The organism is Mesorhizobium sp. B3-1-7, from assembly GCF_006439385.1.
Classification (GTDB): domain Bacteria; phylum Pseudomonadota; class Alphaproteobacteria; order Rhizobiales; family Rhizobiaceae; genus Mesorhizobium.
Genome location: NZ_VFTL01000045.1, coordinates 1 through 52,668 on the forward strand (window position 1 = coordinate 1; position 52,668 = coordinate 52,668).

The following is a 52,668-nucleotide window of genomic DNA, read 5'->3' on the forward strand; positions in this document are numbered from 1 at the left end:
GCGCTGTTGACGAAGCTGCTGATCTCCCCCCTTGTGGCCCCTTGTGGGGAGATGTCCGGCAGGACAGAGGGGGGCGCGAAGGATCGCTGCCTTCAAAGCACCGCGAGCGAATTCGCCCGACTAGACCCTTCTCTCCACCATCATCTTCTTGATCTCGGCGATCGCCTTGGCGGGATTGAGCCCCTTCGGGCAGGTCTGCGCGCAGTTCATGATGGTGTGGCAGCGATAGAGGCGGAACGGGTCTTCGAGATTGTCGAGCCGCTCGCCTGTCGCCTCGTCGCGGGAATCGATCAGCCAGCGATAGGCCTGCAGCAGCGTAGCCGGGCCGAGATAGCGCTCGCCGTTCCACCAATAGCTCGGGCATGAGGTCGAGCAGCAGGCGCACAATATGCACTCGTAGAGCCCGTCGAGCTTTTCGCGGTCCTCGTGGCTCTGCAGCCATTCCTTGGCGGGCGTCGGCGAGACCGTCTGCAGCCAGGGCTGGATCGAAGCGTGCTGGGCATAGAAATTGGTGAGGTCAGGCACCAGGTCCTTGATCACAGCCATGTGCGGCAGCGGATAGACCTTCACGGCGCCCGAAATGTCCTCGGCGCCCTTGGTGCAGGCCAGCGTGTTCGAGCCGTCGATGTTCATGGCGCAGGAACCGCAGATGCCTTCGCGGCAGGAGCGGCGCAAGGTCAGCGTCGGGTCGATCTTGTTCTTGATCCACAACAGCGCGTCGAGAACCATCGGCCCGCAATCGTCCATGTCGACGAAATAGGTGTCCATGCGCGGGTTCTCATCATCATCCGGCGACCAGCGGTAGACGCGGTATTCGCGCAGGTTCGTCGCGCCATCCGGCTTAGGCCAGGTCTTGCCCTGCTGGACTTTCGAATTCTTGGGAAGTGTTAGCTCAACCATTTTTCTCTAGAGCTCCGTATATCTTGCGGGCTTCATCCGGCCACGTGGCGTCCAACTCATTCTGCAGGTAGAGCAAGTTTTGATCTTGAAACGAACCTTCGTATTTTCTGCCAATAACGAACAAATCGCTGCTCGTCCCGAGAACACGGCGGTGCCAAGAATCTAGAAGCCGTCTATCAAGTGGCTTTCGGCCAACGTGCGCAACCAGCCCATCCAAAAAGAATCTAAATATCGGTATATCGGGATAAGCTCCGTCAAACATCTTTGTCATCTTTATCGTTTGGCGAAGCGGCGTAATATTTTGCGGCTGTCCTTTAGTTGTGAGTAAAATCAGCACAACCGGAAAATCCGACGGACTACCCTCTATTCGCCCCTCAACTATCTTTCGGAGTTTTTCACGCGCAAGAAAATCAATGCGGATCTCTCTAAATTGAGGTCTACGTGTTGCCACGGAGCGCCAAAGCAAACTTAGGAAAAATAGGCGGAGGGCTTTCGTATCGACGTTTGGAATTTTAATGTATTCCATTCCCCATTCATCGTCGAGCTTTGTGCGTTCGGCAAGCTCCTTCGTTGGAAACCATCGCCAGCAGAGTCCGTGTTGACGAATTATCTTCGCCGCATCAGAATCATACCTCTCAAGGATGTCTTCTCCCGCGCGAGTCACGAGCTCGTCATCGTACCAGCCAGTTCCCCGTATGCCTGGTCGTCTCCCATCTTGGCCGAACTCGATTCGAAGTGTTTTATCGAGATTCTTGTCTACAAATGCCCGAGGCAAAATATGGGACCGAACAAAGGGACCCACGTTTCCCGTTAGTTTACATTTTCCCGTTTTGCCCATTCGACCGGCCTATGTGCCTACAAAATTATTCCTCCGAGCTGCTGATCAAGGCCCTCAATTAATTTATTGAGCTTCTTAATCTTCGCGACAAGCTCGGCAGTTTCTGCTCTGTCTCCGTTTTTGATAGCGTTAAAATAAGTTGCTTCTATCTCGTGCCGTATGCCAAATTTCGTATTGATAATTTGGTCCACAAGACGTCGCCCTGTAATGCTTATACCTTTCTGAGTGCCAAACGCCTCCAGTATGGAGAACGCTTTATAGACGCTATCTCTTGTATCACGTTGCCTGGTCGAAGCTCGACCGGCTGCGTAGTTCAAAGCATCGAATTCTTCGATGCTTGGAATCGATTCAAGGCGCGATATTGTGTCATTAGAAAAATATAAATGCTTCAAGGCAATTCTGATTTCGGCTAGCCTCTGCTTTTCCGCGCCGTCTTTGAGCGATTTGATGTACCCAATCGCCGCATCAAGAATGGACACGACGTCTCCAACCCCCAGCATATTCAATACACCCTGGCCTTCGGCGCGATCTTGGCCAGGCTGATGCCGCCGTCCTTTTCCGCCAGCAGCGGCTCGGTGTGCACCGGCCGGTAGGTCAGCGTCACCTTGCCGTCTTCGCTCAGATGAGCCAGCGTATGCTTGCGCCAGTTGGCGTCGTCGCGCTTGTCGAAATCCTCACGCGCATGCGCGCCGCGGCTCTCCTTGCGCGCCTCGGCGCCGTAGACCGTGGAGATGGCGTTGGCCATCAGGTTTTCCAGCTCCAGCGTCTCGACGAGGTCGGAATTCCAGATCACAGAGCGGTCGGTGACCTTGATGTCCTTGAGTTCGCCCCAGAGTTCCGAAATCCGCTTGCAGCCGTTCTCGAGCGATTCCTGCGTGCGGAACACGGCGGCGTCTTCCTGCATGGCGCGCTGCATTCTCTCGCGCAGCACCGCCGTCGGCGTCGAGCCGTTGGCGTGGCGCAGCCTGTCGAAGCGCTCCATGATCTTTTCGACCGAAGCTTCGTTGGGCGATGGGATCGCCGACTTGCGGTCGATCACCTGGCCGGCGCGGATGGCCGCCGCGCGGCCGAACACGACGAGGTCGATCAGCGAGTTCGAGCCGAGCCGGTTGGCACCATGCACCGAAGCGCAGCCGGCCTCGCCGACGGCCATCAGGCCGGGCGACACGCGGTCGGGATGCTCGGCCGTCGGGTTGAGCACCTCGCCCCAGTAATTGGTCGGCACGCCGCCCATGTTGTAGTGCACCGTCGGCAGCACCGGGATCGGCTCCTTGGTGAGGTCGACGCCGGCAAAGATCTTGGCCGACTCGGAAATACCCGGCAGCCGCTCGTGCAGCACCGCCGGATCGAGATGGTCGAGATGCAGGAAGATGTGGTCCTTGTTCTTGCCGACGCCGCGGCCCTCGCGGATCTCCAGCGTCATGCAGCGCGAGACGACGTCGCGCGAGGCGAGATCCTTGGCAGACGGCGCGTAGCGCTCCATGAAGCGCTCGCCCTCGGAATTGACGAGATAGCCGCCCTCGCCGCGCGCGCCTTCGGTGATCAGGCAGCCGGCGCCGTAGATGCCGGTCGGGTGGAACTGCACGAACTCCATGTCCTGCAGCGGCAGCCCGGCCCTGGCTGCCATGCCGCCGCCGTCGCCGGTGCAGGTATGCGCCGAGGTGGCGGAGAAATAGGCTCGCCCATAGCCGCCGGTCGCCAGCACCACCATCTTGGCCGAGAAGCGGTGGATGGTGCCGTCATCGAGGTTCCAGGCGACGACGCCGGTGCAGGTGCCGTCCGGCTCCATGATCAGGTCGAGCGCGAAATACTCGATGAAGAACTGCGCATTGTTCTTCAGTGACTGGCCGTAGAGCGTATGCAGGATGGCGTGGCCGGTGCGGTCGGCGGCAGCACAGGTGCGCTGCACCGGCGGACCGTCGCCATAGTTCATCATGTGGCCGCCGAACGGCCGCTGGTAGATCTTGCCTTCCTCGGTGCGCGAGAACGGCACGCCGTAATGCTCGAGCTCGTAGACGGCGGCCGGCGCCTCGCGCACCATATATTCCATGGCGTCGACATCGCCCAGCCAGTCCGAGCCCTTGACGGTGTCGTACATGTGCCACTGCCAGGAATCGGGACCCATGTTGGACAGCGAGGCGGCGATGCCGCCTTGCGCGGCCACCGTGTGCGAACGCGTCGGAAACACTTTGGTGATGCAGGCGGTGCGCAGCCCCTGCTCGGCCATGCCGAGCGTGGCGCGCAGGCCGGCGCCGCCGGCGCCGACGATCACGACGTCGAATTTATGGTCGACAAAAGTGTAGGCGGAAGCCGTGTTGCTTGTATCCTTGGCCAAGGCCTCAGCCTCCGAATGCGAGTTTGAGCAGGGCAAACAGCGAAGCCACGCCGACCGCCACGCAGAAGAAGGTGTTGAGCGCGATCAGCGCCAACCTCAGGCCTTCGCCATGCACGTAATCCTCGATGATCACCTGCATGCCGATGCGCATGTGGTAAAGCGGCGAGATCAGCACCAGCCCGAGCATGACCACCACGAACGGGTTCGCAAGCGCCGCCCGCACATCCGCGTAGTCACGGCCGTTGATCGCGATCAGGAAGCCGACGAAAAACAGGATCAAAGGAATGTTGGCGATGGCGGTCAGCCGCTGCCGCCAGAAATGCCCGGTGCCTTCGCGGGCCGAACCGAGGCCGCGGACTCTCGCCAGCGGCGTGCGCATGTCCGAATTGTTGGCGGCCATCAGAAAGCTCCCCGCGCCATATAGCCGGCGATCCAGATCAGAAGCGTCAGCACGATCGAGCCGGCGAGCGTCGCCCAGGCGATCCTCGACGCGGTGTGTTTTTCCAGTCCGGCTCCGGTGTCCCAGACAAGGTGGCGCAGCCCGCCCAGCATGTGGTGCATCAGCGCCCAGGTATAGCCGAACAGAACCAGCCGGCCGAGCCAGGAACCGAAGGCCCAATTGACCCAGTCGAAGGCGGCCTGCGAGCTCGAAGCTGCGATCAGCCACGCCGCCACCAGCAGCGTCCCGAAATAGAGCGCGCCGCCGGTGATGCGATGGATGATCGACATCGTCATCGTGATCGGCGGCCGGTAGACCGTCAGATGCGGCGAGAGCGGCCGTTCACGTCTGGCAACTGCGCGGGTGGCTGGTGATTTGCTCATGGCTCCCCCAGATCGGCATCCTGGAGCCGCGATGCGGCGTTTGCCGCCCTCATATATGGCTTCGGACAGCCGGTTTCTAATGCTCTTTTTGCACCGCGTCAAAGCCGGAAAAACGTTTTGGAAACATCATTTAGTCTGACAAATTGGAGGCCGCGCGCTTCAATCGATTAGCGGCTGTTTAGAAGCCGGCGCAGCGTTCGCTGCAGTGCAACAAACTGCGCTATCTTCTGCAAGTCTGCGGGGTGGATCCCCTCTTCATCACCAGCGCCTCGCGTCCGTCGATCACGATTGCGTCATGCGTCGCCGCTTCCTGGTAGCGGCTGCTCTGGTTGGCGGGCGAGGCGGCGAACTCCTCGGCCGAGCCATCGGGCCGCATGACGCGCAATGCGCTGCCCAGATTCTGGATGGTGATCATGCCGCCATTGCCGCACCTGTAGGTGGCCGTGCCGATGCCGGACCGCGGCGTGGTAAGATCGGTGATGATTTTGGTTGCGGGTGGCGCAGGCGGTGCGGGCGTCTTGGCCGCTGTCGGGACCGACACTGCCGCAGGTACTGGGGGCGTCGCAGGTATCGACGTCGCCGCTGGCGCGGCGGGCTGCTGGTTCGGCGCAGGCGAAGCCGGCAGCGGTGCGGCATCGGCCGACTTGGGCGCGCCGTCCTGCGGTACGCAGGCCGCGGCCGCGAGAAGCAGCGGGACGATGATCGAGACCCGAACCGTGTGGCCAAAGCTCATACGCTGCCCTTTCGTGCGCGGCACCCTACAGCAATTCCGGGAAAAGTGTGAACGGTTGGGTTCGGCTCTTCGCCGTAGCCTTCCGTCCGCAATTGCGTCGAAACAAAGAGGGAGGCGGTTGCCTTTCCGTGAAACGGTGGACCGCTGTAGCCACGCGGCGACGCAAGATCAAGTTGACCGGGAGTCAGCCCTGCTCCAGGCCGCCCCGCCGCCGGGAAAGCCGGACCTCGAAAATTAACCATGTTCCTTAAGAAGCGGCGCCGAAAGCCTCCCGCCTCTTAACAAAGGTTAAGAAAGGGTTAATTTCCGATTCGAACCGGAATTCAGGCGCGACGCGCTGATCAAGGGAGAACGACATGCGTTCGAATTCAGTGCGGGCAAGCCTTGCCGCCGCGGCGCTGGCGGGGCTGGTGACGGCCATCACCGCGCCGGCCGAAGCGGGCCTGCGCCACCATGACCGTGTCTATGCCGATTCCTTCGGCAATCTCGTCATCGACAGCGCCGCCGGCTACAAGCGCATCGTCGTCGGCGAGGGCAAGCTTGCGAAAAAGCTTTCCGAATTCACCAGCGCCGGCCAGCCGGGTGTCGTCTATGACGATGCGGACGAACCCGGCGCGCCCGGCTGCTACCAGCCGCCGGTGCTGGTGAAGGGCCGCTCCTATATGTACGGGCTTTCCGACGGCGAGATGCCCAATCTCAGCCCTTGCCGTTGAAGATCGTCGGCGTTTGGCGCCGTCACAGCGCGCCTGACACGCGTCCGGTGTCATAGAAGACAACCGCCATGAATGCCGCCGCCGGCAGCCCGGCGACGAGCAGGTTGATCATCAGGCTGAAGTCCGCGCTCGGGTCAAGCCCGAGGATGACGAAGTTGCAGGAGCTTCGGGCAATCGCGAACGTTGCGATCGCCTTCTGGACTAAGCAGGGGGGTTGCGCCGGGCCTGCATGTATCAGCCGACGGCGAGCGGCTCGGCAGCGAAGGCGGTTTCAGGTCTCTCATAGGAAAGCCGCACGCTGTCGCGGCCGTTCTTCTTGGCCTTGTAGAGCGCCTCGTCGGCGCGCCGCATCAGCGGCATCAGCCCTTCCCTGCCGGAGCGGGCGGCGACGCCGAAGCTGGCGGTCACCCTGATGCCGGGCGGCAGCCCGTCGATCGCGCCGGCCGAATAGAAAGCGCGGATTGCTTCGGCGAAGAGCCTTGCCGCCCCCAGGTCGCTGAGCGGCAAAAGCACGGCGAACTCTTCGCCGCCGATGCGGCCGGCGGCCCCGCGCGCGCCGGTGGCGGAACGCAGCTTGGCGGCGAAGTCGGCGATCACCCGGTCGCCGGCCTCATGCCCATGTTGGTCGTTCAGCGCCTTGAAGTGATCGAGATCGGCAAGCACCAGGGCGACGGGAAACCCCGCCTTGCCGCACTGGTCGAGCAACACGGTTGCCCGCTCCTCGAAGCCGCGGCGGTTGAGGATGCCCGAGAGCGGATCGGTATGGGTCTCGGCCTTCAGCGCCCGCATCACATCGAGCGCCGCGGCCGTGAACAGGCTAAGCGCGATCAGCAGCGACAACAGCGCGTGCGAAAGCAGCGCCGTCGTCCAGTAGGACGATCCGTAGAAGCCGTCATAGCCGGGGAACGGTCCATGCGCGATGACGACGATCAGCGTGCGGACGATGAAGTTCAGCCCCGAAAGCAGCGACAGCGCGAACAGGATTTTCTCGGTCGGACCGTTGTTGCGCACCGTTCTCAGTTCCGCGGCGACCAGCAGGCTGAGCGCGCCAAAGCCGAAATTCATGACGAGCACGCGCCAGGTGAGGTCCGGCTCGACGAACATGAACCAGATGAAAGCGGCGAGCCCGCCTCCGGTCACGATACCGATGCCGACATAGGGCACGCGCCGCCCGTAGCGCGCGACGATCGCGCTGGAGAGGCAGCAGGCCGCGATCGTGAAGCAGATGTTGGAAGCCAGCTTGGTCAGCGCCACGCCGATCGGAAGCGTGAAATACTGCAGCAGGAAACCCGGCGCCGACAGGCAGTAGCTCGCGCCGAGCGCGGCCAGATACGGGCGATGACGCTGATAGGAAAACAGCACGAGGAACGCGGCGCCAAGCGCCAGCGCTATCGACGGATTGAGCAGCGCTATGAGCAGACCGGTGTCCAAAGGACTGCGACTTTCCCCAACTTACCCAGGGGGAGATACTAGGACCTAAGCCCAAACAAGCGGTTAAGCCCCCGACGAGCACATCGCATGCCACACGGAACCGGCCTGCCGGAGCGGCGTTGTCCGGCCAGGCAGGAGACGCCAGACGGGAGACGATCGAGATGGCCGGCACGATCACTTTGACGAACCACGATGAAATCCGCTCCTGGGCGGCGGCGCGCGCCGGTTTCCCGGCCATCGTCGACATCTCCCCCGAGGCGGGAACGCAGCCCATGCTGCGGCTGGTTTTTGGGCAGCAGGCCTATGAAGACACCGACCGCCCGGAGCGTTCGATCAACAGCGGCGGCTACGAGCTCGTGGAGTGGGACGAGTGGTTCAGGATTTTCGACGAGCGGCAGTTGGCCTTGGTCGTCGCCGCCGACGAGCCCGGCCGGCGCGAGGAGTTTCACGAGATCATTCGCAGATAGAGCGCTGAAAGCAAAAGGCCCGGACGTCCTGTCCGGGCCTTTGTTGAGAGACGCAGCCGGCTGTTACTTCCAGTCGCGGATGTCGACAAAGTGGCCGGCGATCGCGGCGGCCGCCGCCATGGCCGGCGACACCAGGTGGGTGCGGCCCTTGAAGCCCTGCCGGCCCTCGAAATTGCGGTTCGAGGTCGAGGCGCAGCGTTCATGCGGCTTCAGCCGGTCGTCATTCATGGCCAGGCACATCGAGCAGCCCGGCTCGCGCCAATCGAAGCCGGCGGCGACGAAGATCTTGTCGAGGCCCTCGGCCTCCGCTTGTTCCTTGACCAGGCCCGAGCCGGGCACGATCATGGCATTGACGCGCGGATTGACGGTCTTGCCCTCGACCACCTTGGCGGCGGCGCGCAGGTCCTCGATGCGGCCATTGGTGCAGGAGCCGATGAAGACGCGGTCGAGCGCGATGTCGGTGATCTTGGTTCCAGGCGTCAGCCCCATATAGTCGAGCGCGCGGATCTTCGACGTGCGCTTGTTCTCGTCCGCGATCTCTTGCGGATTGGGCACGATGCCCTGCACCGAGACGACGTCTTCGGGCGAGGAGCCCCAGGAGACGATCGGCGGCAGTTTTTGCGCGTCGAGTACCACGACCTTGTCGAAATGCGCGCCTTCGTCGGACTGCAGCGTCTTCCAATAGGCGAGCGCGGCATCCCAGGCAGCGCCCTTCGGCGCGCGCGGCTTGTCCTTCACATAGGCAAAGGTCGTCTCGTCCGGCGCGATCAGGCCGGCGCGGGCGCCGCCCTCGATCGACATGTTGCAGATCGTCATGCGGCCTTCCATCGACAGCGAGCGGATCGCTTCGCCGGCATATTCGATGACGTAGCCGGTGCCGCCGGCGGTGCCGATCTCGCCGATGATGGCAAGGATGATGTCCTTGGCGGTGACGCCTTCCGGCAACTGGCCGTCGACGCGCACCAGCATATTCCGGGCCTTGCGCTGGATCAGCGTCTGGGTGGCCAGCACATGCTCGACTTCCGACGTGCCGATGCCATGCGCCAGCGCGCCGAAAGCGCCGTGCGTGGAGGTGTGGCTGTCGCCGCAGACGATGGTCATGCCCGGCAGGGTGAAGCCCTGTTCCGGTCCGATGATGTGGACGATGCCCTGGCGGATATCGTTCTCGGAATAATATTCGATGCCGAAATCCTTGGCGTTCTTGGCCAGCGCCTCGACCTGGATGCGGCTTTCCTCGTTCTTGATGCCGAACTTGCGCTCGGGCGAGGTCGGCACGTTATGGTCGACCACGGCCAGCGTCTTTTCCGGATGGCGGACCTTGCGGCCACTCATGCGCAGGCCCTCGAAGGCCTGCGGGCTGGTGACTTCGTGGACGAGGTGGCGGTCGATATAGAGCAGGCAGGTGCCGTCGTCCTGGCGGTCGACCGTGTGGTCGTCGAAGATCTTGTCGTAGAGGGTGCGCGGTGCGCTCATGTGCGTAAATCCGTCGATATGAGAATAGGAAAAGCTGGCGTGGCTTCGGCCGGCAAGCGACTTCGATCAGTCGGCCCGGCGAAGTCGGCAGGTGAGCGCGCCGCAGACCCGCGCGGCAAATCGCGACGGCAGGCGCTTTCTGTCCTGCAGCACGAAGCCCTTGTAGGCCGGATCGCTGAAAAGCTTTTCCATGGCGGCGTAGATAGCAATGTTTTGGCTTTTCGGCAATTGCGCGCGGGGCCTGGTTCCTCGCCCTCACATTCCCACACCTTCGGAGGGCAAAGGCAGAGCGCCAAGGTCGGCGAGCGCGCGCCCTTCCTCTCCCCCGCCGATCGGGGGAGAGGTGGCAAGCGAAGCTCGACGGAGTGGGGGTCGACTTGGCTCGGCCATTGTTATTTCAAACCGAGCAATGCCTCGGCTTTATAGGGGCCGGTGGCGAGTTATTAGCGACGGCGCATTTGAGGACCGCCGTCCCCCGCTCCGTCGCTGCTTCGCAGCGCCACCTCTCCCCCCTCCGGAGGGAGAGGAAGGGAGGCAAGATCGGCGAGCTCACGGCTCAAACCACCTCGAACACGAACGTCTTCACCAGCGCTTCCGGGTCGCCGATCGCGTAGCAGCGGAACCACGGGCTTTGCTCTACGAGCCGCCATCTCTTCGCCTGGGTCAGCTCGTCGAACACCGTTTGAAAGCCGCCGCTCTCGAAAACCTGGTCGCGCACGGTGAAGATGGCATGGCCGCCGCTTTTGGTGATGCGCACCAGTTCGTGCAGGCCGGAGGCAGGGGCATGACCGATGGTGAAGACGCCGGTCGAGAAGAAGGCGCGGAAATGCCGGTCGGGCCAAGGCAGCGGACCGCCGAGCATCGCCTTCTTCAACTCGCCATAGGCCGGCTTGCCATTGGCTTGGCGGCTGCCGGCGATCTTCAGCATGTCGTCGGAGAGGTCGAGGCCGGCGATGTCGCCATAGCCCAGAGCCTTGAGCGACGGCCCCGACAGGCCCGTGCCGCAGCCGGCGTCGAGCAGCGGACCTTCGCCCGCCGGCACGTGCCGCGCCACCCAGGCGGTGATCAGGAAAGGCAGGAGATAGCCGAGCGAGGCGGTCTCGCTGTCATAGGTCGCGGCCCAGTCGGCATAGGCCTTTGCGAGTCCTTCCGGCGAGTCGGCCGAATAGACGGAGTCCAGCGCCGCATTGGCCTTGTCGAAATTCATGGGACGTCTCCTCCGCCGGATGCATGTGACCAAGGTAGAGCAATTCCAGGAAAAGTGGGAACCGGTTTTCCGTCCGGAATTGCGTCGGAAACAAAGAGGTAGCGCCGACTTTGGCGCCCCCGCTATTGCTGATGCTGCCGGCGCAGCCGCTGTTCCAGCGTCCGCAGCGCCAGCGACAGGCCGACGGTCAGGATGAGGTAGATATAGGCGACGATCGAATAGGTCTCGAAGAAGCGGAAGGAGCCCGCGGCATAGACCTTGCCGATCTGGGTGATGTCGGCGACGCCGAGCACCGAGACCAGCGAGGAATCCTTGACCATGGCGACGAAGTCGTTGCCGAGCGGCGGCAGGATCATGCGGATCGCCTGTGGGAACACGATCAGCCGGAAGCGCTGCGCCCGGCTGAGCCCAAGCGCCTTCGCGGCTTCGATCTGTCCCTTCTCGACCGACTGGATGCCGGCGCGGAACACTTCCGAGATGAAGGCCGAGTAGCCGATGGTCAAAGCCATGATGGCGCGCCACAGCAGCGACACGTCGCGCACCAGCAGTTCGCCGATCAGGCCGGCGCTCTGCAGCGGCGCGGTCAACGCATTCCAGGCGGCGACGAAGGCCGGCGCGCCGGCAAAGGCGATCCAGAACAACAGCACCAGGATCGGCACGCCGCGGATGATCTCGACATAGAAGCGCGCGATCTGCCGCAGCCATTGCGACCCCGACAGCGCCATCAGCGCGATGCCGAGCCCGAGCGCGGAGGCCAGCGCGAATGCGACCGCGGTGACGAAGATGGTGATGCCGATGCCCTTGGCGACGGTGGCGAAGACTTGCGCATAGAGGTCGCTGGACGCAATGGCGAGGGCGGCGGCCAAAGCAAGCGCGAGGGCGGCGGCCAGCCACCAGGGGAATTCGGATTTGGCGGAGCGGGCGGGAACTGCCATCAGATGGCGCCGCCGACATAGAAATCTTGCAAGGACGGCGCGTGAGCCCCCCTCTCTGGCCTGCCGGCCATCTCCCCCTCAAGGGGGGAGATCGAATTTCGCGTTGGCTTTCGCCAATCACCAACATTGAATGAAGAACACCGTCGGCGGAGTTGCCAATCTCCCCCCTTGAGGGGGAGATGCCCGGCAGGGCAGAGAGGGGGGCCTGGGCGCAATGTCAGCGCAATTTCCTGCAAACCCACTGCGCACAACAAGACGAGCTCACTGCCCCATCTTGTAATCGAGGAACCATTTCTTGTTGAGCTTGTCGAACGTGCCGTCCGCCCTGAGCGCGGCGATCGCGGCATTGACCGGCTTCACCAGGTCCGACCCCTTCGGGAAGATGAAGCCGAAATCCTCGGTGCCGAGCGGCCCGCCAATCAGCTTCAGCTTGCCTTCGGAGGCATCGACATAGCCCTGGCCGGCGGTGCCGTCGGTGAGCACGACGTCGACGTCGCCCGTCTTCAGCGCCTGCACGGTCGCGCCGAAGGTCTCGAACAGCTTTATCCGCGGGTTCTGCTCGTTGCCGTCGAGCACGCTGTAGACGGCGGTGTAGAAAGGCGTGGTGCCCGGCTGGGCGCCGATCAGCCCGTCCTTGAAGGCGCCGAAGGTCTTGGCGTCGGTGAAGCGGCTTTCATCGCCGCGCACCAGCATGAATTGCTCCGAGCGCATATAGGGGTCGGAGAAGTCGACCTTCTCCTTGCGGTCGTCCTTGATGGTGATGCCGGTCATGCCGATGTTGTACTGATTGTCGGAAACCGCCTGGATCATCGCGTCCCAGGAGGTGTTCTGGTACTCGACCTTGAAGTTCAGCCGCTTGGCGATCTCGTCCATCGCGTCATATTCCCAGCCGATCTGCTTGCCGGTCTTCTTGTCGATGAACTGCAGCGGCGGATAGGCGTTCTCCGTTACCACCACGACCTTTTTGCCGCCGAGATCGGGCAAATTGTCGGCGAGCGCCGCGACAGGCGCGAGAAGGCAGGCCACCATGGCGGCCAGCAGCAGTTTCGACTTGGTCATGACAAATCTCCGAGGGTGCAGGCCGCGCTGCAATCTCGCGGCCAGGAAAAATCCGGTGCCGACTTTAGAGCAATTCCAGGAAAAGTGTGAAGCGGTTTTCCGTTCGGAATTGCGTAAAAACAAAGAGATAGAGCCGCATGCGCCTTGCAAGCCGGTCCGCGCTGAAGCAGGCCGGCCAACACGCAATCCGATGCTCTTCGGAGATGGTTTCGAGGACAGCCTTAGCGGCGTTCAGTCCTGATCGGCCGTGGCTTCGCGCAATCCGGCGACCAGTCGCGTCAGCGTGCCGTGCAGGGCTTTGAGTTCGGCTCGCTCCAGTGGCATGCCGCAGCTCAGTCCCTCCTGCACGCCCTTCATCTTCGCCCGCAGCGCCTGACCCTTCGCTGTCGGCTCGACCAGCACCCGGCGTTCGTCGGCGCTATCGCGCCGGCGGGTGACGAGGCCGCCGGCTTCCATCCGCTTGATCAGCGGCGTCAGCGTCGCCGAATCGAGGCCAAGTGCTGCGCCGAGCTCGCCGATCGTGCTCGGCGAATGCCGCCACAGGGCCAGCATCGCCAGATATTGCGGATAGGTGAGGCCGAGCGGATCGAGCAGCGGCCGGTAAAGCTTTGTCATCAGCCCGCTTGCCGAATAGAGCGCGAAGCAGAGCTGCTGGTCGAGGCGCGGCACCTCGAGCGCCCCGACGCCCTGCGCCGGAGCTTGCTTGGTCATGATTTCGGTTTTCGTCGTCATGCAGCCTTTGCCAAGAGCGCCACGTCGATATTGCCCCGGATGGCATTGGAATAGGGGCAGATCTTGTGCGCTTCGGATACAAGCGCCTCTGCGCCCGCCTGATCAAGTCCCTTGATCTCGGCCGCCAGTGAAACGCCGAGGCGGAAGCCGCCTTGGTCGTTCGGATAGAGGCTCACCGTGGAGGTGACCGAAGCGTCCTCAAGCGGCAGCTTCTGCTGGCGGGCGACGAAGCGCACCGCGCTCTCGAAGCAGGCGGCATAGCCGACGGCGAAAAGCTGTTCGGGATTGGTGGCGCCGCCCTTGCCGCCGAGTTCGTTCGGCATCGCCAGATCGACCTTGAGCAGGCCGTCGCTCGTCTCGCCGTGACCGTTGCGGCCGCCGGTGACGTGAGCCTGGGTGCTGTAAAGTGCCGACATTTTTGTCTCCATTTGATTTGTACACGATTATTTAGTGTACAAGGTAATTTGTTGTCAAGAGCCGCGATGTTCGTCCCTCACTTGTGTTCGGATGGATGAGAGGCACCGAGGTCGTCATCCACGGGCGAAGCGGAGCGTAGACCCGAGGATCCATTCCGTTACCACTGTCGTAGGGTGCGACGGAGCAGAATTCTGCACCGTAGCGGTGCTTCAAAGTCACGGAATGGATCCTCGGGTCTGCGCGCGTCGCTGCGCTCCTTGCTCCGCCCGTGGATGACGACGCTCAGATGTTTCAGCCAATCGCCAAGACATGCAGTCCGAGAACGCGGGTAGGATAGGACTTGATCGGGAACCGAAAGCCCTGGCTCTTCCGCCCAATGAAAAAGGCGGCCGAAGCCGCCTTTCCAAAACCTGTTTCGACGAAACCTTATTCGGCGGAGGCGGCCTCGGCCGAAGCAGCCTCAGCGGCGGCCTTCTTCTCGGCGGCTTCCTTGGCGGCCGTCTCGGCGGCCAGCGCCTGGGCGGCCGCGACCTTCTCGGCCTCGATGCGGGCGCGCTCGGCGGCCAAAGCATCACGCTCTTCGTCGTTCAGCTTGCGGGCGCGCACGCCGGTGTTTTCCGAAATGCGAGCCGACTTGCCGCGACGGTCGCGCAGGTAATAGAGCTTGGCGCGGCGAACCTTGCCGCGGCGCACGATCTCGACGCCCTCGACCATCGGCGAGTAGACCGGGAAAACGCGCTCGACGCCTTCGCCGTAGGAAATCTTGCGTACGGTGAAATTCTCCTGGAAGCCCGAGCCGGCGCGGGCGATGACGACGCCCTCATAGGCCTGGACGCGGGTGCGGGTGCCTTCGGTGACGCGCACCTGGACGCGCACGGTGTCGCCCGGCTGGAATTCTGGCAGCTTGCGCTTGGCTTCGATCTTGGCGGCCTGTTCGGCCTCGAGCTGACGGATGAGATCCATCTCAAATATCCACTTCTTGTTCTTCCGACAGTCAGAGCGTCCAACGCTCGCCTTGCAGTTCCAATGACCGCTCGGCTATGCCCCCAGTCCCCAAATTGTATCGGGGAACATCGGGCAGGGACGGCTACACCGCACTTGTTGACGGGTCCGAAAGATCGTTCTTCCGGTTCGGGCGGGCACATACAGGCATTTTGCCGCTTTGTCACGCCCTAATGCATGTCGCCTGGAAGTGTGAGCGGTTCCGGCACGGCCTCATGCATCAAAAAAGGACCTTGAGACATATTTTTTGCCCCCATGGCCCCACATTACCGCGGCCGTGCCGGGTTGCGCGCGGCTTGCAAGCTTCCTAAGCGGGGAAAATGACTTTTTTCGATGCCGCCTTGCTCTTTCTCTCGGGTTTTGTCTCCGGTGCGGTCAACGCCGTCGCCGGCGGCGGCACCTTCGTTACCTTCGGCGCCATGACGCTGGTCGGCGTGCCGCCGATCGTCGCCAACGCCACCTCCTCGGTGACGCAGTTTCCCGGCTACATCACCTCGACGCTGGCCTATCTCGACGACATCAGGCATTTCTGGCGCCAGGCGCTGCTGCTATGCGTGATCTCGGCCTTCGGCGCGCTGGTCGGTTCGCTCATCCTGCTTGCGCTTTCCAACCCGTCCTTTCGCGCGCTGGTGCCCTGGCTGCTGATCGCCGCGACCGCGCTGTTCGCCGCCGGGCCATGGTTGAAACCGGCGCCCAAGCCCGGCGCCGAAGCCAGGGTCGGCTCGTTCGCCGGGTCGCTCGCCCAGTTCGTAACCTCGATCTATGGCGGCTTCTTCGGTGCCGGCATGGGCGTCATGATGCTGGCCACGCTCGGCCTGACCCAGGCCGGCGACTACCACCGGCTCAACGCTCTGAAGAACATGCTGGCCGTGGTCATCGCGGCCATCGCCATCCTGGTCTTCGTTTCAGGCGGCGTCGTCGCCTGGCCGCAGGCGATCGTCATGATCCCGGGCGGCGCGCTCGGCGGCTATGCCGGCGTCTGGATCGCCAAGCGCGTGCCGCAGGGCGTGGTCCGCGGCTTCGTCGTCGCCGTCGGCCTGTTCCTTGCTTTCTACTATTTCACCAAGGGCTGAACCGCCCCCAGCAAATCCGGCCGACGCTCCCGTGTGAGCTTCTCGGCCTCGGCGCGCCGCCATTCGGCTATCTTCTTGTGGTTGCCGGAGATCAGCACGTCAGGGATCGGTCTGCCTTCGAATTCCTGCGGCCGCGTGTAATGCGGATGCTCGAGCAGGCCGTTCTCGAAACTCTCTTCCTCGCCCGACACCGCATTGCCCATGACGCCGGGCAAAAGCCGCACCACGGCGTCGAGCAGCACGAGCGCCGCCGGCTCGCCGCCCGACAGGATGAAATCGCCGATCGACACCTCCTCCAGACCCCGCGCCTCGATCAGCCGCTGGTCGACGCCTTCGAAACGGCCGCACAGGATGACGGCGCCCGGCCCGGCGGCCAGTTCGCGCACGCGCGCCTGCGTCAGCGGTTTTCCACGCGGGCTCATCAGCAGCCTTGGACGCTCATCGCCCGGCGGCGCGGCGTGGTCGATCGCCTTGGCCAGCACGTCGGCGCGCATCACCATGCCGGCGCCGCCGCCGGCCGGCGTGTCGTCGACCGTGCGGTGCCTGTCGCTGGCGAAATCGCGGATCTGGATCGCCTCGAGCGACCAGGTGCCGGCCTCCAGCGCGCGGCCGGCCAGCGACAGGCCGAGCGCGCCCGGGAACATCTCCGGATAGAGCGTCAGCACCGAAGCGGCAAAGCTCAACGGTTGCCTCCGGCATCCTTCGGTCCGCGCGGCCGGCCTTTCGGGTCGAAGCCGGCATCCCTGGGCGCTTCGCCGTCTTCTTCGTCTTCAACCAGCCCCGCCGCCTGAGGGTTGACCTCCACGAATCCGTCGGCGATCGAAACATGCGGCACGGCGGCCTGCGTGAACGGGATCAGCACGCCTTTGCGGCCGGCAAGCGTGACGTCGAGGATGTCGCCGCCACCGAAATTATGCACGGCGACGACCTTGCCGATGATGCCCGTATCGTCCCGGACGTCGAGACCGATGAGATCGGCGTGATAGAACTCGTCCTCCTCGCCGTCGTCGGGCAGCACCGAGCGGTCGACGAACAGCTCGGTGCCGGCCAAAGCCTCGGCGGCGTTGCGGTCACCGACGCCCTTGAAGCGCACGACCACGACCGTGCCGGCCGGCCGGATGTCCAGGATCTGGAAGGCGCGGCCATCCTTGGCATAAAGCGGACCGTAGTCGGCCAGCGCCAGCGGGTCCCCGGTGAAGGTCTTCACCCGCAATTCGCCCTTGATGCCGTGCGCGGCGCCGATAACGGCCATCTGTACGGGGTTTTCGAGCTTCGACATCGGCGGCGCTTCCTTTGCCCTGCTCTACCCCCCTGAGGCCATCATTTCAATGATCGCCTCTTCACCGCTTCCTAACCCGCATGCCCGAAACTGCCGCCATGCAGGAATTCCTCATCCCGGCCAAACCCGACCTCCAGGCGGCGCGCCAGACCTGGCTGAAGACGCTGGCGCATGAGCGCCGGCTGTCGCCGGAGACCGTCGAGGCCTATGAGCGCGACACCCGCCAGTTCCTGCATTTCTTGACCGAACATCGCGGCGGCTCTCCAGGCATCTCGGACATCGCCGACCTGCGCCCCGCCGATTTGCGCGGCTTCCTCGCCAAGCGCCGCAATGAAGGCGCTGGCGCGCGCACGCTGGGCCGCGGCCTTGCCGGCATCCGCTCGCTGCTGCGCTTTCTCGAACGGCGCGGCCTGGTCAATGCCGCCGGCGCGGCTGCTCTGCGCGCGCCGCGCCAGCCGAAATCGCTGCCCAAGCCGCTGACGGCAAGCGACGCCAAACAAGTGGTGGCGATGGAAGGCCAGCTCGCGGACGAGCCATGGATCGCCGCCCGCAATGCCGCCGTGCTGACGCTGCTTTATGGTTCCGGCCTGCGCATCTCCGAGGCGCTCGGCCTGACCGGCGCCGATCTCGCGACGGAAGCCGACACCGTGCTGCGCGTCACCGGCAAGGGCGGCAAGACGCGGCTGGTGCCGGTGCTGCCGGTGGCCCGCAAGGCGGTCATCGAATACCGCCGGCTCTGTCCCTTCCACATCGATACCAAGGAACTTCTGTTCCGCGGCGCGCGCGGCGGCCCGCTCAACCCGGCCATCGTCCAGCGCGAGATGGCCAGGCTGCGCTCGGCGCTCAACCTGCCCGACACCGCGACGCCGCATGCCTTGCGGCACTCCTTCGCCACCCATCTGCTCGGCCGCGGCGGCGACCTGCGCACCATCCAGGAACTGCTCGGCCACGCCAGTCTGTCGACCACCCAGATCTATACCGGCGTCGACACGGCAAGGCTGCTGGATATCTACGAGAAGGCGCATCCAAGGGCGTGAAGCCGCTGGGGGATGGCGCGAAGCCCTCCGGACTTCGTCATTCCAGGGCGGAGCAAGGAGCGAAGCGACGCGCGCAGACCCTGGAATGACGAAGCGATAAGCGTTGCGGCCAAAGCATTCTCTCCGAAAACCCGAGCGAACGTCAAAAGAGCTCACCGCACCGAAGACAATTTCTCCGACCCAATTAACCGTTTTGCCGCTTTTCCGCGCTAAGACGCTTCTCCATGAAACGCGTCATCGCCATCGCCGACCGCGCGGCCCTTGTCTCGTTGAAGCTGCTTGCGGCGCTCAACCTGCTGTTTTTCCTGTCTTTCATTGTCGTTCTGCTGATCGCCGGCCGGGCGCATGCCGAAGCGCCCAGTTGCGCCGGCGCCGATCTTTTGACCGCGCTGGAAAAGAACGACCCCGCCGCCTTCAAGAAGGTCGAGACCGAAGCGGCGGCCGTTCCCAACGGCAAGGGCCTGCTTTGGAAGCTGGAGAAGCCGGGCGAAAAGCCATCCTATCTGTTCGGCACCATGCACATGACCGATACGCGCGTCACCACGCTGCCGGCCGCCGCGCAGAAGGCCTATGACGGCGCCGGCACGATAGTCATCGAGACCACCGACGCGCTCGACAAGGCCAAGATGATGGCCGCCATGGCCAGCGAACCCGGCCTGATGATGTTCACCGACAACACCACCCTGTCGTCGCTGTTGTCGCCGCAGGATGCGGCGGCGCTGGACAAGGGGCTCGACGCCCGCGGCATTCCGCCGGCGACGGTCGCCAAGATGAAACCGTGGATCCTGTCGGCGATGATGGCGTTGCCGGCCTGCGAGGTGGCGCGCCAGAGCGCCGGCGAACCCGTGCTGGACGTCAAGCTCGCCTCGGACGCCAAGGCTTCGGGGAAAGACATCGAAGGGCTCGAGACCGCCGTCGATCAGTTGCGCGCCATGGCCTCGCTGCCGCTCGAATTCCATATGAAGAGCCTGGTCGAGACCATGAAGCTCGGCGACAAGGTGAACGACGTCAACGAGACGATGATCGTGCTCTACCAGCGTGGCGAGGTCGGCATGTTCTGGCCGCTCTTCCGGGCCGTGCTGCCGGAGACGGCGGACGACAAGGCCGGCTATGCCGCCTTCGAGCAGACCATGATCACCAGCCGCAACAAGGTGATGGCGGCGCATGCCGGGCCGATTTTGGCCAAGGGCAACGTTTTCATGGCCGTCGGCGCCATGCATCTGCCCGGTCCGGAAGGACTGGTCGAGGATTTTCGCAAGGCAGGGTATAGTGTTACCGCCGTCAACTGAGTCGTCTGGCGGCTGGCGGACCTGAAAACGCCGGTTTTTCAGCGCTTTCCGTCCGTCCGCGTGAAACCCGATGCGGGCTCAGCGCGTTGATGGCTGTTATTTTGATGACTTTCATCCAAGGAGGACACGTTTCATGGCGAACCCTAACGACCCCTTCACCCCTTCGAGCACGCCTCCCAAGTCGGGTGGTGGCGGCAGCGGGTGGCTGATCGCCCTAGTTGTTATTATCCTGGCCATTGTTGCCTATTATGTCTTTGGCAGAAGCGGCGGCGAGCATGCGCCGGCCCCGGCTGAGCCGCCGGCCGCCAGCACGCCGGCTCCGGCGCCTGCAACGCCGGCTCCAGCCCCCGAGCCAGCTCCGGCGCCTGCCCCGGCTCCCGCGCCGGCTCCGGCACCTGCCCCTGCGCCGACCCCTGCGCCGGCTCCGGCACCTGCGCCGGCTCAGTAATCGGGCTACAGCTTGACGACAAACGGCCCGCCAACAGGCGGGCCGTTTTGGTTGGGACAACTGCGGCGCCTCGTCATACCCGGGCTTGACCCAGGTATCCATGCCGTAACCGTTGCCGTAGAGCGCAACAGAGCAAAATTCTGTAACCGTTGCAACGGCTTAGCGTCACGGCATGGATCCTAGGGTCTACGCGCGTCGCTTCGCTCCTTGCTTCGCCCTAGGATGACGAAGCGATGGGTTCTGCGCTGGCGCGCAGCTAAATATGAATCGGTTTGAAGAACGTCGCCAGAGCCGCTTCCTTCACCGCTTCCGACATCGTCGGATGCGCGTGGCATGTGCGGGCGAGATCTTCGGACGAACCGCCGAATTCCATCAGCACCGCCGCTTCGTGAATCATCTCGCCGGCGCCGAAGCCGACGATATGGACGCCGAGCACGCGGTCGCTGGCCTTGTCGGCCAGGATCTTGACGAAGCCGTCGGTGTGCAGCATGGCGCGCGCGCGGCCATTGGCGCTGAACGGGAATTTGCCGACTTTGTAGTCGATGCCGGCCTTCTTCAGCTCTTCCTCGGTCTTGCCGACCGAAGCGATCTCCGGGCTGGTGTAGACGACGCTCGGGATGACGTCGTAGTTCACATGGCCGGCCTGCCCGGCGATGGTCTCGGCGACTGCCACACCTTCATCCTCGGCCTTGTGCGCCAGCATCGGTCCGGCGATGACGTCGCCGATGGCATAGATGCCGGGCACATTGGTTCCGAGATGCCCATCGGTCTTGACCCGGCCGCGCTCGTCGAGTTCGACGCCGGCTTCCTTCAATCCGAGACTGTCGGCATAGGGGCGCCGCCCGGTGGCGACCAGCACGACATCGGCCTCGATGGTTTCCGCCGCGCCGCCCTTGACTGGTTCGAAGGTGACAGTCGCGCCCTTCTTGGCCTTGGCGACGCCCGTGACCTTGGCGCCGAGCTTGAACTCGAAGCCTTGCTTGGAGAGCAGCCGCTGGAACTGTTTCGACACCTCGCCGTCCATGCCGCCGAGGATGGTGTCGAGGAACTCGACGACCGTGACCTTGGTGCCGAGCCTTGCCCAAACGGAGCCTAGCTCCAGCCCGATGACGCCGCCGCCGACCACCACCAAGGTGGCTGGCACCTTGGCCAGCGACAGCGCGCCGGTGGAGGAGACGACCGCCTTCTCGTCGAAATCGACTTGGACGCCCGGAATGCCGGCGACGTCCGAACCGGTGGCGATCACGATGTTCTTGGTCTCGATCTCCTCGACCTTGCCGTCCTGGCCGGTCACCGACACCTTGCCGGCGGAAATCACCTTGCCGGTGCCGCGGAAGGAATCGATCTTGTTCTTCTTGAACAGGAAGGCGACGCCGTTGACGTTGGAGGCGACCGTCGTGTCCTTGTGCGCCATCATCTTCTTCAGATTGAGCTTCGGCGCCGGTATCTCGACGCCCAGCGTATCGAAGGCGTGGCCGGCTTCGGCGAACATCTCGGAGGCGTAGAGCAGCGCCTTCGACGGAATGCAGCCGATGTTGAGGCAGGTGCCGCCGAAAGTGGCGTTCTTCTCGACCACCGCCGTCTTCAGGCCGAGCTGCGCCGCCTTGATGGCGCAGACATAGCCGCCAGGCCCCGATCCGATGATAACGACGTCATAAGCCATGTCTTTTTCCTTGTCCTGGCGCCGGAGCGGTTCGGATAGGAACCACTCCAGATTATTTCCTTGTACGCAATTCCGAACCAGAAAACCGCTACGCACTTTTCCTGGAATTGCTTTAGCGGCCGCCGCTCACATCGAGGATCGTGCCGGTTATATAGGAGGCCGCGTCCGACAGAAGATAGAGAACCGCGCTCGCGACTTCATCCGCCGTTCCCGCGCGTTTCATCGGCAGCGCGTCCTGCATCCGCGCCACGCGGTCTGGCTGGCCGCCCGAGGCGTGGATTTCGGTCTCGGTGATGCCGGGGCTGACCGCGTTGACGCGGATGCCTTCCAGCACGACTTCCCGCGCCAGCCCGATGGTCATGGTGTCGATCGCGCCCTTGGAGGCGGCATAGTCGACAAATTCGCCGGGCGAGCCGAGCCTCGCGGACGCCGAGGACAGGTTGACGATGGCGCCGCCCTTGCCGCCATGCCTCATCGACATGCGCTTCACCGCCTCGCGGGCGCACAGGAAGGAACCAACGACATTGATGCGCATCATGCGCTCCAGCCGCGCCATGCTCATCTCGTCAACCCGCGCCTTGACGTCGACGATGCCGGCATTGTTGACGAAAGCGTCGAGCCGGCCAAAGGCCTGGTCCACGGCTTCGAAGATTGCGATGACATCGGCCTCGTTGCCGACATCGCCCTTGACCGCGAAGGCGTCGCCGCCAGCGGCTTTGAGTTCGGTGACAAGAGCATCGGCAGCCGACCGGTTGGAGACGTAGTTCACCGCCACGCGATAACCAGCCTCACTCGCCTGCCGGCAGATGGCCGCGCCGATGCCGCGGCTGCCGCCGGTGACCAGCAGTGTCTTCCCGTCCACGCTCATTCCTGGCAGCCTTTCAGCACGAAGATGTCCCACGGCACTTTGGAGAAGCCGGCGGGGCCATAAGCGGCCGACATTTCGAGCGACGGCCCGAGATCGGGAAAGATCAGGCTTTTCGGCGCGTCGGCGCCTTCGGCCGGCAGCAGGCCGATCGTGCCCTTGTCGTCGGCGCTGTAGATGACGCCTTCCCAGACCGTGCAGGCGGCAATCTCCTCGCCGGTGACGTCGCCGGCCGGGCATTTGTACATCAACGAGCCATGCGGCCGCGCGGCGCTGCCCTCGGTCCACATCGCGATGCCGTCGAGCACGACATTGTTGTCGAGGATCATGCGAAAGGCGTTGGTGATCGTCGCCGAGCTGCCGGCCGCGCCGAAGTCGATTTCGGCGCCGCTCTGCGCCTCGCCATAGACGGCGAGTTGGATCGGGCAGGCGGCCTGAGCACCGGAACTCGCCGCAGTGAGCACCAGCGATCCGGCCATCAATCCGATCATGGGCGAGGCGGCATTCGTCATCACTTGGCCTGGTCGCCTTCTCGGCCGTCGGCGTTTTCGAGCACGCCGAAATCGGTCATCAGGACGACCAGGTCGCCGGCGGCGTCCAGTCCCCAGAAAGACGGATAGAAGCCATCGCCCCAGCCGCTCCAGAACATCGCGACGTTGACCGGATTGCCGGCGTCCGGATGGTGCATGACGAACCGGTCCTGGTTGGGCGCGAACTCGGCCGCCAGCACATCGTCATAGTAGTTCTGATCCGGCTTGAGCTTGTCCTGCGCCGCCGACATCAGGGCCATCGCCGCCTTGTCCATGAACGAGCCGAGGCCGGCATCGACTGGATAGCCGAAGATCTCGTCGCCGTTCAGCGTCGAGACGTCCTGGCCGGGCAAGGTGGCGAGCTCCCAGCGCACCGGCACGCCGGGTCGAAAGCGAAGGAATGCGGCGGCCACGCGGCCCTGCGCCTCGAACAGCGCGACTGGATAATGCCCCGGCTTCACCCTGCGCGCCAGCGCCGGCCAGTCGTCGGTGGTGATCAGAGGATCGCAGGCGATGATCTCGCCGGTCGGGAGTTCGAGCTCGCCGATCGGCGTGACGGCGATCTTGCGCTCCGCCAATTGCGCGTCGGAGAGCGCAAAGATGCCGAAATTGCTGCTCGCCGTCGCCGGATCCCAGTCGGCGGCGATGGCCAGCGAGGGTGTGGCGACGGAGAGGCCGAGCAGGATGATGCCGCGCCGGAAAGTCCGCCGCATGCCGCGCACCGTCCGGCCGAGCCCGAACTCGAACTTTTCCAGCCAGCTGCTCACGGCACGACCGATCCGATCACAGATCGAGCACCAGCCGCTCGGGGTCCTCCAGGCTCTCCTTGACCCGCACCAGGAAGGTCACCGCTTCCTTGCCGTCGACGATGCGATGGTCGTAGCTGAGCGCCAGATACATCATCGGCCGAATGACGATCTGGCCGCCGACCACCACAGGCCGGTCCTGGATCTTGTGCATACCAAGAATGCCGGACTGCGGCGCGTTCAGGATCGGCGTCGACATCAGCGAGCCATAGACGCCGCCATTGGAAATCGTAAACGTCCCGCCTTGCATATCCGCCACCGACAGCTTGCCGTCGCGGGCGGCGAGGCCCAGCCGGCCGATCTCCTTCTCGATCTCGGCGATGGACATCTGGTCGGCATCGCGCACCACCGGCACGACGAGGCCCTTTTCGGTGCCGACGGCGACGCCGACATGGGCAAAATTCTTGTAGATGATGTCGGTGCCGTCGATCTCGGCATTGACCGCCGGGATCTCCTTCAGCGCATGCGTCACCGCCTTGGTGAAGAAGCCCATGAAGCCGAGCTTCACGCCATGCTTCTTCTCGAACACGTCCTTGTACTTGGACCGCAGCGCCATCACCGCGCTCATATCCACCTCATTGAAGGTGGTGAGCATGGCGGCGGTCGACTGCGCCTCCTTCAGGCGGCGTGCGATGGTCTGGCGCAGCTTGGTCATGCGCACGCGTTCCTCGCGCGGCGCATCCTCGGTCGAGGACGGCGCCCGGGCAACGACCGGCGCCGGAGCAGCCTTCGGCGTCTCGGCGGGCTGCGACGGCGCGCCCTTGGCGATGGCGTCGAGCACGTCGCCCTTCAGCACCTGGCCGCGTTTGCCGGAGCCGGACAACTGGTCGACCGAGAGATTGGCCTCCGCGATCAGCTTGGCGGCGGCAGGCGCCGGCGGCATGGTGCGCGGCTCGATCTGGCCGGCATCGCCGGCGATCCTGGCGGTTTCGGCCGCGGCCTGCTTGCCGGTGGATGCGGCATCCGGGCTGGAGGCCTGGGCGACTGCCTGCGGCTTGGTCGCCGGGGCCGCGCCCCCCGCCGAAATCGAGCCGAGCAGCGCCCCGACATTGACTGTCTCGCCTTCCTTGACGGCGATCTCGGCCAGCGTTCCGGCGCCCGCGGCGGGCACTTCCACCGTCACCTTGTCGGTTTCGAGCTCGACCAGGGGCTCGTCCGCGGCGATCGCGTCGCCGACCTTCTTGAACCACTTGCCGACAGTCGCCTCGGTGACGGATTCGCCGAGAGTGGGGACGCGGATTTCGGTAGCCATTGTGCCTGTCCGTTGTCTTCTTGAGGTCTGTTTCGTCAGGTCTGCTTATTCACCAAGCGCCCTATTCGCCGAGAGCATCGTCGAGCAACGCGGCCAGCTGACTGAGATGCTTCGACATCAACCCTGTCGCTGGCGAGGCCGAGGCCGGCCGGCCGGTGTAGCGCACCCGCTGATGCTTGGCGTCGATATGCGCCAGCACCCATTCGAGATAGGGGTCGATGAACGACCAGGCGCCCATGTTCTTGGGCTCCTCCTGGCACCACACCATCTCGGCGTTGCGGAAGCGTGACAGCTCGGTGATCAGCGCCTTGGCAGGGAACGGATAGAGCTGCTCGACGCGCAAAAGGTAGATGTCGTTGATGCCGCGCTTCTCGCGCTCTTCGTAGAGGTCGTAATAGACCTTGCCCGAGCACAGCACGACACGGCGGATCTTGGAGTCCTTCACCAGCTTGATCGGCTGGTTGGGGAGCAGCTGCGCATCGTCCCACAACAGGCGGTGGAACGAGCTTTCGCCCGACATTTCCGGCAGCGTCGACACCGCCCGCTTGTGGCGCAGCAGCGACTTCGGCGTCATCAGGATCAGCGGCTTGCGGAAGTCGCGCTTCAACTGCCGGCGCAGGATATGGAAATAGTTTGCCGGCGTGGTGACGTTGGCGACCTGCATGTTGTCTTCCGCGCAGAGCTGCAGGAAGCGCTCCAGGCGCGCCGACGAATGCTCCGGCCCCTGGCCCTCATAGCCATGCGGCAAGAGGCAGACGAGACCCGACATTCTCAGCCACTTGCGCTCGCCCGACGAGATGAACTGGTCGAACACGACCTGGGCGCCGTTGGCGAAGTCGCCGAACTGCGCCTCCCAGAGCGTCAGCGCCTTGGGCTCGGCCAGGCTGTAGCCATATTCGAAGCCGAGCACCGCCTCTTCCGACAGCATCGAGTTGATGACTTCGTAGCCGGCCTGCGCCGCCGACAGATTGTTGAGCGGGATGTAGCGGTTCTCGTCGCGCTGGTCGTAAAGCACCGAATGGCGCTGCGAGAAGGTGCCGCGCTCCGAATCCTGGCCGGAAAGCCGGATCGGATTGCCGTCGAGCAGGATGGCGCCGAAGGCCAGCGCCTCGGCTGTCGACCAGTCGATGCCTTCGCCGGACTCGATCGCCTGGCGGCGGTTCTCGAGGAAGCGCAGGATGGTCTTGTGCGCCTCGAAATCCTTCGGCACCTCGGTCAGCTTCTTGCCGATCTCCTTCAGCGTGCGCACCGGCACGGCGGTCTTGCCGCGCCGCTGTTCGTCCTGGTTGTCGGCGGTGCGCAGGCCCGACCACGCGCCGTCCAGCCAGTCGGCCTTGTTGGGCTTGTAGTGCTGACCGACTTCCCATTCGGCTTCCAGATGCGCGCGCCAGTCGGCCCGCATCTTGTCGACCTCGGCCTGGGTGACGTGGCCTTCGGCGATCAGCCGGTCGGCATAGACCTGCACCACGGTCTTATGAGTGCGGATGTTGCGGTACATGATCGGCTGGGTGAAGGCCGGCTCGTCGCCCTCATTGTGGCCGAAGCGGCGGTAGCAGAACATATCCACCACCACCGGCTTGTGGAACTTCATGCGGAACTCGGTCGCGACCTTTGCGGCATGTACCACTGCTTCCGGATCGTCGCCGTTGACGTGGAAGATCGGCGCCTCGATCATCTTGGCCACATCCGACGGATAGGGCGAGGAGCGCGAGAAGCGCGGATTGGTGGTGAAGCCGATCTGGTTGTTGATGATGAAATGCAGCGTGCCTGCGACGCGATGGCCGCGCAGGCCCGACAGGCCGAGAATTTCGGCGATCACACCCTGGCCGGCAAAGGCGGCGTCGCCATGCAAAAGCAGCGGCATCACCTTGGCGCGCTCCGACAGCGGCACGACCTCGCCGCGTTCGCGGCCGGCGAGCTGGTCCTGCTTGGCGCGCGCCTTGCCCATCACGACGGGGTCGACGATTTCCAGATGCGAGGGATTGGCCGTCAGCGACAGATGCACCTTGTTGCCGTCGAACTCGCGGTCCGACGAGGCGCCGAGATGGTACTTCACGTCACCCGAGCCTTCGACCTCGTCGGGCGCGGCCGAGCCGCCCTTGAACTCGTGGAAGATGGCGCGGTGCGGCTTGGCCATCACCTGGGAAAGCACGTTGAGGCGGCCGCGATGCGCCATGCCGAGCACGATTTCCTTCAGGCCGAGCTGGCCGCCGCGCTTGACGATCTGCTCCAGCGCCGGGATCAGCGACTCGCTGCCATCGAGACCGAAACGCTTGGTGCCCTTGTACTTGACGTCGATATACTGCTCGAAGCCCTCGGCCTCTACCAGCTTCGACAGGATCGCCTTCTTGCCGGTGGCGGTGAAGGTGATCTCCTTGTCGGCGCCTTCGATGCGCGCCTGGATCCAGGCCTTCTCTTCCGGGTCGGAGATGTGCATGAACTCGACGCCGAGCGTCGAGCAATAGGTACGGGCCAGGATGTCCAGCATCTGCCGCACGGTGCCGAATTCGAGCCCCAGCACATTGTCGAGGAAGATCGGCCGGTCGTAGTCGGCTTCGGTGAAGCCGTAATTCTCCGGCGACAGCTCGTTGTAATCCTCGAGCGGCTTGGCGATGCCGAGCGGGTCGAGATTGGCGTGCAGATGGCCGCGCATGCGGTAGGCGCGGATCATCATGATGGCGCGCACGGAATCGCGCGTCGCCTGGTGCACGTCGGCGTCGGAAAGCACGGCGCCGTTGATGACCGCCTTTCCCTTCACCTTCTTTTCGATCGCCTTCTCGACCAGCCCCCAATTGCCGTCGAGCGCCGAGACCAGCTCGCCATTGGCGGTCAGCGGCCAGGAGGGCTTCGCCCAGGAGGCGCCCTTGGCGTTCTTGCGGACATCGCCCGCGTCGTCCTTCAGCGCCGCGAAGAAGTCCTGCCACTCCGGATCGACGGAGGCGGGGTTGTCTTCATAGGCGGCGTAGAGCGCGTCGATATAGTCGGCATTGCCGCCATAGAGGAATGAGGTGAGCGAGAATTGGTCGTTGGCCTGATCTTGTCTTGCCATTTTTCGTCTGCGGAGCCCGGCTCCGTCTCCTTTTGAGGGGAATAGTGAGTAGTCAGTAGTGAGTAGAACGATGGAAATTCCCGCTCAGCTGCTACTCGCTCGTTCTTCCCTGTTCACTACTGACTACTGCCTACTCACTACTGCCTTAACCCTTGATCGCCTCGACCAGCGTCGTGCCGAGCCGCGCCGGCGACGGCGAAACCTTGATGCCGGCCGATTCCATCGCCGCGATCTTGTCTTCCGCGCCGCCCTTGCCGCCCGAGATCACCGCGCCCGCATGGCCCATGGTTCGGCCGGCCGGCGCCGTGCGCCCGGCGATGAAGCCCGCCATCGGTTTCTTGCGGCCGCGCTTGGCTTCGTCCTTGAGGAACTGCGCGGCGTCTTCCTCGGCCGAGCCGCCGATCTCGCCGATCATGATGATCGACTTGGTCTCGTCGTCGGCGAGGAACATCTCCAGCACATCGATGAATTCGGTGCCCTTGACCGGGTCGCCGCCGATACCCACCGCCGTGGTCTGGCCGAGGCCGACATTGGTGGTCTGGAAGACTGCCTCATAGGTAAGTGTTCCCGAGCGGGAAACAACGCCGACTGAGCCCTTGCGGAAGATGTTGCCGGGCATGATGCCGATCTTGCATTCGTCGGGCGTCAGCACGCCCGGGCAGTTCGGCCCGATCAGCCGCGAGGTGGAGCGGTCGAGACGCGCCTTGACCTTGACCATGTCCATCACCGGGATGCCTTCGGTGATGCAGACGATCAGCGGGATCTCGGCCTCGATCGCCTCGATGATGGCTTCGGCAGCGCCCGCCGGCGGCACGTAGATGACGGAAGCGTTGGCGCCGGTCTTTGCCTTGCCTTCGGCGACCGTGGCGAAGATCGGCAAGGTTTCGCCCTTGGCGCCCGTCCAGGTCTCGCCGCCCTTCTTGGGATGGATGCCGCCCACCATCTTGGTGCCGTGATAGGCCAGCGCCTGCTCGGTGTGGAACGTGCCGGTCTTGCCGGTCAGGCCCTGCACCAGCACCTTTGTGTTCTTGTCGACGAGAATGGACATGGTGGCCCTTTTCTAAAAACCGTTGGTGGTGGAAGACTGCGCGGTCATGGTCACAGCCGCTTGAGATCGGCGACGGTGAGGTCGCTCTTGGCATTGCCGGTGTTGAGCGTCGTCGCCGGCTCGAACATCAGCACCACAGGCTCCTTGCTGAGCGAGCGCGGCCGGTGTTCGGTGCCTTTCGGCACGACGATGAAGTCGCCCTCGCCGAGTTCGACCGGCCCGTCGCGGAAATCGATGGCGATCCTGCCGCGCAGCACCAGGAAGGCTTCGTCTTCATGCTCATGCGCATGCCAGTCGAAGACCTCGCCGAACTTGGCGACCTTGGCCTGGGCATCGTTGACGTCGCCGGCGATATGCGGATCGAAGACCTTGGCGATCTTCGCATCCGCCGCCTCGACCAGATTTATCTTGCGCGGAGGCATTGCCTATCGACCTCTCACTCGTTCTGTTTTCAAGCGGGGCATCGCTGCTTCCCGTGAACCACAGCACCAATCCACTGGCCTTTTCCCTGGTGCATAGTCACCACCTGAACGGACAAGTTGCCAGCCGCAGTCTTGAGCACCCCGAGGGATTGGGGATCTTCGTCTGCCTGGAACTTGCTTCCATATCTGGAGAGCAGTCTCCTCAAGATCATATCGGCCGCCAGTTTCGGATTATCGGTGCCAAAGGAAACCAGGCAATCGCATTGGCCGCCCACATTCCTGATCGAGGCAACGATCTCCGTTGCTTTATAGTGCTGGTGTCCATCAGACCCTGTGCCGAAGCCACTTTCCCGGGCCGCCGTTTTATACCGGCTGAAGCTAGGCGCCGTCGCCGAACACAGACTCATAAAGAAATTTACCCGCTTGCCGATCCAGGCACGCGATGCCGGATCCTCGGCCGAAGTCGCCGGACCGGCCCAGAGGGCCATGCCGGTCAGTGCTATGGCCAGAGGGAGCCGCATCCGCTCAACCCTTCACCGCCGCGACAATCTTCTTGGCTGCGTCGTCGAGATCATCGGCCGACACCACGTTCAAGCCGCTGTCGTTGATGATCTTCTTGCCGAGCTCGGCATTGGTGCCTTCCAGCCGCACCACCAGCGGCACCTTCAGGCCGACTTCCTTGACCGCGGCGATGACGCCTTCGGCGATGACGTCGCACTTCATGATGCCGCCGAAGATGTTGATCAGGATGCCTTCGACCGCGGGGTCCTTGGTGATGATCTTGAACGCCGCCGTCACCTTCTCCTTGGAAGCGCCGCCGCCGACGTCGAGGAAGTTAGCCGGCTCAGCGCCGTAGAGCTTGATGATGTCCATCGTCGCCATGGCAAGGCCGGCGCCGTTGACCATGCAGCCGATATTGCCGTCGAGCGCGACATAGGCGAGATCGTATTTCGACGCCTCGATCTCCTTCTCGTCCTCTTCAGTGGTGTCGCGCAGTTCCATCACGTCCGGGTGGCGGAACAGCGCGTTGTTGTCGAACGATACTTTTGCGTCGAGCACGCGCAGATGGCCGTCCTTCATGACGATCAGCGGATTGACCTCGAGCAGGCTCATGTCCTTCTCGACGAAGGCCTTGTAGAGAATCGGGAACAGCGTGCCGCCATCCTTGGCCGCGCCGCCGTCCAGCTTCAACGCGGCGTTGAGCTTCTTCACGTCGTCGGCGCTCACGCCCTTTTCCGGGTCGATGGCGACGGTGACGATCTTTTCGGGCGTGTCGTGCGCGACCGTCTCGATATCCATGCCGCCCTCGGTCGAGACGACGAAGGCGATGCGGCCGACGGAACGGTCGACAAGGATCGACAGATAGAGCTCGCGCTCGATGTCGGCGCCGTCCTCGATATAGAGGCGGTTGACCTGCTTGCCGGCCTGACCGGTCTGCTTGGTCACCAGCGTGTGGCCGAGCATCTCGTTGGCGTTGGCGACCACTTCGGCCGCCGACTTCGCCAGCCGCACCCCGCCCTTGGCGTCGGGGCCAAGCTCCTTGAACTTGCCCTTGCCGCGGCCGCCGGCATGGATCTGGCTCTTCACGACATAGAGCGGGCCGGGCAGCGCTTGTGCCGCGGCTTCCGCCTCGCTTGCCTTGAACACCGGAACGCCGCTTGCAACCGGCGCGCCGAACGTCTTCAGCAGCGCCTTGGCCTGATACTCATGGATGTTCATGCGCTTGGTCTCCGGGGAAGGACGTTTTACTTGCCGGCGAGATGCGGCGCGATCTTGGTGCAGGCCTCGGTCAGGCCCTGCACCGCCGCGACCGAGGAATCGAACATCTTCTGCTCGGTCTTGGACAGGTCGATCTCGATAACGCGCTCGACGCCGCCGGCGCCGATCACCACCGGCACGCCGACATAGGTGCCCTTGATGCCGTACTGGCCCGAGAGGTGCGCCGCGCAGGGCAGCACGCGCTTCTTGTCCTTGAGGTAGGATTCGGCCATGGCGATCGCCGAGGCTGCCGGCGCGTAATAGGCCGAGCCGGTCTTGAGCAGGCCGACGATCTCGGCGCCGCCGTCGCGCGTGCGCTGCACGATCTGGTCGAGCTTCTCCTTCGAGGTCCAGCCCATCTTGACGAGGTCGGGCAGCGGGATGCCCGACACGGTCGAATAGCGGATCATCGGCACCATCGAGTCGCCATGGCCGCCGAGCACGAAAGCGGTCACGTCCTCGACCGAGACCTTGAATTCCTCGGCCAGGAAGTAGCGGAAACGGGCGCTGTCGAGCACGCCGGCCATGCCGACGACATGGCTGGTCGGCAGGCCGGAGAACTTCTGCAGCGCCCAGACCATCGCGTCGAGCGGGTTGGTGATGCAGATGACGAAAGCCTTCGGCGCGTACTTCTTCAAGCCGGCGCCGACCTGTTCCATCACTTTGAGGTTGATGCCGAGAAGGTCGTCGCGGCTCATGCCGGGCTTGCGCGGCACGCCGGCGGTGACGATGCACACATCCGCACCCTCGATGCCGGCATAGTCGTTGACGCCGGTCAGCCTGGAATCGAACCCGTCGACAGGAGAAGACTGCGCGATGTCGAGGCCCTTGCCCTGCGGAATGCCCTCGGCGATATCGAACAGCACCACGTCGCCGAGATCCCTGAGGCCGATCATATGGGCGAGCGTGCCGCCGATCATGCCCGAGCCGATGAGCGCTATCTTGTTGCGTGCCATGTGAGGATGTTTTCCTTTGTCTGTGACGAAGTCGTGACGGGCCAGGGAGGCCGAAAGGATGCGGGAAACCGCGAGATTTGGCCGCACCGAATAACTCCGGCACGGAAGAAATTCAAACGATTATTTTGAGCCCAACATTTTCAATCGGTTAGATGCATTGGGAATTACGTAAACGTCAAAGTTTGTGAGCCGACTGAGGAGAACTTACACAATGAACGTCGAAATCAGAAGACTTCATCCCGGCGATGACGCCCTTGTGATGCTGGTGGCTGACGATGTGTTCGACGCGCCGGTGCGGCCCGACCGCCTCGCCGCCTATCTCGGCTCGCCCGGCCATTTCATGATCGTGGCCACAATCGACCAAACCGTGGTCGGCCAATGCGCCGCCGTCATCCACCGCCATCCCGACAAGGTAAGCGAGCTTTACATCGACGAGGTAGGCGTGGCGCCGCCGTTCCAACGGCAAGGCATCGCCCGAAAAATGCTCGACGCCATGTTCGAGATCGGCCGCGAGCATGGCTGCGAGGAAGCCTGGGTCGGCACCGAGCCCGACAACGAGCCGGCGCGGGCGCTCTATGAAACGCGGAAGGAGCCGCATGGGAAGGCGGAGGATTTCGTGATGTATGTGTATCGGCTTTAAGGCCGCCGAGAGCGCTTGCCGTCCTGGCTACCCCTGCGCCTGTCTTGCCTCGGCGGTCGCCGCCTCGTCCTTCCGCCGCTCCGCCCACCCGTCCAGCCAGTCGCGGCTCTGCATCTCGACCAGGCGCGAGGCGGTGCGCTCGAATTCGAACACTTCCGTGCCGCGCTTGGCCGTATAGAGCCCTTGCGGAGGCGCCGCGGCGCTCATCACCAGCCGCATATGGTGGTCGTAGAGCGTGTCGATCAAAAGGATGAAGCGCTTGGCCTCGTTGCGCTTGCCTTCGCCAAGCACCGGCACGTGGTCGATGAACACGGTCGAGAAGCGGCCGGCGATCGCCAGATAATCGCGCGCGCCGAGCGGCTTTTCGCAAAGGTCGGCAAAGGAAAAGCGCGCGGCGTCGCCGGCGGCGCGCGGCACGACGAGGTGGCGGCCTTTGAGCGTCAACGTGACTTCGCCGGCCGGCTGGCCATACGTCATCGCCTTCCAGGCTTCGTCCAGCGCGAACTCGGCCGCGGCATCGTCCGGCGTGACGTAGACCGGTTGGCGGTTGAGCTTTTCCTGCCGGTAGTCCTTCTCGGCATCGAGCGTCATCACATGGGCGTTGCGCTGGAGCAGCGAGATGAACGGCAAAAAGAGCTGGCGGTTCAGCCCGTCGCGATAGAGGTTCTCCGGCGCCACGTTGGAGGTGGCGACCAGCACCACGCCGCTGGCGAACAGCGCCGAGAACAGCCGCGACAGGATCATCGCGTCGGCAATGTCGCTGACGGAGAACTCGTCGAAGCACAGCACCCAGGCTTCATCGGCCAGCGCCCGGGCGACAGGCGGGATCGGGTCGTCTTCCTTGACATCGCCGTTCTTTCGCGCCGCCCGGTGCTTCTGGATGCGGTCCTGCACATCGGCCATGAAATCGTTGAAATGGACGCGGCGCTTGCGCCGGACCGGCAGCAATTCGAAGAAGAAGTCCATCAGCATGGTCTTGCCGCGACCGACGCCGCCATGGATGTAGAGGCCCTTGACCGGCTCGCGCGGCTGCCGCTTGGCCGCGAACAGCCAGCCCAGCGCGCTCGATTTCTGCGCCAGCCTTTTTGCCGAGATCTCTTCGATCAGCCGGTCGAGCGCTGCGACGATGCGCTCCTGCGCCGGGTCGCGCTCGACCGCGCCACTCTGGACGAGATGGTCATAGCGCTGCCTGACGGTCGCATGGGTCTGGATACCGTCGCGAAGATGCATGGGTCACGTCAGCTGGAGCAATTCCGGCTTTCCGCCCGGAATTGCGTGGAAGCAATAGTCGGTTTCGCTCACCTTGTAAGCGAGATCGGCTGCCCGCTGGAAGTCTGGCCGTCGAACTTTTCGCCGCCCGACGAATAGAGCCTGGCCAGCGTACCGCCATTTTCGTCATAGAGCGTCAGCTGCTTGCCGGCGACGTTCCACGACTTGATGCCGTCGATCGGAGCCGGGCAATGCAGCGGACCGGCGCGGTAGCCGGCGCCGAACTTGGTCTGCGGCGTCGCCACCTTGCAGCTCTGCCCGGAGACGTTGACGTTCCAGACGCCGGCGACGCTGGCCGCGGTGAGATCGGTGGCGCCAGCGGGCGCCGTGCCATCCGGCGGCAGCGAGGCGACCTGGCTGTTCTTCGGAGCGGTCGGGAATTGCGACGGATCGGTGGCGCCGGGGGAGGCCGGCGGCGGCAGCTGATTCTGCGTCACCGTGCCGGAGGGCGCCGGGGTCAGCGGCGCCGGCTGCTGGTCGTCCATCGACGAGAAGCGCGAGGTCGAGCAGCCGCTCGCAACCAGCGCGGCCAGCGATACGGCCGCGAGGCCACTCTTCGAAAAGAGGTGGAGCCGCGAAAAGGGGCGGGTCATCGAAAAATTCATCAAAACCTCCGTCGGATCCGGCCGGGGGGAGCCATCCGCGTAATCTCTGCTTCACCAAGATGGCGAAGGTGGCAGAATTTCAACCTGATATGGTTAAAATAGGGTTTTCGAGCCAGCTGTTGCAAATTTATCGCAGCCGGGAGCCGAAGCCGGGAAAATGCCGAAACACTCTCCTAAGCTATTGAAATGGAGCATTAAATCCGAGCGCTCGGCACGAAGACATAGCCGTCCGGGCCGACGATATAGCATTCGCGCAGGCCATGCGGCTTGTCGATCGAGCCGGCCAGCACGATGTGGCCGAGCGCCGCCGCCTTTTTCTCGACCGCATCCGGATCGGCGCCGTAAAGCCGCAGCTCTATGCCGGCCCCGCGTGTCTCGGCGCCCGCCGTGACACCGGTCATCGGATTGTCGAGATAGGAATGGTCGGCATGCAGCATGAAGATTGAGCCCAGAAGCTCGATCGCCGCAAAGTCCTCGTCGGCATAGATGATCCGCGCGCCAAGCACGTCGCGGCAGAAAGCCTCCATCGCCGTCATGTCGGTGACCAACAGGTTGACGCCGACCCCATGCGGCAGCGAGCGGCCGAAATCCTCGGCCTTCATCCACGGTGTCTTGGTTCGCTTCATTGCCATGGCGATCACCCCCTGTCTCCGGATCCTAGACGAGCCGGGCTTGGGCCATTGGCATTCGCCGGCAAAAAGCTTGCGCCAGGCAGGCGCGTCCTTATCTCAGGAAATGACACAAGCGGGCGGGAGACAGGATGGCCGCGAGAACAGGAACCGCCAACCGCTACTACAGCGGGCCGCCCAGCGATCATTTCGACGGCGCCCTGTTCTTCAATCCCGGCGGCAAGCCGCCCGGGCGCTTCACCGATCTCCTCAAATGGCAGTTCGGCGGCGGGCGGGCGAAATGGCCGGCAACGGTTCCGAGCCCTTATCCCCCGGCCAAGCCGGACCTACGGGTGGAAGGCAGCGCGCTGAGGCTTACCATGGTCGGCCATGCCTCGCTGCTCATCCAGACGGCGGGCTTGAACATCCTGACCGATCCGGTCTGGTCGGAGCGCGCCTCGCCTTTCGCCTTCGCCGGGCCGAGAAGGGTCAATGCGCCGGGAATTATCTTCGCCGACCTGCCACCGATCGACCTGGTCCTGATCAGCCACAATCACTACGACCATCTCGACCTCGCCACGCTGAAGCGGTTGAAAGAGAGCCACGACCCGCTGGTGATCGCGCCACTCGGCAACGACGCCATCATCGGCCGCGCGGCGCCCGGCATGCGGCTCAGCGTGCATGATTGGAGCGACAGGCTGAGCGTCGGCGCGGCCGCCATCCACATCGAGCCGGCGCATCACTGGTCGGCGCGCGGCGGGCGCGACCGCCGCATGGCGCTGTGGGCGGGCTTCGTCATCGAGACGGCGGCGGGCAACATCTATTTCGCCGGCGACACCGGTTTCCATGACGGCATCAATTACCGGCTGATGGGAGAAAAGCATGGCGGCTTCCGCCTCGCCATCCTGCCGATCGGCGCCTATGAACCGCGCTGGTTCATGGCGCCGCAGCACCAGAACCCGGAGGAAGCCGTTCAGGGCATGAAGCTGTGCAATGCGGCTCACGCTGCAGGCTGCCATTGGGGCACATTCCATCTCACCGACGAGCCGATCGAGGAGCCGGCGCAAAAACTGGCCGAGGCGCTGGAGGCTGAAGGCTTGCCCTCGGAACGATTCCGCGCCATGCGGCCCGCAGAGGTATGGGACGTGCCGCCCGTCTGACAAAGGAACCCAAGCCGGCGAAACGCGTTGGTTCGCGACGCAATTTCGCCGGAGCTTCCCCATGATCAAGTGGATCATCATCCTTTTGATTGTCGCCGCCGCCGCGAGCCTGCTTGGCATGCCGGCGCTGGCCGGCGCCGCCGCCACGGGCGCGCGCATCCTTATCGGCATCGTGCTGATCATCTTCCTGCTGATCGTGCTCGGCGTCTTCGCAGTAACTTAAGCGCGACCCCTTGGTCGTCGCGGCGCGACCTCTTGGTCGTCGCGGCGCGACCTCTTGGTCCTCGCCACCTGGCCGGACTGGTAATTCCCGCCCGTTTCCGCCATATAGCGCCCAAACGGATTGGAATGACCGGTTAGATGGCAGGCACCGCCCCCTTCGCCAAGATGAATGGCATCGGCAACGAGATCATCGTTGCCGATATGCGCGGCCGTGCCGACAAGGTGACGGCCGCGGCGGCGATCGCGCTCAATGCCGGCGAGGCGACGAAGTTCGACCAGATCATGGCGATCCACGATGCGAAAACGCCGGGCACCGCCTACTATGTCGACATCCTGAATTCCGACGGCACCAGTGCGCAGGCCTGCGGCAACGGCATGCGCTGCGTGGTGCAGGCTTTGGCGGCCGAGACGGGCAACAAGAGCTTCAGCTTCGAGACCCGCGCCGGCATCGTAAATGCGCAGGAGCACGCCGACGGCCTGATCTCGGTCGACATGGGCAAGCCCCGCTTCGGCTGGCAGGAGATCCCGCTGGCGGAAGAATTCCGCGATACCCGCATGATCGAATTGCAGATCGGCCCGATCGACGCCCCGGTGCTGCATTCGCCCTCGGCGCTGTCGATGGGCAACCCGCATGCCATCTTCTGGGTCGACAACGACGTCTGGTCCTACGAGCTCGACCGCTTCGGCCCGCTGCTCGAGAACCATCCGATCTTTCCCGAGCGCGCCAACATCACCATCGCCCAGGTGACCTCGCCTGAAACCATGATCATCCGCACCTGGGAGCGCGGCGCCGGCCTCACCAAGGCCTGCGGCTCGGCGGCTTGTGCCGCCGTGGTCGCGGCCGCCCGCACCAGGCGCACCGGCCGCAGCGTTTCGCTGCTGACGCCGGGCGGCGGCGAGCTCAATGTCGAATGGCGCAATGACGACCACGTCATCCTGACCGGCGCGGCCGAATGGGAATTTTCCGGCAGCTTCGATCCCTCGACCGGCGCCTGGGCCCGCGACACCGAAAGCGCCGCCTGATGTCCGCCCTTCAAAAGGGCGCGCCCCAAGCCCCCACCGGCAAGGGTATCGACGTCGTCACCTTCGGCTGCCGCCTCAACACCTATGAATCGGAAGTGATGCGCCGCGAGGCCGAAAGCGCCGGGCTGGGCGCGCTCCAGGGCGGCGCCGTCATCTTCAACACCTGCGCCGTCACCGCCGAAGCGGTGCGCCAGGCCAAGCAGGCGATCCGGAAGGCGCGCCGCGAGAACCCTTCAGCCCGCATCATCGTCACCGGCTGCGCGGCGCAGACCGAGCCGCAGAATTTCGCCGCCATGGACGAGGTCGACCTGGTGCTTGGCAATGAGGAAAAGCTCAAGGCCAACTCCTACCGCGCGCTGCCCGATTTCGGCGTCAACGACACCGAGAAGGCGCGCGTCAACGACATCTTTTCCGTGCGCGAGACGGCAAGCCACATGGTCGACGCCATCGAGGGCCGGGCGCGCGCTTTCGTCCAGGTCCAGAACGGCTGCGACCATCGCTGCACCTTCTGCATCATCCCTTACGGCCGCGGCAATTCGCGCTCCGTGCCGATGGGCGCGGTGGTCGAGCAGGTCAAGCGGCTGGCCGGCAACGGCTATGCCGAGATCGTTTTGACCGGCGTCGACATGACCAGCTTCGGCGCCGACCTGCCCGGCAGCCCAAAGCTTGGAAAGCTGGTGAAGACGATCCTGCGCCAGGTTCCGGACGTGAAGCGGCTGCGGTTGTCCTCGATCGATTCCATCGAGGCCGACGACGACCTGCTCGACGCCATCGCCACCGAGCAGAGGCTGATGCCGCATCTGCATCTGTCGCTGCAGTCGGGCGACGACATGATCCTGAAGCGCATGAAGCGCCGGCATCTGCGCGACCAGTCGATCCGTTTCTGCGAGGACGTGCGCAAGCTCCGTCCTGCAATCGTCTTCGGCGCCGACATCATCGCCGGCTTCCCGACCGAGACCGAGACGATGTTCGAGAATTCGGAAAGAATAATCGAGGAATGCGGGTTGACGCATCTCCACGTCTTTCCGTTCAGCCCACGCGAAGGCACGCCCGCCGCGCGCATGCCCCAGATCCGCCGCGAGGTGGTGAAGGCGCGCGCCGCAAGGCTGCGTGCCGCCGGCGAGGCCGCCTATCGTCGTCACCTTTCGTCGCTTCCCGGGACGCGGCAATCGATCCTGGTCGAGCGCGACGGACTTGGCCGCACCGAGGGTTTTACGCTGGCCGCGATCGACACCGGCGCGCCCGGGGAGATCGTCGATGCCGTGATCGCCGACCATGACGGCGCCCGACTGATTGCGGCGCCCTTTGCCGCGCAAGCCGCCTGAGACTGCGAGACGCATGGCTGGTTTCTTCAAGAAGATATTTTCGTTCGGCAAGAAAGAAGTTGTCGAGGAGCGCGTCGACGAAGCGGCTCCGCTGCCGCCGATCAAGTGGGACGCGCTGGACGCGCTGAAGCCGGAGGCCGAGCCTCAATCGGTTCCCGAAGAGCCGAAGCCCGAGCCTGCTCCATCCATCCCACCGGCACCGGAGCCGACCATTCCCGCCGAGCCGGAACCGCTGCCGCAGCCCGAGCCGGAAGAAGAGCCGCAACCGGCGCCCGAGAAGCCGGAGCCGCCTGCCCCCGAGGAAGTGCCGCCGGCACAACCCGAACCCTTACCCGCGCCGACACCAGAACCTGAACCTGCTCCGCAGGAAGTGCCCGCACCTGCGCCGGCTCAGCCGGACATCGAGCCTTCGCGTCCGGAACCGCAGCCGGAGCAGCCACCGGTCGAAGTGCCGACGCCGCCTGCCGAAGTCCCGGTCGAAACGCCGCCGCCCATCGAGGTGCCGCCAGTGGCGCCGCCCTCTGTGGAACCATCCGCCGAAGCCGGCGCGGAAATCGCGCCTCCTATTCGACAGCCGGCGCCCGTCGAGCCGCAGCCGATCCTGGCCGAGATCGCGCCGGAACCGGAGGCCGTGCCGCCGCCGCCAAAGCCCACGGCCTCTGCCGGCAAGGTGACGGTTTCAAAGAAGGTCGAGCAGAAGGCGGAGCCGGTAAAGGCGCCGGAGCCGGCGCCGCGGCGCTCCTGGTTCCAGCGCATGCGCGAAGGGCTCGCCCGCTCCTCGCGCGAGCTTACCGGCAACATTGCCGGCGTCTTTACCAAGCGCAAGCTGGACGAGGAGACGCTGCAGGACCTGGAGGACGTGCTGATCCGCGCCGATCTCGGCGTGGAAACGGCGCTGCGCGTCACCGATTCGCTCGCCTCGAGCCGCTACGGCAAGGATGTCTCGGACTCGGAAGTCCGCGCCGTGATGGCCGCGGAGGTGGAGAAGGTGCTGACGCCGGTGGCAAAACCGCTCGAGCTCGATCTCAGCCACAAGCCGCATGTCATCCTGGTCGTCGGCGTCAACGGCACCGGCAAGACCACCACCATCGGCAAGCTTGCCGCCAAGCTCACCGATGGCGGCCTCAAGGTGATGCTGGCAGCCGGCGACACGTTCCGCGCCGCCGCGATCGAGCAGTTGAAGATCTGGGGCGAGCGGACGAAATCGCCGGTCGTCGCCTCGAAACTCGGCGCCGATGCGGCGGGCCTCGCCTATGACGCCTTCGAGAAGGCCAAGGAGGCCGGCTCCGACGTGCTGATCATCGACACGGCCGGCCGGCTGCAGAACAAGACCGAGCTGATGGCGGAGCTGGAAAAGATCGTGCGCGTGTTGGGCAAGCTCGATCCGGAAGCGCCGCACACGGTGCTGCAGACGGTCGACGCCACCACCGGCCAGAACGCGCTGAACCAGGTCGAGATCTTCCGCAACGTCGCCGGCGTCAACGGGCTGGTGATGACCAAGCTGGACGGCACGGCGCGCGGCGGTATTCTGGTGGCGATCGCCGCCAAGCATCGGCTGCCGGTCTATTTCATCGGCGTCGGCGAGCAGGTCGACGACCTCGAACCGTTTTCCGCCAGCGAATTCGCCAGGGCGATCGCCGGCGTGGCTTGAACAAAGGCGCGATCTTGGAAGGGCCGCCTGCTTTTCGGCCAGATCATGCGCAAGAAGGACTTTTATGAACATCCTCGAACGCGACCCGTCCGATCCTCGCCGCAAGCCGATCAACCCCGGCTTGAAGTTCCTGCTCGAGCTCGGGCCAGGGCTCGTGTTCTTCTTCACCACCATCCGCGGCGAATGGCTGGCCGAGAAATTTCCGATACTCAGCCATCTCGGCGAGCCGATCCTGATCGCCACCGCCTTCTTCATGGTCGCGACGGCGCTTTCGCTCGGCGTCTCCTGGCTGCTGACGCGCAGCCTGCCGCTGATGCCGCTGGTCTCGGCGATCGTCGTCTTCGTCTTCGGCGCGCTGGCGCTTTACCTGCAGGACAAGACCTTTGCCTTCATGAAGCCGACGATCATCAATTCGCTGTTCGGCGTCACGCTGCTCGGCGGACTGCTGTTCGGCCGCTCGCTGCTCGGCTACGTCTTCGATTCCGCCTTCCAGCTCGATGCCGAGGGCTGGCGCAAGCTGACCTTCCGCTGGGGGCTGTTCTTCCTCTTCCTCGCCGTGCTCAACGAGGTCGTGTGGCGCAACTTTTCCGAGGCGACCTGGCTTTATTTCAAGGTCTGGGGCACGATCCCGATCACCTTGCTGTTCACCTTCAGCCAGATGCCGCTGATCATGCGCCACTCGCTGGAGGAAAAAGCTAAGGAAGAGAAGGCCGGGAATTAAAGCAATCCGGGAAAAGCGTGCAGCGGTTTTCCATCCGAAGTTGCGTCGAAACAAAGGGGGGGGGCGGCATGGAATTCCTCACCACGCACGACGAGCTGAGAACGATCTATAAGACGCCCCGGCCGACCGACGGCTCGATCCGCAAGGAGCTCAAAAAACCTCGACGGCCATTGCCGTTCGTTCATCGGCAAGAGCCCCTTCGTGCTGATCGGCTCCTCCGACGACGCCGGCAATGCCGATGTGACGCCTAGCGCATGACCCCGAAAATCGAAATCGATTTTCGGAAAGGATCATGCGCCAAATCAAAAGTGTTACAGCGTCCTTTGCGCGTCCAAAGGACGCGCGGCGCTGTAATGGCGACAAGCCCGGCTTCACCGCCATCCTCGACAACTCCACCATCGCCATTCCCGATCGCCCCGGCAACAACCGGCTGGACACGCTGGAAAACATCATTCGCAATCCGTCGGTCGGGTTGCTCTTCCTCATCCCCGGCATGAACGAGACGCTGCGCGTCAATGGTGATGCCCGCATCACCGTCGATCCCGTCTTACGCGAGCGCCTTGCGGTCGACGGCAAGGAGCCGCAAAGCGTCATCGTGGTGACGGTCAAGGCCGCCTATATGCATTGCGCCAAGGCCTTCATGCGCTCTGATCTGTGGAAGCCGGAGACCTGGTACGACCGCGCGACCCTGCCGACGCTCGGCCAGATCATACGCGACCAGTTGGCCCTTGGCGAAAGCGCCGGCGAGATCGACCGCGAGCTGGACGACGACTACCGTCAGACCATGTGGTAGGCTTCGCGGACGACTCAACCCTTCGTCCGGCTCCCTCCCTTGATCGAGATCATCGCCATATCGGGCAGCCTGCGCGCCGCCTCGACCAACTCGGCCCTGGTTGCCGCATTGGCCGCCAACGCGCCCGCGGACTGCCGTGTCGAGGTTTATGACGGCCTTGGCCGGCTGTCGATCTTCAACCCCGACGACGAGGGCGAGCGCACGCCGCCGGAAGCGGCACGCCTGATCGAGATGGTCACCCAGGCCGACGGCGTCGTCGTCTCCTGCCCGGAATATGCGCATGGCGTGCCCGGCGGCATGAAGAACGCGCTGGACTGGCTGGTCTCGCGCGACGCCGCGGTGGGCAAGCCGACGATGCTGGTCCACGCCTCGCCCCGTTCGCTCTATGCGCGGGCGGCACTGGCCGAGATCATGCGGACGATGTCGTTCGCGATGTATGAGGAGGGGACGCTGGAGATCGCGCTGCTGGGCAAGAAGCCGGCGGAGATGGAGGCTATTTTGGCAGACCCTGCGAACCGAAGGGCGATGCGTGGAGCGATCGAGGCTTTCGTAGGGTTTATTCGATCACAGTAACCGCTGACCTGCTTCGCTTGCGATCCTTGGCGCCCCCCTCTGCCCTGCCGGGCATCTCCCCCACAAGGGGGGAGATTGGCAGTTTCGGCGCCGGTGCGCTTCCTGCAACGTCGACGATTGGCGAAAGCCGAGGCGACATCTGATCTCCCCCCTTGTGGGGGAGATGTCCGGCAGGACAGAGGGGGGCGCTGTCCCGCCGACCCCTCGCAACTTTTTAGGCGCTGGAAGAGCCCTACCCCTTCCGCAGCGTCTCGACATCGGTCTTGCCGACATACCAGTCGCGGGCGTTGACCTCCTCGAACACCACCCAGACATCGTCATTGCCGAGCCCGGTGGCGTCCATGATGGCCGCGGTCACCTTCTTGGCGATGTCAGCCTTCTTGCCGGCCGGATCGGCGGCGATCACTTCCTTGACGATGCGGATGTTGACGAATGGCATGATGTTCTCCCCGTGGGTTCTTCCGTTTGGCGTCAGGCGACGGTTTGGCAATTCGCTCCGGCAAAGCGGATGGCGGTGGTTGCGGGAGCCGCAGCGCCGCGGGTGCCGCTGGGATGCGCAGAAAGGCCAGGAATGGCCGAAGAAGCGCCTGCAGAACCTTCAATAGGTTTTCGCCCCATTCACCATCAGCCGCACCATGTAGAGCGAGGTGGTGCCGGCGATGTAGAGACAGTTGAGCTTGTTGCCGCCGAACACGCAGTTGGCGGTCACTTCCGGCACCTTGACCTTGCCGATCAGCGTGCCGTCCGGATCGTAGCAATGGATGCCGTCGGCGGCACTCGTCCAGATGCGCCCGTCGGAATCGAGCCGGAATCCGTCGAACAGGCCGGCGGTGCAGTCTGCGAAGACCTTGCCGCCGGAAACCTTCCTGCCGTGCTTGCCGACGTTGAAGACGCGCATATGCGCCGGGTTCTTCTCGCCATGCGTGCGGCCGGTGTCGACGACGTAGAGCAGGCTTTCGTCGAGCGAGAAGGCGAGCCCGTTCGGCCGCACCATGTCGGTGATGACGGCCTCGACATCGCCCGTATCGGGATCGACGCGATAGACATTGCAGGCGCCGATCTCGCTCTCGGCCTTGTCGCCCTCATAATCGGTGTCGATGCCGTAGCTCGGATCGGTGAACCAGATCGAGCCGTCGGAGCGCACCACCACGTCGTTGGGCGAGTTCAGCCGCTTGCCCTTCCACTTCTCGGCGATGGTCGTGATAGAGCCGTCGAATTCGGTGCGGCTGACGCGGCGGCCGGAATGCTCGCAGGTCACCAGCCGGCCCTGCCGGTCGACGGTGTTGCCGTTGGAATTGCCGGACGGCTGCCGGAACACACTGACGCTGCCGTCGGTCTCGTCATAGCGCAGCATGCGATTGTTCGGGATATCCGACCAGACGACATAGCGGCCGGCGGCGAACCAGGCCGGCCCTTCCGCCCAGCGGCACCCGGTGAACAGCTTTTCCACCTGGGCGCTGCCGTTGAACAGGCGCGCGAAGCGCGGATCGAGAACGTCGTAATAGTCTTCGGCCGCCATGCATTTCCTCCCGGCATCAGGTGACGGGCGGATCAAGCCAGCCTGGAAGCGATCTGGCAAGACGGCAGGCCAGTAATTTGTATGACAAAACAGATGAGCACTGCGTGAAGCGGGCCGGTCTTGCGTACCGCGTCGGACGCATAGCCTGTTAGCCTGCGATTAACCGGCTATGCGCTGGTTGCAATGGTGCATTGCAACATCTTTCTTTTGCAATGCATCATTCCTATGTCATCCTCACAATCGTCAGGGAGGAACAACTAAGAAGGAACCCTGTCATGTTCGACAATCTTGTCTCCCGCGCCCGCGCCAGCATGGCCAAGCGCCGTCATTACAACCGCCTCGTCGCCGAAATCGAGAACCTGTCCAGCCGCGATCTCGCCGATCTGCGCGCCGACCGCTCGGAAATGCTCTACCAGGTACACAAGCAGATCTACGGCTGAGCGGCAGGCCGATCGTCCGGCCACTTCGTCATTCTCGGGCTTGACCCGAGAATCCATTCGGTGACTTCCAGGCGTCGCAGCGATGCAGAACGCGCTGCACAAGCGCCGAAATCCAGGCCGCCGCGCTCCTCGATCAGCGTCACGGAATGGATTCTAGGGTCTGCGCGCGTCGCTTCGCTCCTTGCTTCGCCCTAGAATGACGAACGTGACAGGCGCCTCAGCCCGGCGCCACGTCAGCCCGGCGCCGCCAGCGCTTTCTCGATCTGCGGCAACAGCAACGCCCTGACCGACGCTGGCGTCAGCGGCCCGACATGCTTGTAGGCAATCCTGCCATCCTTGCCGATGACGAAGGTCTCGGGCACGCCATAGACGCCCCAGTCGATCGCCGCGCGTCCGGCAGGATCGACGCCGATCCCCTGATACGGATTGCCGAGATCGCCAAGGAAGCGGCGGGCGTTTTCCGGCTGGTCCTTGTAGTTCAGCGCGGCGAGCGTGAAGCGCTTGTCCTGCGACAGGCCGAGCAGCACCGGATGCTCCTCCCGGCACGGCGCGCACCAGGACGCGAACACGTTGACCAGTGTCACCTTGCCGGTAAAGGACTTTGTATCCAGCCCCGGCAGGCTGATCCCTTCGAGCGGCGGCAGGCTGGTCTGCGGCGCCGGCAGTCCGATCAATGCCGAGGGGATTTCAGAGGCGTCGCGTCCCGAGAGCAGCTGCCACAGGAACAGCCCCGCCAGCCCCAGGAACACCAGCAGCGGCAGAAGCACGAACAGGCGGCGCCGCGGCGCCGGCGTTTCGATTTCGATGCTCATGATTTGACAGCCTTGTCGGAGCGCCGGCGCACTCCGGCCGCTTCCAGCGCCGCGAGCTCGCGTTTGCGCGCCCGCTGGTCGAGCAGGATCCAGCCGATCAGCCCGGCGAGCACCACGGCGGTGATGGCATAGGCGGCGGTGACGAAGAGGGCATGCGCGCTCATATCAGCCGCTCCCCGCTCTCCGCCGTGCCAATCGTTGCGATCATGTCTTCCCTTTAACCTCGCGCCGGCCGCTTCGCAATTTGTTGCGGTGCCGCAGTGAAGGAACGTTTCCCTCGTCTCAATCCGTCCCGTGCCGCAGCGCCAATGCCGCCGCCAGGGGACCGAGCACTGCAAGAAACAGCGTCAGCGCGGCAAGAATGAGGAAAGGCTGCAGGAATGGCGCCGGATCGGCCACCGCGCCATAGCTTGCCGAAACGCCGAAGATCAGCACCGGAATGGTCAAAGGCAGCACCAGCACCGAAATAAGCAATCCGCCGCGCGGCAGCGCCACCGCCACCGCGGCACCTGCGGCGCCGATGAAGGTGATGGCCGGCGTGCCGACGAGAAGCGTGAGCGCCGTGGCGCCGATGCCGAGCGGCTCCATGTTCATGAACAGGCCAAGCAAAGGCGCCGCGACCACCAGCGGCAGCACGCTGCCGGTCCAGTGCGCCAGGCATTTGGTCAGCACCGTCAGCGCCAGCATATGGCGGTCGTTGTTCAGCACCAGCAGATCGAGCGAGCCGTCCTCGCGATCAGCCTGGAACAGGCGATCGAGCCCGAGCAGGCAGGCGAGCAGGGCGGCGATCCACAGGATCGCCGGGCCGATGCGCGACAAGAGGTTGAGGTCGGGACCGACGCCGAACGGGATGGTGACGATGACGGCGAGGAAGAAGATGACCCCGATCAACGCCCCGCCGCCGGCGCGGATGGAAAGACGGATGTCGCGCAGGAAGAGGGGCCACATTATAAAGGAATCCCTTGGCGAGGCTGGCGCTCCGGCACACCCCCCTCTGGCCTGCCGGCCATCTCCCCCGCAAGGGGGGAGATCGAATGTCGCGCGGACTTTCGCCAATCACCGACGCCGCGAAGGAGATGCCGGCGCCGAAGCTGCCAATCTCCCTTCTTGCGGGGGAGATGTCCGGCAGGACAGAGGGGGGTGCCTCGCGCCGACATCAGTCGCCCATCCTCAATTCCGTCGCCCCGCCCAGCCCCAGCGGCAGATGCGTGGCCGCCACGACAATCCCTCCGTCGCGCAGATGCGCCTTCATCAGCCCCGCGAATCGCTCCTCCGAGGCCTTGTCCAGCCCCGCGGTCGGCTCGTCGAGCAGCCAGACCGGCCGGCGGCTCACCAGGAGCTTCGCGATCGAGGCCCGTCGCCGCTGCCCTGTCGACAGATAGCCGAAGGGCAGATGTCCGAGACCGCCGAGCGCCACCGTCTCCAGCGCCTCCTCGACGCCCAGTCCCGGCTCGCCCTGGAAGGCGCGCCAGAAGCCGAGATCCTCCTCGACGCTGAGCGCCGTCTTCATCGCGTTGAGATGGCCGAGATAATGCGAAGCAGAGGCGGCCGTCGGGAAGGCCTCGCCGCCATCCTCGAACCGCACCTTTCCATGCGCGGCCGGCAGCAGGCCGGCGACGATTCTGAGCAGCGTCGATTTGCCCGAGCCGTTCGGACCGGTGACAATGAGCGCCTCGCCCTTGTCCAGCGCGAAGCCGATGTTGGAAAAAACCGTCTCGCCGCCGCGCTCGCCGCCTAGATTTTCGGCGATCAGCCGCATTCTTGCCCGTCCCGAAAGCACCGTTTCGCGGCCGTTTCCGGCTCACGCAAATTCGTCCTTCGACTGTCTAGAACTATTCCAGGAAATTCTCTATATGCGGTTCATCCGTGCCAGCGGTCGGCGCGGGATCAGAATTAGCGCCGAACCAGCGCACGCGCCGCCTTGAACGGCTCGGGTTGCTTGGGAGCGGACAGCGGAAATGGCCGTACCCGCACCTTTGCGCGTGATTGCATGCCAACGGCGTCCGTTCCCTTTCAGGCTGAACAGACAAGGACGGATCGCCGTGACCAAATCCCTCGACAGTTTCAATTGCCGCCGCACCCTGACCGCGGGTGGCGCGGACTATGTTTACTTCGACCTCGTTGAGGCCGAGAAGAACGGCCTCACCGGCATCGCCCAGCTGCCTTATTCGATGAAGGTGCTGCTGGAGAACCTGTTGCGCAACGAGGATGGCCGTTCGGTCACCAGGGAATCGATCCAGGCGGTCGCCGCCTGGCTGACCGACAAGGGCACCGCCGGGGTCGAGATCGCCTATCGCCCGGCCCGCGTGCTGATGCAGGATTTCACCGGCGTTCCGGCGGTGGTCGACCTGGCGGCGATGCGCGACGGCATCAAGGCGCTCGGCGGCGATCCGGAGAAGATCAATCCGCTGGTGCCGGTCGACCTCGTCATCGACCACTCCGTCATCGTCGACGAGTTCGGCACGCCGATGGCCTTCGCTCGCAATGTCGAGCTGGAATATGAGCGCAACGAGGAGCGCTACAAATTCCTGAAATGGGGCCAGCAGGCCTTCCGCAACTTCCGCGTCGTGCCGCCCGGCACCGGCATCTGCCACCAGGTCAACCTCGAATATCTCGGACAGGTCGTGTGGACCAACGCTGAGGACGGCGAAACCACCGCCTATCCCGACACCTGCGTCGGCACCGATTCGCACACCACCATGATCAACGGCCTCGGCGTTTTGGGCTGGGGCGTCGGCGGCATCGAGGCCGAGGCCGCGATGCTCGGCCAGCCGGTGTCCATGCTCTTGCCGGAAGTCATCGGCTTCCGCCTCACCGGCAAGCTCAAGGAAGGCGTCACCGCCACCGACCTGGTGCTCACCGTCACCCAGATGCTGCGCAAGAAGGGCGTCGTCGGCAAATTCGTCGAGTTCTTCGGCCCCGGCCTCTCCAACATGACGCTGGCCGACCGCGCCACCATCGGCAACATGGCGCCGGAATACGGCGCGACCTGCGGCTTCTTCCCGGTCGACTCGGAAACCATCCGCTACCTGACAATGTCCGGCCGCGAGGAGAACCGCATCGCGCTGGTCGAGGCCTATTCCAAGGCGCAAGGCATGTGGCGCGACACAGGCTCGGCCGATCCGGTCTTCACCGACCTGCTCGAGCTCGACCTCGGCGACGTCGTGCCGTCGATGGCCGGCCCGAAGCGCCCAGAGGGCCGCGTCGCCCTGCAGGACATCCCCGCCGGCTTCGCCAAGGCGATGGAGACCGAATACAAGAAGGCCGCCGAGATCTCGAAGCGCTACGCCGTCGAAGGCACCGACTACGATCTCGGCCATGGCGACGTCGTCATCGCCGCCATCACCTCCTGCACCAACACGTCGAACCCGAGCGTGCTGATCGGCGCTGGCCTGCTTGCGCGCAACGCCAACCGCCGCGGCCTGAAGCAGAAGCCGTGGGTGAAAACCTCGCTCGCCCCCGGCAGCCAGGTGGTGGCCGAATATCTCGAAAAGTCCGGCCTTCAGAAGGAGCTCGACCAGATCGGCTTCAACCTGGTCGGCTTCGGCTGCACCACCTGCATCGGCAATTCCGGCCCGCTGCCGGCGCCGATCTCCAAGACCATCAACGATAAAGGTTTGATTGCCGCCGCGGTGCTTTCCGGCAATCGCAACTTCGAAGGCCGCGTCTCGCCGGACGTGCAGGCGAACTACCTTGCCTCGCCGCCGCTGGTGGTGGCGCACGCGCTGGCCGGCACGGTGACCAGGGACCTCACCACCGAGCCGCTCGGCGAAGGCAGCGACGGCAAGCCGGTCTATCTCAAGGACATCTGGCCGACCTCGGCCGAGATCCAGGAATTCATCGAGAAGAACGTCACCCGCGAGCTGTTCGCCCGCAAATATGCCGACGTCTTCAAGGGCGACGCCTACTGGCAGAAGGTCAAGGCGCCGGAAGGCCAGACCTATGCCTGGGACGACCACTCGACCTATGTGCAGAACCCGCCCTATTTCGCCGGCATGGGCCGCGCCTTCGGCAAGGTCGGCGACATCAAGGGCGCGCGCGTGCTCGGCCTCTTCGGCGACAAGATCACCACCGACCACATCTCGCCGGCGGGCTCGATCAAGGCTGCATCGCCGGCCGGCAAGTATCTGACCGAGCATGGCGTCGGCGTCGCCGACTTCAACCAGTACGGCACGCGGCGCGGCAACCATGAGGTGATGATGCGCGGCACCTTCGCCAACATCCGCATCCGCAACCACATGCTGGGCGAGAATGGCCGAGAGGGCGGCTACACGATCCACTATCCCTCGAAGGAGGAGATGTCGATCTACGACGCGGCGATGGAATACAAGCAGGAAGGCGTGCCGCTGGTGATCTTCGCCGGCGTCGAATACGGCAACGGCTCGTCGCGCGACTGGGCGGCCAAGGGCACCAACCTGCTCGGCGTGCGCGCGGTCATCGCCCAGTCCTTCGAGCGCATCCACCGCTCCAACCTGGTCGGCATGGGCGTCATCCCCTTCGTCTTCGAGGACGGCACCTCATGGGCCTCGCTCAACCTGAAGGGCGACGAACTGGTCCAGATCGACGGCCTGGACGCGATCAAGCCGCGCCAGAAGATGGTGGCCAAGGTCACCTATGGCGACGGCACGGTGAAGAACGTGCCGATCATCTGCCGCATCGATACGCTGGATGAGCTCGACTACTTCAAGAACGGCGGCATCCTGCAATACGTGCTGCGCGACCTGGCCGCGTAAAATAGGGAGTGGTGAGTAGGAATTAGTGAGTAGGGGAAAGAGCGTCACTACTCACTACTCACTACTCACTACTGCCTTACCTTCCGCTTCCCAAACCGCGCCGTCGCAGCCAGCAACACAGCGAGCATCAGCCCGTTGAAGACATGCCAGAGGAAATGCGTGCCGAGCGGGAAGCTGGCGCAGACCAGCGGGTCGATCATGCGGCAGAGGACCGAGACGACGAAGATCGCCGACCCGGTCAGATTGTACCAGCCGGCCCGGTTGCCGGTGGCCGCCACCCACGCTCCGAAGAAGGCGAGCGCCAGGAAGGGCGGCAGGTAGCCCCGTGGTGCCGTTCGACGCCTGGCGCAGCCAGTCGGGCACGGCGTAGGCGATCAGGCCGGCCACGGCATAGAAGGCGACGAAGACGAGGATCGCCTTGCCCCATTCCATGCCGAGGAAACGCCGCAGGTTGAACAGCGTGTAGGCCAGCGTGAAGCCGGCGATCGGCAGGATGTCGGCCCAGATCGTGCCTTTGCTGGCGAAGGTGTGGAAAAGGGTCGAGCCGATGCCGATCGCCACCACCCACCAGGCCAGCACTTCGGCGAAGGTGCCGGTCTTGTATCGCCGCACCTGCTGGACGCCCCATAGTCCCGCGGCAATGAAAGCCAGGTTGGTCAAAGCATTAGCCGGCTCGGCCCAAAGTCCAGGCCCTGTCCGTTCGCAATAGAGATCGACAGGGGTCAGGAGAGTTTGCCACATGGTGAGGATGCTGCTCCCGAATCGAACCAAGCCTTGAAATGCAATCGCCTCTCCTATTGCGCCCTTACCTGCGGCTGCAACAGCAAAAATTTCACCGCAACGTGACTTCCCGTTGACTGGCGCTTCTGCCACATATTTTAGCAATCAGAACAAGGCCGGCGTCACCGGCGGGAATTGGAAAAGTCATGGCATTTCGAGGACGATTGCGGCTTGCGGCAGTAGCGCTGGCCCTTACGGCGTTGGGCGGCGTGGCCCTGGCAGCCGAGCCTGAGAAGGCCGCGACCGGCAAGCCTCAAGCCGACAAGCCTTTGGGCGTGGTCGAATTGTTCACCAGCCAGGGCTGCAGTTCCTGTCCACCGGCCGACGAGTTGTTTGCCGAGCTCGCCGGCAAGGACGACATCGTCGCGCTCGCCTACCACGTCAATTACTGGGACTATCTCGGCTGGCAGGACACGCTGAGCACCAAGGAAAACACCGAGCGCCAGTATGACTATATGCGCGCCTTCGGCAGCCGCTCGGTCTACACGCCGCAGGCCGTCATCAACGGCCGCAGCCACGTCAACGGCGCCAGCCGCAAGGACGTCGACGGCGCCTTGGCGCGGATGGACAGGACCGGCGAGGGCATGCGGGTCGCCATCAAGGTTAGCCGCACCAGCGACCGTGTCGTGATCGACGCGGGCGATGCCGGCAACGGCCCGACCGACGCCCATGTGGTGATCGTCTATTTCGATCCGCCGCGGATGGTGAAGATCGGCCAGGGCGAGAACAGCGGCCGCAGCCTGACCTACTGGAACGCCGTTTCCGACATCCAGACCGCCGGCATGTGGCACGGCAAGGCGCAGCGTTACGAATTGCCGATGACCGAGATCGCCAAGAAGGGCGGCTGCGCGGTGCTGCTGCAGTCGGTCGGTCAGGACGGCATGCCCGGCCCGATCCTCGGCGCCGCCTTCATCCGCAAGCCCGACCGGCTTTAGCTCCCGCCTTCTAGCAATTGGCTTCTCGTCCGCTCGCGCGCGGACCGCTTCTCACCACAAGGCAGGGCAATCTTTGGGAGTTCGGATAGCCGGCATGCCTTGATCGGCGTGATTGATCGGCCGAAGACCTGATTGCCACGTGGTTCCCCCAATCCGTCGCTGCTTTGCAGCGCCACCTTTCCCCCCTCCGGAGGGAAAGGAAGGGAGCCTTGCTGGACGAGCGTTGTCGGCAAAAAGCCTGGCGCGCCTTTCCTCTACCCCGTCGATCGGGGGAGAGGTGGCTCGGCGAAGCCGAGACGGAGTGGGGGTCGACCAGCGCT

At 64.2% G+C, this 52,668-nt stretch carries 55 protein-coding genes and 2 pseudogenes; 18 read left to right on the forward strand and 39 right to left on the reverse strand.

Features of this window, described 5'->3' with window-relative positions:
• Positions 1-120: 120 nt before the first annotated feature.
• From FJ417_RS28735 to FJ417_RS28765, 7 genes are all read right to left on the reverse strand, one after another.
• Positions 121-900 (reverse strand): succinate dehydrogenase iron-sulfur subunit, encoded by a 780-nt coding sequence (locus FJ417_RS28735; RefSeq protein ID WP_140785770.1) that lies wholly within the window; start codon positions 898-900, stop codon positions 121-123.
• Positions 893-1,738 carry a hypothetical protein gene (locus tag FJ417_RS28740; protein WP_140785771.1) on the reverse strand — a complete coding sequence of 282 codons (846 nt, stop codon included), beginning with the start codon at positions 1,736-1,738 and terminating at the stop codon, positions 893-895. The genes FJ417_RS28735 and FJ417_RS28740 overlap by 8 nt, the downstream gene beginning before the upstream one ends.
• A 17-nt stretch (positions 1,739-1,755) precedes the next feature.
• A complete protein-coding gene (locus tag FJ417_RS28745) occupies positions 1,756-2,217 on the reverse strand; it encodes a hypothetical protein (protein ID WP_140785772.1) in 462 nt (153 codons plus the stop codon).
• A gap of 23 nt (positions 2,218-2,240) precedes the next feature.
• Entirely contained in the window at positions 2,241-4,073 is a 1,833-nt protein-coding gene (gene sdhA / locus FJ417_RS28750) for a succinate dehydrogenase flavoprotein subunit (RefSeq protein ID WP_140785773.1), read from the reverse strand.
• Between the two features lie 4 nt (positions 4,074-4,077).
• Entirely contained in the window at positions 4,078-4,473 is a 396-nt protein-coding gene (gene sdhD / locus FJ417_RS28755; protein WP_140785774.1) for a succinate dehydrogenase, hydrophobic membrane anchor protein, read from the reverse strand.
• On the reverse strand, positions 4,473-4,895 hold the full coding sequence (sdhC, locus tag FJ417_RS28760) for a succinate dehydrogenase, cytochrome b556 subunit (RefSeq protein ID WP_140684948.1): 423 nt from the start codon (positions 4,893-4,895) through the stop codon (positions 4,473-4,475). The genes sdhD and sdhC overlap by 1 nt, the downstream gene beginning before the upstream one ends.
• A 220-nt stretch (positions 4,896-5,115) precedes the next feature.
• On the reverse strand, positions 5,116-5,628 hold the full coding sequence (locus FJ417_RS28765; RefSeq protein ID WP_140785775.1) for a hypothetical protein: 513 nt from the start codon (positions 5,626-5,628) through the stop codon (positions 5,116-5,118).
• 356 nt (positions 5,629-5,984) lie between these two features.
• Between FJ417_RS28765 and FJ417_RS28770 the strand changes: the two genes are divergently transcribed.
• Entirely contained in the window at positions 5,985-6,341 is a 357-nt protein-coding gene (locus FJ417_RS28770) for a hypothetical protein (RefSeq protein WP_140785776.1), read from the forward strand.
• 234 nt (positions 6,342-6,575) lie between these two features.
• Here the strand turns inward: FJ417_RS28770 and FJ417_RS28775 are convergent, their stop codons facing one another.
• Positions 6,576-7,772 (reverse strand): GGDEF domain-containing protein, encoded by a 1,197-nt coding sequence (locus FJ417_RS28775; RefSeq protein ID WP_140785777.1) that lies wholly within the window; start codon positions 7,770-7,772, stop codon positions 6,576-6,578.
• Between the two features lie 161 nt (positions 7,773-7,933).
• On the opposite strand from FJ417_RS28775, the gene FJ417_RS28780 reads away from it, so the two are divergent.
• Positions 7,934-8,239, forward strand: a complete 306-nt coding sequence (locus FJ417_RS28780) for a hypothetical protein (protein ID WP_140659908.1) — start codon at positions 7,934-7,936, stop codon at positions 8,237-8,239.
• Positions 8,240-8,302: 63 nt separating this feature from the next.
• On the opposite strand, the gene leuC is transcribed toward FJ417_RS28780, so the two are convergent.
• From leuC to rplS, 8 genes are all read right to left on the reverse strand, one after another.
• On the reverse strand, positions 8,303-9,712 hold the full coding sequence (gene leuC, locus FJ417_RS28785) for a 3-isopropylmalate dehydratase large subunit (protein ID WP_140785778.1): 1,410 nt from the start codon (positions 9,710-9,712) through the stop codon (positions 8,303-8,305).
• Positions 9,713-9,778: 66 nt separating this feature from the next.
• Entirely contained in the window at positions 9,779-9,904 is a 126-nt protein-coding gene (locus tag FJ417_RS33870) for a hypothetical protein (protein WP_140659910.1), read from the reverse strand.
• Between the two features lie 364 nt (positions 9,905-10,268).
• The gene (locus tag FJ417_RS28795; protein WP_140659911.1) at positions 10,269-10,919 is read right to left on the reverse strand and encodes a class I SAM-dependent methyltransferase; all 651 of its coding nucleotides are present in this window, start codon (positions 10,917-10,919) and stop codon (positions 10,269-10,271) included.
• Between the two features lie 122 nt (positions 10,920-11,041).
• The gene (locus FJ417_RS28800; RefSeq protein ID WP_140785779.1) at positions 11,042-11,854 is read right to left on the reverse strand and encodes an amino acid ABC transporter permease; all 813 of its coding nucleotides are present in this window, start codon (positions 11,852-11,854) and stop codon (positions 11,042-11,044) included.
• 261 nt (positions 11,855-12,115) lie between these two features.
• Positions 12,116-12,913, reverse strand: a complete 798-nt coding sequence (locus FJ417_RS28810) for a transporter substrate-binding domain-containing protein (protein ID WP_140785780.1) — start codon at positions 12,911-12,913, stop codon at positions 12,116-12,118.
• Positions 12,914-13,144: 231 nt separating this feature from the next.
• Complete coding sequence (locus FJ417_RS28815; protein ID WP_246687578.1) at positions 13,145-13,624, reverse strand: MarR family transcriptional regulator; 480 nt, start codon at positions 13,622-13,624, stop codon at positions 13,145-13,147.
• Positions 13,625-13,641: 17 nt separating this feature from the next.
• Entirely contained in the window at positions 13,642-14,061 is a 420-nt protein-coding gene (locus FJ417_RS28820; protein ID WP_140785782.1) for an organic hydroperoxide resistance protein, read from the reverse strand.
• 427 nt (positions 14,062-14,488) lie between these two features.
• Positions 14,489-15,025 carry a 50S ribosomal protein L19 gene (gene rplS / locus FJ417_RS28825; RefSeq protein WP_140646029.1) on the reverse strand — a complete coding sequence of 179 codons (537 nt, stop codon included), beginning with the start codon at positions 15,023-15,025 and terminating at the stop codon, positions 14,489-14,491.
• Positions 15,026-15,384: 359 nt separating this feature from the next.
• Between rplS and FJ417_RS28830 the strand changes: the two genes are divergently transcribed.
• Entirely contained in the window at positions 15,385-16,137 is a 753-nt protein-coding gene (locus FJ417_RS28830; RefSeq protein WP_140785783.1) for a sulfite exporter TauE/SafE family protein, read from the forward strand.
• On the opposite strand, the gene trmD is transcribed toward FJ417_RS28830, so the two are convergent.
• Entirely contained in the window at positions 16,119-16,820 is a 702-nt protein-coding gene (trmD, locus tag FJ417_RS28835) for a tRNA (guanosine(37)-N1)-methyltransferase TrmD (RefSeq protein ID WP_140785784.1), read from the reverse strand. The two genes, FJ417_RS28830 and trmD, sit on opposite strands and share 19 nt — an antisense overlap.
• Complete coding sequence (rimM, locus tag FJ417_RS28840) at positions 16,817-17,416, reverse strand: ribosome maturation factor RimM (RefSeq protein ID WP_140646026.1); 600 nt, start codon at positions 17,414-17,416, stop codon at positions 16,817-16,819. Before rimM ends, trmD begins: the two co-directional genes overlap by 4 nt.
• A gap of 98 nt (positions 17,417-17,514) precedes the next feature.
• On the opposite strand from rimM, the gene FJ417_RS28845 reads away from it, so the two are divergent.
• Both FJ417_RS28845 and FJ417_RS28850 read left to right on the forward strand, forming a co-directional pair.
• The gene (locus tag FJ417_RS28845; RefSeq protein WP_140707172.1) at positions 17,515-18,453 is read left to right on the forward strand and encodes a tyrosine recombinase XerC; all 939 of its coding nucleotides are present in this window, start codon (positions 17,515-17,517) and stop codon (positions 18,451-18,453) included.
• Positions 18,454-18,677: 224 nt separating this feature from the next.
• Complete coding sequence (locus tag FJ417_RS28850; protein ID WP_140707174.1) at positions 18,678-19,742, forward strand: TraB/GumN family protein; 1,065 nt, start codon at positions 18,678-18,680, stop codon at positions 19,740-19,742.
• Between the two features lie 704 nt (positions 19,743-20,446).
• On the opposite strand, the gene lpdA is transcribed toward FJ417_RS28850, so the two are convergent.
• From lpdA to mdh, 11 genes are all read right to left on the reverse strand, one after another.
• A complete protein-coding gene (gene lpdA, locus FJ417_RS28860) occupies positions 20,447-21,853 on the reverse strand; it encodes a dihydrolipoyl dehydrogenase (protein ID WP_140785786.1) in 1,407 nt (468 codons plus the stop codon).
• A gap of 112 nt (positions 21,854-21,965) precedes the next feature.
• Positions 21,966-22,721 carry an SDR family oxidoreductase gene (locus tag FJ417_RS28865; RefSeq protein ID WP_140785787.1) on the reverse strand — a complete coding sequence of 252 codons (756 nt, stop codon included), beginning with the start codon at positions 22,719-22,721 and terminating at the stop codon, positions 21,966-21,968.
• Positions 22,718-23,230, reverse strand: coding sequence for a hypothetical protein (locus tag FJ417_RS28870; protein ID WP_140785788.1), 513 nt, complete (start codon positions 23,228-23,230; stop codon positions 22,718-22,720). The genes FJ417_RS28865 and FJ417_RS28870 overlap by 4 nt, the downstream gene beginning before the upstream one ends.
• Positions 23,230-24,015, reverse strand: a complete 786-nt coding sequence (locus FJ417_RS28875; protein WP_348639955.1) for a DUF4241 domain-containing protein — start codon at positions 24,013-24,015, stop codon at positions 23,230-23,232. Before FJ417_RS28875 ends, FJ417_RS28870 begins: the two co-directional genes overlap by 1 nt.
• Before the next feature lie 16 nt (positions 24,016-24,031).
• Positions 24,032-25,306, reverse strand: a complete 1,275-nt coding sequence (gene odhB, locus FJ417_RS28880; RefSeq protein ID WP_140707184.1) for a 2-oxoglutarate dehydrogenase complex dihydrolipoyllysine-residue succinyltransferase — start codon at positions 25,304-25,306, stop codon at positions 24,032-24,034.
• Positions 25,307-25,367: 61 nt separating this feature from the next.
• A complete protein-coding gene (locus FJ417_RS28885; RefSeq protein WP_140785789.1) occupies positions 25,368-28,355 on the reverse strand; it encodes a 2-oxoglutarate dehydrogenase E1 component in 2,988 nt (995 codons plus the stop codon).
• Positions 28,356-28,500: 145 nt separating this feature from the next.
• The gene (sucD, locus tag FJ417_RS28890; RefSeq protein ID WP_140646017.1) at positions 28,501-29,403 is read right to left on the reverse strand and encodes a succinate--CoA ligase subunit alpha; all 903 of its coding nucleotides are present in this window, start codon (positions 29,401-29,403) and stop codon (positions 28,501-28,503) included.
• 50 nt (positions 29,404-29,453) lie between these two features.
• Positions 29,454-29,825 (reverse strand): cupin domain-containing protein, encoded by a 372-nt coding sequence (locus FJ417_RS28895; RefSeq protein WP_140785790.1) that lies wholly within the window; start codon positions 29,823-29,825, stop codon positions 29,454-29,456.
• A gap of 29 nt (positions 29,826-29,854) precedes the next feature.
• Positions 29,855-30,313, reverse strand: coding sequence for a hypothetical protein (locus tag FJ417_RS28900; RefSeq protein WP_181183328.1), 459 nt, complete (start codon positions 30,311-30,313; stop codon positions 29,855-29,857).
• A gap of 37 nt (positions 30,314-30,350) precedes the next feature.
• Entirely contained in the window at positions 30,351-31,544 is a 1,194-nt protein-coding gene (gene sucC / locus FJ417_RS28905) for an ADP-forming succinate--CoA ligase subunit beta (RefSeq protein WP_140785792.1), read from the reverse strand.
• Between the two features lie 26 nt (positions 31,545-31,570).
• Positions 31,571-32,539, reverse strand: a complete 969-nt coding sequence (gene mdh, locus FJ417_RS28910; protein ID WP_140785793.1) for a malate dehydrogenase — start codon at positions 32,537-32,539, stop codon at positions 31,571-31,573.
• Between the two features lie 211 nt (positions 32,540-32,750).
• On the opposite strand from mdh, the gene FJ417_RS28915 reads away from it, so the two are divergent.
• Positions 32,751-33,179, forward strand: coding sequence for a GNAT family N-acetyltransferase (locus tag FJ417_RS28915; protein ID WP_140785794.1), 429 nt, complete (start codon positions 32,751-32,753; stop codon positions 33,177-33,179).
• Positions 33,180-33,206: 27 nt separating this feature from the next.
• Here FJ417_RS28915 and zapE read toward each other — a convergent pair whose 3' ends face one another.
• The 3 genes from zapE to FJ417_RS28930 form a co-directional block, all read right to left on the reverse strand.
• Positions 33,207-34,409 (reverse strand): cell division protein ZapE, encoded by a 1,203-nt coding sequence (gene zapE, locus FJ417_RS28920; protein ID WP_140785795.1) that lies wholly within the window; start codon positions 34,407-34,409, stop codon positions 33,207-33,209.
• 68 nt (positions 34,410-34,477) lie between these two features.
• Entirely contained in the window at positions 34,478-35,053 is a 576-nt protein-coding gene (locus tag FJ417_RS28925) for a protease inhibitor Inh/omp19 family protein (protein WP_226892081.1), read from the reverse strand.
• A gap of 194 nt (positions 35,054-35,247) precedes the next feature.
• Positions 35,248-35,685 (reverse strand): hypothetical protein, encoded by a 438-nt coding sequence (locus tag FJ417_RS28930; RefSeq protein WP_140785796.1) that lies wholly within the window; start codon positions 35,683-35,685, stop codon positions 35,248-35,250.
• A gap of 128 nt (positions 35,686-35,813) precedes the next feature.
• Between FJ417_RS28930 and FJ417_RS28935 the strand changes: the two genes are divergently transcribed.
• From FJ417_RS28935 to FJ417_RS28975, 9 genes and pseudogenes are all read left to right on the forward strand, one after another.
• The gene (locus tag FJ417_RS28935; RefSeq protein ID WP_140785797.1) at positions 35,814-36,821 is read left to right on the forward strand and encodes an MBL fold metallo-hydrolase; all 1,008 of its coding nucleotides are present in this window, start codon (positions 35,814-35,816) and stop codon (positions 36,819-36,821) included.
• Between the two features lie 61 nt (positions 36,822-36,882).
• Positions 36,883-37,044, forward strand: a complete 162-nt coding sequence (locus FJ417_RS28940; RefSeq protein ID WP_066991727.1) for a DUF1328 family protein — start codon at positions 36,883-36,885, stop codon at positions 37,042-37,044.
• 137 nt (positions 37,045-37,181) lie between these two features.
• Positions 37,182-38,066 carry a diaminopimelate epimerase gene (gene dapF, locus FJ417_RS28945; protein WP_140785798.1) on the forward strand — a complete coding sequence of 295 codons (885 nt, stop codon included), beginning with the start codon at positions 37,182-37,184 and terminating at the stop codon, positions 38,064-38,066.
• The gene (gene mtaB / locus FJ417_RS28950) at positions 38,066-39,391 is read left to right on the forward strand and encodes a tRNA (N(6)-L-threonylcarbamoyladenosine(37)-C(2))-methylthiotransferase MtaB (protein WP_140785799.1); all 1,326 of its coding nucleotides are present in this window, start codon (positions 38,066-38,068) and stop codon (positions 39,389-39,391) included. Before dapF ends, mtaB begins: the two co-directional genes overlap by 1 nt.
• A gap of 13 nt (positions 39,392-39,404) precedes the next feature.
• Entirely contained in the window at positions 39,405-41,042 is a 1,638-nt protein-coding gene (gene ftsY, locus FJ417_RS28955) for a signal recognition particle-docking protein FtsY (RefSeq protein ID WP_140785800.1), read from the forward strand.
• A 64-nt stretch (positions 41,043-41,106) separates the two neighbouring features.
• A complete protein-coding gene (locus FJ417_RS28960; protein WP_140707212.1) occupies positions 41,107-41,763 on the forward strand; it encodes a septation protein A in 657 nt (218 codons plus the stop codon).
• A 68-nt stretch (positions 41,764-41,831) separates the two neighbouring features.
• A pseudogene (locus tag FJ417_RS33975) lies at positions 41,832-42,012 on the forward strand (pyridoxamine 5'-phosphate oxidase family protein); the annotation flags it as partial.
• Between the two features lie 43 nt (positions 42,013-42,055).
• Positions 42,056-42,556, forward strand: coding sequence for an MSMEG_1061 family FMN-dependent PPOX-type flavoprotein (locus FJ417_RS28970; RefSeq protein ID WP_181182669.1), 501 nt, complete (start codon positions 42,056-42,058; stop codon positions 42,554-42,556).
• A 39-nt stretch (positions 42,557-42,595) separates the two neighbouring features.
• Positions 42,596-43,129, forward strand: a complete 534-nt coding sequence (locus tag FJ417_RS28975; RefSeq protein ID WP_140785801.1) for an NADPH-dependent FMN reductase — start codon at positions 42,596-42,598, stop codon at positions 43,127-43,129.
• Between the two features lie 232 nt (positions 43,130-43,361).
• Here the strand turns inward: FJ417_RS28975 and FJ417_RS28985 are convergent, their stop codons facing one another.
• Both FJ417_RS28985 and FJ417_RS28990 read right to left on the reverse strand, forming a co-directional pair.
• Positions 43,362-43,568 (reverse strand): 4-oxalocrotonate tautomerase family protein, encoded by a 207-nt coding sequence (locus FJ417_RS28985; protein WP_013892236.1) that lies wholly within the window; start codon positions 43,566-43,568, stop codon positions 43,362-43,364.
• Between the two features lie 159 nt (positions 43,569-43,727).
• The gene (locus FJ417_RS28990; RefSeq protein ID WP_140646004.1) at positions 43,728-44,648 is read right to left on the reverse strand and encodes an SMP-30/gluconolactonase/LRE family protein; all 921 of its coding nucleotides are present in this window, start codon (positions 44,646-44,648) and stop codon (positions 43,728-43,730) included.
• A gap of 275 nt (positions 44,649-44,923) precedes the next feature.
• Here FJ417_RS28990 and FJ417_RS28995 point away from each other — a divergent pair, with 275 nt between their 5' ends.
• Entirely contained in the window at positions 44,924-45,088 is a 165-nt protein-coding gene (locus FJ417_RS28995; protein ID WP_181177681.1) for a hypothetical protein, read from the forward strand.
• Between the two features lie 233 nt (positions 45,089-45,321).
• Here FJ417_RS28995 and FJ417_RS29000 read toward each other — a convergent pair whose 3' ends face one another.
• From FJ417_RS29000 to ccmA, 4 genes are all read right to left on the reverse strand, one after another.
• Positions 45,322-45,900 carry a DsbE family thiol:disulfide interchange protein gene (locus tag FJ417_RS29000; protein WP_140785802.1) on the reverse strand — a complete coding sequence of 193 codons (579 nt, stop codon included), beginning with the start codon at positions 45,898-45,900 and terminating at the stop codon, positions 45,322-45,324.
• Positions 45,897-46,064: a heme exporter protein CcmD gene (gene ccmD, locus FJ417_RS29005; protein WP_140658615.1), complete on the reverse strand. Its 168-nt coding sequence runs from the start codon at positions 46,062-46,064 to the stop codon at positions 45,897-45,899. Before ccmD ends, FJ417_RS29000 begins: the two co-directional genes overlap by 4 nt.
• A gap of 118 nt (positions 46,065-46,182) precedes the next feature.
• Complete coding sequence (gene ccmB / locus FJ417_RS29010; RefSeq protein WP_140646001.1) at positions 46,183-46,848, reverse strand: heme exporter protein CcmB; 666 nt, start codon at positions 46,846-46,848, stop codon at positions 46,183-46,185.
• Between the two features lie 208 nt (positions 46,849-47,056).
• A complete protein-coding gene (gene ccmA / locus FJ417_RS29020) occupies positions 47,057-47,659 on the reverse strand; it encodes a heme ABC exporter ATP-binding protein CcmA (protein WP_140785804.1) in 603 nt (200 codons plus the stop codon).
• 283 nt (positions 47,660-47,942) lie between these two features.
• Here ccmA and acnA point away from each other — a divergent pair, with 283 nt between their 5' ends.
• On the forward strand, positions 47,943-50,633 hold the full coding sequence (gene acnA, locus FJ417_RS29025; RefSeq protein ID WP_140785805.1) for an aconitate hydratase AcnA: 2,691 nt from the start codon (positions 47,943-47,945) through the stop codon (positions 50,631-50,633).
• 68 nt (positions 50,634-50,701) lie between these two features.
• On the opposite strand, the pseudogene FJ417_RS29030 reads toward acnA, so the two are convergent.
• Positions 50,702-51,374: pseudogene (locus FJ417_RS29030) on the reverse strand (ceramidase domain-containing protein).
• A 185-nt stretch (positions 51,375-51,559) separates the two neighbouring features.
• On the opposite strand from FJ417_RS29030, the gene FJ417_RS29035 reads away from it, so the two are divergent.
• Entirely contained in the window at positions 51,560-52,348 is a 789-nt protein-coding gene (locus FJ417_RS29035) for a thioredoxin family protein (RefSeq protein WP_140707227.1), read from the forward strand.
• The last annotated feature ends 320 nt before the right edge of the window (positions 52,349-52,668 follow it).

Bases quoted from the DNA above. Each gene is read 5' to 3' on its own strand.
- FJ417_RS28735 (WP_140785770.1), bottom strand. From the start codon at position 900: ATGGTTGAGCTAACACTTCCCAAGAATTCGAAAGTCCAGCAGGGCAAG.
- FJ417_RS28740 (WP_140785771.1), bottom strand. From the start codon at position 1,738: ATGGGCAAAACGGGAAAATGTAAACTAACGGGAAACGTGGGTCCCTTT.
- sdhD (WP_140785774.1), bottom strand. From the start codon at position 4,473: ATGGCCGCCAACAATTCGGACATGCGCACGCCGCTGGCGAGAGTCCGC.
- sdhC (WP_140684948.1), bottom strand. From the start codon at position 4,895: ATGAGCAAATCACCAGCCACCCGCGCAGTTGCCAGACGTGAACGGCCG.
- FJ417_RS28765 (WP_140785775.1), bottom strand. From the start codon at position 5,628: ATGAGCTTTGGCCACACGGTTCGGGTCTCGATCATCGTCCCGCTGCTT.
- FJ417_RS28770 (WP_140785776.1), top strand. From the start codon at position 5,985: ATGCGTTCGAATTCAGTGCGGGCAAGCCTTGCCGCCGCGGCGCTGGCG.
- FJ417_RS28780 (WP_140659908.1), top strand. From the start codon at position 7,934: ATGGCCGGCACGATCACTTTGACGAACCACGATGAAATCCGCTCCTGG.
- leuC (WP_140785778.1), bottom strand. From the start codon at position 9,712: ATGAGCGCACCGCGCACCCTCTACGACAAGATCTTCGACGACCACACG.
- FJ417_RS33870 (WP_140659910.1), bottom strand. From the start codon at position 9,904: ATGGAAAAGCTTTTCAGCGATCCGGCCTACAAGGGCTTCGTGCTGCAG.
- FJ417_RS28795 (WP_140659911.1), bottom strand. From the start codon at position 10,919: ATGAATTTCGACAAGGCCAATGCGGCGCTGGACTCCGTCTATTCGGCC.
- FJ417_RS28800 (WP_140785779.1), bottom strand. From the start codon at position 11,854: ATGGCAGTTCCCGCCCGCTCCGCCAAATCCGAATTCCCCTGGTGGCTG.
- FJ417_RS28810 (WP_140785780.1), bottom strand. From the start codon at position 12,913: ATGACCAAGTCGAAACTGCTGCTGGCCGCCATGGTGGCCTGCCTTCTC.
- FJ417_RS28815 (WP_246687578.1), bottom strand. From the start codon at position 13,624: ATGACCAAGCAAGCTCCGGCGCAGGGCGTCGGGGCGCTCGAGGTGCCG.
- FJ417_RS28820 (WP_140785782.1), bottom strand. From the start codon at position 14,061: ATGTCGGCACTTTACAGCACCCAGGCTCACGTCACCGGCGGCCGCAAC.
- rplS (WP_140646029.1), bottom strand. From the start codon at position 15,025: ATGGATCTCATCCGTCAGCTCGAGGCCGAACAGGCCGCCAAGATCGAA.
- FJ417_RS28830 (WP_140785783.1), top strand. From the start codon at position 15,385: ATGACTTTTTTCGATGCCGCCTTGCTCTTTCTCTCGGGTTTTGTCTCC.
- rimM (WP_140646026.1), bottom strand. From the start codon at position 17,416: ATGTCGAAGCTCGAAAACCCCGTACAGATGGCCGTTATCGGCGCCGCG.
- FJ417_RS28845 (WP_140707172.1), top strand. From the start codon at position 17,515: ATGCAGGAATTCCTCATCCCGGCCAAACCCGACCTCCAGGCGGCGCGC.
- FJ417_RS28850 (WP_140707174.1), top strand. From the start codon at position 18,678: ATGAAACGCGTCATCGCCATCGCCGACCGCGCGGCCCTTGTCTCGTTG.
- lpdA (WP_140785786.1), bottom strand. From the start codon at position 21,853: ATGGCTTATGACGTCGTTATCATCGGATCGGGGCCTGGCGGCTATGTC.
- FJ417_RS28865 (WP_140785787.1), bottom strand. From the start codon at position 22,721: ATGAGCGTGGACGGGAAGACACTGCTGGTCACCGGCGGCAGCCGCGGC.
- FJ417_RS28870 (WP_140785788.1), bottom strand. From the start codon at position 23,230: ATGACGAATGCCGCCTCGCCCATGATCGGATTGATGGCCGGATCGCTG.
- odhB (WP_140707184.1), bottom strand. From the start codon at position 25,306: ATGGCTACCGAAATCCGCGTCCCCACTCTCGGCGAATCCGTCACCGAG.
- FJ417_RS28885 (WP_140785789.1), bottom strand. From the start codon at position 28,355: ATGGCAAGACAAGATCAGGCCAACGACCAATTCTCGCTCACCTCATTC.
- sucD (WP_140646017.1), bottom strand. From the start codon at position 29,403: ATGTCCATTCTCGTCGACAAGAACACAAAGGTGCTGGTGCAGGGCCTG.
- FJ417_RS28895 (WP_140785790.1), bottom strand. From the start codon at position 29,825: ATGCCTCCGCGCAAGATAAATCTGGTCGAGGCGGCGGATGCGAAGATC.
- FJ417_RS28900 (WP_181183328.1), bottom strand. From the start codon at position 30,313: ATGGCCCTCTGGGCCGGTCCGGCGACTTCGGCCGAGGATCCGGCATCG.
- sucC (WP_140785792.1), bottom strand. From the start codon at position 31,544: ATGAACATCCATGAGTATCAGGCCAAGGCGCTGCTGAAGACGTTCGGC.
- mdh (WP_140785793.1), bottom strand. From the start codon at position 32,539: ATGGCACGCAACAAGATAGCGCTCATCGGCTCGGGCATGATCGGCGGC.
- FJ417_RS28915 (WP_140785794.1), top strand. From the start codon at position 32,751: ATGAACGTCGAAATCAGAAGACTTCATCCCGGCGATGACGCCCTTGTG.
- zapE (WP_140785795.1), bottom strand. From the start codon at position 34,409: ATGCATCTTCGCGACGGTATCCAGACCCATGCGACCGTCAGGCAGCGC.
- FJ417_RS28925 (WP_226892081.1), bottom strand. From the start codon at position 35,053: ATGAATTTTTCGATGACCCGCCCCTTTTCGCGGCTCCACCTCTTTTCG.
- FJ417_RS28930 (WP_140785796.1), bottom strand. From the start codon at position 35,685: ATGGCAATGAAGCGAACCAAGACACCGTGGATGAAGGCCGAGGATTTC.
- FJ417_RS28935 (WP_140785797.1), top strand. From the start codon at position 35,814: ATGGCCGCGAGAACAGGAACCGCCAACCGCTACTACAGCGGGCCGCCC.
- FJ417_RS28940 (WP_066991727.1), top strand. From the start codon at position 36,883: ATGATCAAGTGGATCATCATCCTTTTGATTGTCGCCGCCGCCGCGAGC.
- dapF (WP_140785798.1), top strand. From the start codon at position 37,182: ATGGCAGGCACCGCCCCCTTCGCCAAGATGAATGGCATCGGCAACGAG.
- mtaB (WP_140785799.1), top strand. From the start codon at position 38,066: ATGTCCGCCCTTCAAAAGGGCGCGCCCCAAGCCCCCACCGGCAAGGGT.
- ftsY (WP_140785800.1), top strand. From the start codon at position 39,405: ATGGCTGGTTTCTTCAAGAAGATATTTTCGTTCGGCAAGAAAGAAGTT.
- FJ417_RS28960 (WP_140707212.1), top strand. From the start codon at position 41,107: ATGAACATCCTCGAACGCGACCCGTCCGATCCTCGCCGCAAGCCGATC.
- FJ417_RS28970 (WP_181182669.1), top strand. From the start codon at position 42,056: ATGCGCCAAATCAAAAGTGTTACAGCGTCCTTTGCGCGTCCAAAGGAC.
- FJ417_RS28985 (WP_013892236.1), bottom strand. From the start codon at position 43,568: ATGCCATTCGTCAACATCCGCATCGTCAAGGAAGTGATCGCCGCCGAT.
- FJ417_RS28990 (WP_140646004.1), bottom strand. From the start codon at position 44,648: ATGGCGGCCGAAGACTATTACGACGTTCTCGATCCGCGCTTCGCGCGC.
- FJ417_RS28995 (WP_181177681.1), top strand. From the start codon at position 44,924: ATGTTCGACAATCTTGTCTCCCGCGCCCGCGCCAGCATGGCCAAGCGC.
- FJ417_RS29000 (WP_140785802.1), bottom strand. From the start codon at position 45,900: ATGAGCATCGAAATCGAAACGCCGGCGCCGCGGCGCCGCCTGTTCGTG.
- ccmD (WP_140658615.1), bottom strand. From the start codon at position 46,064: ATGAGCGCGCATGCCCTCTTCGTCACCGCCGCCTATGCCATCACCGCC.
- ccmB (WP_140646001.1), bottom strand. From the start codon at position 46,848: ATGTGGCCCCTCTTCCTGCGCGACATCCGTCTTTCCATCCGCGCCGGC.
- ccmA (WP_140785804.1), bottom strand. From the start codon at position 47,659: ATGCGGCTGATCGCCGAAAATCTAGGCGGCGAGCGCGGCGGCGAGACG.
- FJ417_RS29035 (WP_140707227.1), top strand. From the start codon at position 51,560: ATGGCATTTCGAGGACGATTGCGGCTTGCGGCAGTAGCGCTGGCCCTT.